The sequence below is a fragment of the Rothia sp. HMSC066G02 genome (assembly GCF_001813145.1).
GTDB lineage: Bacteria > Actinomycetota > Actinomycetes > Actinomycetales > Micrococcaceae > Rothia.
Genome location: NZ_KV811599.1, coordinates 1 through 57671, shown reverse-complemented (window position 1 = coordinate 57671; position 57671 = coordinate 1). Strand labels below are relative to the sequence as shown.

The window sequence follows — 57671 nt, the reverse complement described above, 5'->3', positions numbered from 1 at the left end:
AACCTTCGCGCCCGCATCCCGCGACGTGCTGATTCGTGACGTATTCGCCGGGGACACCACCCCCGAGGCGCTCACCACCGTCGAGTTCACCCGCACCGTCGCCGAGTCGCTCGCACCCGGTGGCCTGTACATCCTCAATTGCGGTGACGGGCCTGCGCTGACCGGCGCCCGCGCCGAGGCGTCCGCCCTGCTTGAGGTGTTCGAGTACGTGTGCATTGTGGCGGATTCGGCAATGTTGAAGGGCCGCCGCCGCGGCAACGTCATTATTGCTGGCTCCCACGCGCCCCTGCCGGAGGCTGGTTCCGTGCAGGCTGCCGCTATCGCCCGTGAGCTCATGGGTGGAGGCGTGCCCGCCCAGTACTGGGACACCGCGCGTGTACGCCAGTTCGTGAGGTAACGGTTTCAGCTGTTGCCTGGGTTTTCGGTGGCGGCCTTAAGTTTTCTGGTCATGGCTTAGGTCTTTCGGCCATGGCTTAGGTTTTTCGGTGATAGGTTAGTGACTTTGGTGGGGGCTTTTAACTACCGCCAAAGTCACTAACCTATCGCCAAATTCGGTGCCCCCTCCACAGCAGACGCTACTATAGTGGCATGCGATACACCTACCTTGGCCCCTCCGGCACCTTCACCGAATCCGCCCTGCTGAGCGTCCCCGGCGCATCCGACGCCGAACGGATCCCCGCCACCAGCGTGCCCGACGCGCTCGCACGCCTGAACGCGGGCGAGGCGGACGCCGCCATGGTGCCCATCGAAAACTCCGTGGAGGGCGGCGTGAGCGCCACCCTGGACGCTATCGCAGCCAGCGAGGGTGTACGCATCATCCGCGAGGTGCTCGTACCGATCCGCTTCGTGCTGGTCGCTGCAAAGCCCATCAGCATCGAAGACGTTAAGACCATCTCCACCCACTCGCACGCCTGGGCGCAGGTGCGCGGCTGGGCGCAGGAGAATGTGCCCACCGCCGCCTACCTGCCCGGCTCCTCCACCGCCGCGGCGGCTGTCGGCCTGCTCGAAGAGGGCTGCACCTACGATGCGGCAATCTGCTCCCCGGCGCTGCTGAACTACCACCCGGAACTGCACGTGTTGCAGGACAACATCGGCGACAACAAGAACGCCGTAACCCGCTTCGTGTTGCTCTCCCGCACCGCCGACATCCCCGAACCGACCGGCTCCGATAAGACCACCCTGACCGTGCCGCTGCCCACCAACCGCGCCGGCGCCCTGCTCGAACTGCTCGAACAGTTCTCCGTGCGCGGCGTGAACCTCTCCCGCATCGAATCGCGCCCCACCGGCGAAGGCATGGGCTCCTACTCGTTCAGCATCGACGCCGACGGCCACATCTACGAGGCACGCATGCGCGACGCCCTGCGCGGCCTGCACCGCGTCTCCCCGACGCTGAAATTCCTCGGCTCCTACCCGCGCGCCGACCACGAAAACACCGAAGTCGACGCCATCCACTCCGACGGCTCCTTCGACGCCGCACACGAATGGGTCGAGTCACTCTTCCCGAACGGCCGCCCCGCACAGCTGCAGCGCCACTAGCGGCACCACTAACAACACCCCGGCGGCACCACCAGCCGGCCGCCGCTAGACACCCCCGCACCTACCCGCGCCCCACCAGCGCAAACCCCGCCCACAACCCACCGCAAGATTAGGTAGGATAAAACAGTGATTGATATTAACCTCCTCCGCGAAAACCCCGACGTCTTCCGCGCCTCCCAGCGAGCACGCGGCAAGGACGAAACCCACGTCGACCGCATCCTCGAAGCCGACACCGCACGCCGCGCACTCATCGGCGAATACGAGACCCTGCGCGCCGAACAGAACGCCTTCGGCAAGACCGTCGCAAAGGCACCCAAGGAAGAAAAGCCCGCCCTCGTCGCACAGGCGAAGGAACTGGCAGCCCGCGTCAACGAAGCAAAGGCAGCCTCCGAAGCGAAAACCGCCGAATACGAGGAACTGATCAGCAGCATCGAAAACCTCATCATCGACGGCGTACCCGTCGGCGGCGAAGACGACTACGTAGTCGTCAAGGAAGTCGGCACCCCCCGCGACTTCACCATCGAAGGCTTCGAACCGCGCGACCACCTCGAAATCGGCGAACTCGTCGACGGCATCGACATGGCACGCGGCGCAAAGGTCTCCGGCGCACGCTTCTACTTCCTCAAGGGCCAGGTAGCACGCCTCGAACAGGCACTCATGTGGATGGCGCTCGACCTCGCAACCGAGCACGGCTTCACCATGATGACCACCCCCACCCTGGTACGCCCCGAAATCATGAACGGCACCGGCTTCAACGTCAAGCACGACGACGAAATCTACCGCCTCGAACGCGACGACCTGTACCTGGTCGGCACCTCCGAGGTGGCGCTCGCCGGCTACCACACCGACGAAATTCTCGACTTTGAGAAGGGTGCGAAGAAGTACCTGGGCTGGTCCTCCTGCTACCGCCGCGAGGCAGGCTCCGCAGGTAAGGACACCCGCGGCATCATTCGCGTGCACCAGTTCAACAAGGCTGAAATGTTCGTCTACTGCCCCGTCGAGCAGGCAGAAGAGATGCACGCAAAGCTGCTGTCCCTCGAAGAGGAAATGCTGCAGCGCTGCGGCCTCGCATACCGCGTAATCGACACCGCCGCAGGCGACCTGGGCACCTCCGCAGCCCGCAAGTTCGACTGCGAGGCGTGGGTCCCCACCCAGGGCACCTACCGCGAGCTGACCTCCACCTCGAACTGCACCACCTACCAGGCGCGCCGTCTGAACATCCGCGAGCGCACCCCGGATACCGTGGATGAGGCAGGCAACGTGCGTAAGGGCCGCACCCGCTCCGTAGCGACCCTGAACGGCACCCTGGCGACGACTCGCTGGGTGGTTGCCATCCTGGAGACTCACCAGCAGGCTGACGGCTCTGTACGTATTCCTGAGGCTCTTCGCCCCTACATGGGCGGCGCTGAGGTCATCCCGGCTATCGCTGAATAAGGGATGCCTGCTGGAGTGAGTCTCCACTCCGGCGGGGGATTTGGTGCCTCGCGCGCTCGGAATCCCCCACCTCCGTCCCACCAGCAGGCTGATGGTTCTGTTGTGATTCCTGAGGCTCTTCGCCCGTATATGGGTGGCGCCGAGGTTATCCCGGCAGTCGCTGCTGAGTAATCTCACAACCAGCTGAAAAACCCGCTCACCGCGTAAACGGTGGGCGGGTTTTTGCGTATCCTGGTAGTCTAAGAACTATGCCTCTTTACCGTAAACTCCTTGGTGTTTCTGCGGCGGCGGCGCTGACCGCCTCCGCCACTGGTGCCCGCAAGAAGGCGCGCCGACGCGCTATCGAACTGGGTGCGCCCTTCGGCGTTCTGCCGACCCTGCCTACCGGCCCCAGTCGTCGCGTGGGCGTGGTGTACAACCCGAGCAAGCCCGGCGTTGCGGTGGCTATTGAGATTCTGGAACGTATCCTCGCGGCGAACGGCCACCCGAAGGCGCTGGTGCGCACCACCCGCGTGGACGAGCCCGGCTCAGAGGCCGCCCGCGAGCTGATTGCCGAGGGCGTTGACCTGCTGATTGCCGCAGGTGGTGACGGCACGGTGCGTGCCGTGGCGGCGGCGCTGGCGCATCACGAGGGGCCCAAGCCGCGCCTGGGTATTCTGCCGATGGGCACCGGCAACCTGCTGGCGCGCAACCTGTACATCCCGGTGAGTGACGTGGCGGCGTGCGTGAATATTGCGCTCAACGGCGCGGGTCAGGACGTTGACGCGATTGAGATGACGACTACGGGCACCACCGGCGAAGAAACCGAACACACGTTCTTTGTGATGAGTGGTGCCGGCTTCGACGCGCTCGTCATGAACGACACGAACGAGGAGATTAAGGCGAAGTTCGGCTGGGTGGCGTATGTGCAGTCCGGCATGAAGCATATGCTGGGCAGGTCGCATCCGGTGCGCATCAGCGTGGACGGTGGGGAGCCCCGCATCCTGCCCATGCGTTCGGTGCTGGTTGCGAATTGCGGTCGCCTGCAGGGCGGTATTCGCCTGGCGGATATGACGGATGTGCACGACGGCAAGCTTGAGGTGATTGTGGCGTCCCCGCGTGACCTGGTGGAGTGGGGCCTGCTGATGGCGAAGGTTACGCGCCGTACGATTCTGGGTTCGCCGCGCATTGAGCTACCGGTGATTCGCCACCTGGTGGGGTCCGAGGTGGTGCTGGAGTTCCCGGAGGGTGCGCAGCCGGTTGAGGTGGATGGCGACCCGGCACCGTCGGCGTACCGCATTAGCGCACGTGTGCTGCCTGCCGCCGTGGAGGTGGCGGTTCACCCCGAGGTGCTCTAGCCGGGGTGGCGAAAGGGGGTAGCACCCCAAATCGTCTATATATGACATGGATTATGAAAGAAATCGCGGATTTTTTCACTATTTCCTGAAAATCAGGAGGATAATGAAAAAAACCGCGATTTTTTACACCATCAAGGAGGGCACAGGTGAACACCACCGGCACAAGGTACCGCACCCTCAAAAGCATCTTCCACGAACGCGGCAAAGCCGCCGCACAAACCGAACTGCAGGCACGCCGCAACGGCCACTCCACCTACCTCCTCAACGAATTCACGGTAGGGGAGCACCCCCTGTTCTACCTGGCAGACCGCACCGCGCTCGCATCCTTCGAACGCATCATGCGCCGTGAACGGCACATCGAACAGCTGAGCTCCCAACTGCCCAGCATCGCCATGCAAAGCTACCTACTCGACCTGGCAGTACGCAGCATCGTGGCGTCCGACCGTATCGAAGGTGTGCACACCACACGCCAGCTCATCTCTGAGGCGCTCACCTCCGGCGACAGCGAGGACCCCCGCGCTAAGCGCGCCGTCGAATTCGTGAACCTCCTCAAAGACCTGGGGGCAGGCCGCCCACCCTCCACGGTTGAGCAGGTGCGCAGCCTCTACGACACGCTACTCGAAGGGCACCTCGCGGAAGAAGACCGCCCAGACGGGGCTCTATTCCGCACCAAACCCGTGGTTATTCACGACAACACCCGCGAAATTCACCGCGCCCCCGACAGTGAAGCAACCATCATCGCCAACGTGCAGGCGGCGCTCAACCACGCCCTCAACCCGAACGTGCCGGCGCTATTCTCCGCAATCGCCACGCATTTCATGGTGGAGTACACGCACCCTTTCTACGACGGCAACGGCCGCCTGGGCAGGTACCTGCTGGTAGCCCACCTGGGGCAGACGCTCACCCGGCTGACGACCCTCACCCTGCCGAGCACGCTCAACATTCAGAAGAGCCGCTACTACAAGGCGTTTAGCGCGGCGGAAGAACCCCTCAACTACGGTGAGGTGACCGGTTTTCTGCATGTTTTTCTGGGGCTGATCGAGCAGGCTCAGGAGCACCTGGTAGACGAACTGGAGTCACGCGACCGTGCGTGGCGTGCCCTTGGCAGGCGTATCGCTGAGCTGGAGGGCAACCGCACCTGGACGGGTGGCACCCCCGGGCTGACTTCGAAGAAGTTTGATGATGTTCTGCGGCTGCTGTACCTGCTGGGGCAGGTGCAGATTTTCCGTGCGCCAGTCGCCCCCACTTCGAGCGAGTTGCAGGAGGCGCTGGGGGTTACGGCGCCGACTCTGCGCGATAGGCTCAAACTGCTGCAGGGGCTTGGGTTTGTTGAGGGTGTGAAGGCTGGCCGCACGATGCGCTGGTCCCTCACCGAGGCGGGAACCGCCCTGCTGGGCCTGCCCGCCGTTGATGACGACGAAGAATAGCCCGCGAGCATAAGAAGCAGGGGAGGGGCCGCACCAGAATGTATCCCGCCTATAACTGGCAGAATCGTGGAATCCATCTTTGCAGTAGCGGAACGGGCCGGTTGCAGACATAAGTATCGGTATGTGGTAATCCATCTGCTCACGCCACCATTGTGTAAGGCTCCTGTAGTCGCCGTGTGATTCATCCCATGTCTGCTACATTAGGGTCAGGCGACATAATGCTTCCGGGTGCTTCCACCACTCAGAACACCAGAAAGTATTCTGGATATCTATTTTGCGGTTTAACGAGGCCGTACACCTGAACTCGAATACCGAATGACTGGAAATGTAATGGTGATTAATCACAAGCGACGGGGCGAAGCACAGAGCGCTCCTAGCCTGCATCTGAGAGACATGCCCATCGAGCACTTGTATGTACGCTATCAAAGGATAGCGCGGAACCTGCCGAGACGGATCCGCTGGCTTGCTTTGGTATTCGCGCCAACGAGCACGAGTTTCACCGTCTTCACCGCTGGCCTACTGAATGTTGCAGGGGCTCTGATGATTACGGCAGGTATCGGCCAGGTAACGTCAGGTGAGAGGACCCCAGGCAGTGCTATTTGGTTACTCATCTTCGCTTTCCTGGCTGAAAGCCTAGGGTACTGGGTGAAGGAACGCCAAGAGCTTATTCTCACGATCGCGGTTCGACAGCTCACATACCGCCGTTTCCGGGACATCTTTAGTAGGTCATCCCATCCGCCGGAAGCTCACGGGCATGTTCTCACATACCCAGGACAGATCAGCCAGTTTGCCTTCGTTGTTGATTTCGCCGTTTCAACCGTTCAGATTATTGCCTTTCTCGCGGCTTCGCTCGCGCTATATGGTGCAAGCGGCGCCATCGCTACGTTGCTCATCACTGGATTGGTATTCGTCAGCGTCCGTCTCATCAACTTGGTGGGCCGACTATGGGAACAGTACGTCGCTCTAGAGGGAGAGCGTAGGCAGTGGATCCAGCGTGTAGCAAACGCGTTGCCTCGAGGGCGAAGCATCCCCAGCTGGGGTACCGCCCTGGACAAGGTCGCTAGCATCCGAAACACCGAAGAGCAGCTTCTGCGCAGACGGGTCCCGTTGCAGGTCCTGAATGGATTCCTTGAACGGGGAGCACTAACTGCGGTGCTCGCTGTGGTTGCGGTTCTCGGCGCGTGGCTCTGGCCATCCGCTCATTTTGGTATTGGAATTATTTTGGCAGCCCGCTACCTGTACGCAGCGGTGCAGAACAACATCGTAAACTATCGGGTTATTCGGCTCGCTGTGCCAATGATGCGTGAGCTCGACAAGCTCGAGTCGTCTCCAAATTGCACGGTTAAACAGCAGGACTTGGTGGGGCAGCCTTCAAATTCTAGAGAGGTGCTTGCATCTACGTCTGAGCGCGCTGAAGCATTGCGCACATCCGTGACCACCCCCGATTCTGCTTTCGTACCACGCAACCCGGAAGTGTCCCATTCGGTGTTGTCAGCGTGGCGAGCTTCTGCTTCGCCACATCAGGTATCCCGGTTCACTAGCCTCGCTTTAGGTATGGGGCTCACTGAGGATGTGATCGGGCGGTTCTGGCAAGACGCAACAACCTTGTCGTCAGGAGAGAGACACCGTGCTGCTGTCGCTATCGTTTTGGCAGACAAACCGGACTGGCTAATTTTGGACGATACGTTCGCAGCGCTTGATCCTGTAACACGAGAAGTGGTTGCCGAGAGGATCTTAGAGTGCGTGCCAACGTGCACACTTCTGGCAAGCTCGGAGGAGTACGTACCGAGTGCCTTCACCTCCGGCAATGATGCGAGGGTAGACCCTCTTGAGTTGCAGGCTCATAGCCCCGGGGCAGCTAAGGAGGCAGATGCTGGTTCGACGGATGTGAGCGAGGGACAGGACCTTCCTGACCCTGAGCCGAAGCGTGCCACATTCCGACGATCGGCCCTGTTGTTGTTTGGACCGCATTTGGTGTGGATTACGTGTGGCGCCCTACTCTTGAGCGGATCCGAAGTTGCTTTTGCATTGACGATTGCTCACAGTGATGGGCTGTCTGCTCAGGTTGCTGGAGTGTCAGCTGCTTGCGCACTGGCAGCAATTGTTGGGTCCGTCATGTTCTTTGGCCCGCTCTACTTGGCTCCCATCGCTAGGCTGAGCGATTTGCACGACAGGATTATACGGAGGCTCGATCGATTCGCTAGTCCTAGAACAAGCGGTGCGGTCATGGGGCGGATGGGTGAAGACTTCTCCGACCTTCAGATGTCGGTGCCTAGCGCCCTGGGTTCGGTATTTATGGTCATTCTACAGACCTTTATGCTCATCGGAGGCGCAGTGGCTGGCGCCCCGCTGTTCATAATCGCTGTGTTGGCGGTAGCACCCCTAGCGATGCTTGCTATGCGTCAGGGTTCAAAGTGGATTCTCCCTGCCTCGACGACGGCTGCCAATCGCCGAGGTGACTTCATCGGGGTGGTTGGTGCCCAGGCTGGCTTACACGCTGCGCCCGTCAGTGCAGGGCTGCGTCGGGCTGGAGAAGAAGCCTACGCTCATTCGGAGGCTGCATACGTCAGCAGCTCGATTCAGTTGGCGAACGCCTACGCACTGCGTACGGGACTGATCCAGTTGCTTGTGTTGTCACTGAATGTTTCTGCAGTGGTATTGGCACTGATGGTCGAAGGATTGAACTCAGTGGTTGCTCCCGCGGTCGTAATATATTTTGCAGTAACTCTGTCATCTGGCATCCAATCTACGGTGGAGACGCTGCAACAGGTTGGTGTAGTCAGCTTGACTGCGGAGCGTGTTCGGATGCTTGAAGAGTACCGGGCCGACCGTTCTTATCCGCCCGTGCGGTCTGCTGACCTGGCTCTGCTTGAGAGCGTTCTTGACTCTGGGTGTTCTATGGTTGCCTTGATTGGACCAACTGGCGCGGGGAAGTCCGTCATGCTTGATGCTCTATACCGCCGGTATCCCCAAGGCGAAGTGGTGATCGTACCAGATATCGATCCGTTCGCATCTGAAGCATCGAATTCGAGCGGGCTCATGCTTGCGCGTTCCGTGTTACGTGAAGGCGCTGCCCGGCTTGTGTTGCTTGATGAGACCTTGAAGGGTCTCACTCCGTCAGAGGAGCGCGCTGAGCTCGAATCGATGGCGTGCGCTATCGAGGGCAGTGACAAGCAGGTTGTGATTGTCCTTCACTCGCGCTCTAACCTTGATCGTTTCAAAGAAGTGGTGAATTTAGATGCGTGAGCTGACCCAAGTACTACGTTTTTCTCCAAGAACTATCGAGGACGAAATGCGAATCTATAGGGCCAAACCTATAGCCTGGACCGATTCGTCGGTGGCACTTCTGAACGAGTACGGCGCCACACTGTGCACACCCGCCCCTCCTGCCCCCGATAATGCCCTGATACCGCCCGCGATAAAAACCCCCCGTTAAAAACGCGGTCGGGGCCGTCTCGCACGCAGGCTCGAAAAGTGCGAGAATGGAGCAGAAAAGAAAACTACGAAAGAAGATACTTTCATGCTTATTCTCGTTGTGAACGCCGGTTCTTCCTCCCTGAAGTACCAGGTGCGTGACACCTCCCTGCCCGAGGCAGAGCAGATGCTGACCTCCGGCCTCGTCGAAAACATCGGCACCGACGTGCCCAACCACGAGGTCGCATTCGACATCATGTCCGAGAAGCTCGAGCCCGTCCTGGCAGGCCGTGAGCTGCAGGCAGTCGGCCACCGCGTGGTGCAGGGTGCAGAGAAGTTCACCCACCCCGCCCTGCTCACCGAGGAAGTTGTCCAGCAGATCGACGACCTCTCCCCGCTGGCACCGCTGCACAACCCCGCACACGCTCAGGGCATGCGCGCAGCAATGCACAAGTGGCCCTCCCTGCCGCAGGTTGCAATCTTCGACACCGCGTTCCACTCCACCATGCCCGAAGAAGCATGGCGCTACGCAATCCCCTACGACCTGGCTGACAAGTACAGCATCCGCCGCTACGGCTTCCACGGCACCAGCCACGAGTACGTCTCCCACGTTGCAGCTGACATGCTCGGCATTGCACGCGACGAGTTCAACGGCATCGTTGCTCACCTCGGTAACGGCGCGTCCGTGACCGCTGTGAAGGGCGGCAAGTCCGTCGACACCTCCATGGGCTACACCCCGCTGGCTGGCCTGATCATGGGTACCCGCTCCGGCGATATCGACCCCTCGGCACTGACCACCATCCTGTCCCGTGAAGGCATCGACGGTGAACGCCTGGACACCATCCTGAACAAGGAGTCCGGTCTGCTCGCACTGGCTGGCTCCAACGACATGCGTAAGGTCGTTGAGGCTGCACAGTCCGGCGACGAGCGTGCACAGCTCGCACTGGACATGACCTCCTACCGCCTGATGAAGTACATTGGCGGCTACAACCTGGTTGTTGGCGGCGCGCAGGCACTGATCTTCACCGCAGGTATCGGTGAGAACTCCGGCGACTTCCGCAAGCTGGTCCTGGACCGCCTCGGCGCTCTCGGCATCAAGTACAACGAGGAAGAGAACGCTAAGCGTTCCCCCGAGCCGCGCGTGATTTCCACCGAGGATTCCGCTATCAAGGTGCTGGTCATCCCCACCAACGAGGAGAAGGCTATCGCTGAGGCTACCGAGGAACTCGTCAAGAGCCTCTAAGCCCCACGCACCCCGCCGTGTAGGCGGCTCAGCGTAAAGTAATCCGCCGTAGCGTCCCGTCATATGGGTGCTGCGGCGGATTTCTTATGCCCGCAAGGCGGTGCGCCCCCTGCACTGTGTGTCCCGGAGTCTCTGCACTGTGCGCCCCGGCGCTGTGTATTCCGATACTGTGTATTCCGGTGCTGGGGCGTGCTGTAGCGTCGCGAATGGGCATTCTATGAGAAAAAGCGCATTCACATTCACTAGTAAGTGCCCAAAAACGATAGAGTGGAATCAGATAACACTCGATACGAAGCGGACGAGACATGACTCAACCCCCTGAAAACCACCAGCAGCCCGGCGGGCAGTTCAACGCCCAGCCCGGCCAGCAGGCATTCCACGCCCCCGGTGAGCCCCTCCCGCAGGACCTCTCCGCCGGCTGGCTCCCCGAAGACGAGCGCCAGAAGCCGGTCAGTCCCCTGCCCCAGCCGAAGCTCTTCGCCTACCAGTCGATGCTGCCGCCGAAGGTGCTGCACGCGCTGCGTCACCCCTCCGAAATTCCGTGGCTGGTCGCCGCCTACGCGGTCACCGCGGTCGGCTACATTGTGCTGTTCATGGCGCTGGCTGACCTGTTCAGCTCGATGATGCGTTACGTCTTCAGCTCAACCGGTGAAGGCTCGGTTCGAGTACCTTCTGGTAGCACCTCCGCAAGCCTGGAAGACCTGATTTTCCAGACGGTTGGTCTGCTCATCCTGGGCCCGATTGCCATCTTCATTGTTCGTGCAATCTACTACGCGCAGCAGCGTGTTCGCGGTGTGCGCATCACCCCGACCCAGTTCCCTGAGGCGTACCAGATGCTCGCCGAAGCAGCTGAGGCGGCAGGCCTGCGCCGCGTGCCGGATGCGTACGTCATCCTCGGTAACGGCGTGATGAACGCTTTCGCGGCAGGTCACGGCTTCCGCCGCTACATCTGCCTGTACTCTGACCTGTTCGAGATCGGCGGTAAGTCCCGTGACCCGCAGGCGCTGCGCTTCATCATTGGCCACGAGGTGGGCCACATCGCCGCAGGTCACGTCGGTTATTTCCGTCTGATTTTCACCACGCTGTTCAACCAGATTCCGGTGCTGTCGAGTGCGCTGTCCCGCTCGCAGGAGTACACCGCCGACAACTTCGGCTACCGCTTCTGCCCCGAGGGTGCTGAGGGTGCTGTCAAGGTGCTTGCGGCAGGTAAGTACCTGAACAAGCAGGTCAACTTCGATGAGCTTGCCGACCGTGCCGTCACCGACCGCGGCCTTGCCGTCTGGTACGTGAACCTCCTGGCAAGCCACCCCATCCTCACCTGGCGTGCGCATGCGCTGCGTGACCGCACCCAGCCCGGCCGCCTGTTCTGGCGCCCGACTGAGAACCCGGTCAAGGACGCCGCACCGCGCGTTCCTGTCCTGATTCCGGCGGCGGAGCCGGTGCACATGTGGCCCGACCCGATTCAGTCCACCGAGTTCATGCGTGAACACCAGGATGTTTGGGCTGACCACACCCTGGAAACCGTGGATGTGTACTCCAAGCCCGAGAACGCCCCCGAGTTTGATGCGAACTCTACGCTGTTTGCTGGCTGGCTCACCGAGCAGGCTCGTGCCTTCCACGGTCAGCGTTGGGATGCGTACGCTGCCGCCGGTGGCGTGCCGGCACCGGGTGCTCCCGGTGGCCCGCAGATGCCCGCACCGGGTCAGCCCGCACCTAATCAGCCTGCCTACGGTCAGCAGCCCGGCTTCGGTCAGCCTGCCGCAGGTCAGAATGGTGCGGCCCAGAACGGTGCAGGCCAGCCCGCCCCTGAGCAGTCCTCTAATGGTCAGCCTAACGGACAGTCTTCTAATGGCCAGTCTGCTCCTGAGCAGTACGGTTACGGCCAGTACGGTAGCGGCTCCTCTGAGGGTGGCTCGTACGGTTATGGCTTCGACGGCGATAAGAAGTAGCTAGTAGCCGCCCGGGCGCTCTCTAAGCGCCTCATCTGGGCCGCACAGCTCAATAACCTTCACGAACCCGTCGGGGTGCCTAGGCGCTCCGGTGGGTTCGGTTGTTAACCGCCTCCTCACAGGCTCGCAGTAGGTTGCTACAGCCGCCCGTAACCTTCACCTCCGCCCCGCCCTGTAGCTGAGATGTACCCGGCACCCCGGCACCTTCACATAGGCGCAGGTCTAGAATGGACAGCATGCTTTCATCACTTCGCTCCATCAAACTCGACCCGCTGCTGACCATGCTCATTAGCGCGGTCATCCTCGCAATTATTGTGCCGGCGCGCGGCGACTTCGCCGAATGGTTCAGCACCGGAACGAAGTTCGCGGTCGCCCTGCTGTTCTACCTGTACGGCGCTCGCCTCTCCACCGCGGAGGCTATTCGCGGCCTGACCCACTGGCGTCTGCACCTGATGATTCTGAGCTGCACGTTCGTGCTGTTCCCCCTGGTCGGTTTGGCGCTTTCACCGCTACGTCTTGTGCTCGGTGATGGGTTGTACATGGGCATTCTGTTCTTGACCTTTGTGCCCTCGACCGTGCAGGCGTCGATTGCGTTCACCTCGATTGCCGGCGGTAACGTGGCGGCGGCGATTGTGAGCGCCTCGCTCTCTTCGATTGTGGGTGTGGTGGCGACCCCGCTGCTCGCCATGATGCTGATGAACACGGGCCATATTGAGTTCTCCGGAACGGTCTTCCTGGACATTGCCATTCAGCTGTTCCTGCCGTTTGTGCTCGGTCAGCTGACGCGCCGCTGGGTGGGGGAGTTCGCCAAGAAGCCGACCACCAAGTGGTTGGATAAGTTCTCGGTCATGATGATTGTGTATTCGGCGTTCTCTGCCTCGGTGGTGCAGGGTGTGTGGACGCGCGTGGCGTGGTGGCAGATTGTGCTGCTGGTTGTGCTCATGGCGATTATTGTGGTGTTCATGCTGTGGCTGACCGACCAGCTGGCTAAGCGCCTGGGGTTCAACCGTGCCGACCGCATTACGATTCAGTTCTGCGGTTCGAAGAAGTCGCTGGCGGCTGGCCTGCCGATGGCGATCATTATTTTTGGTGCGGGCTCGCTGGGTCTGATGATGCTGCCAATCATGATTTTCCATCAGGTTCAGTTGATGATTTGTACCTGGCTTGCGGGCCGCTATGCGCGCTTGGATGTGGTGGGTGCCGCCTCCGCGAAGGAAGTTCAGTAGGGGCTTGAACCCTATCTGCCGGGGTGCTCGGCGGGTGCTATTGGGGGCCTCTGAGCCTGTGAGATAAGCCTCTGATGAGGGGTTTTAATGGGTTCTTTGGGACTGGATGACCTGTCTATGAAGTGATATAGCGCGCATTCATCGAAAAACTCTCTGACTAGTGCGTTTGTGTGCAAAATATGGTATTTGTACTGGTCAGTTGGTTTTCTGTGGGTTATGTGCACTCTGTTGCATCAAAGTGACCGGCGAGACAATCAACACTATCGGGTGTTGAGCGGCGAAAAAGCCCCAATTTTGCCCTAGAATATTTTGTCGATGGGTTAGACAGATTTGCATCCTGTATGCAAGAATTTATGACTCATGTGGGAATGGTTGAGATTCACTCCCTCACACCGCCCACGAGCATTGATGCAGCGGATTCACTCCCCGCCCGCATCCCACACCGGAAGAGACTCACTCCCTCAACCGGAAGGAAGCTCAAAACCATTTATTCACTCAAACACAACTGGATACACTCAGCTTAATGACGCGCTTAGATTCTATCTATGCGCTAATCGCTGTCTGTATCCGCCAAGAAAGAGGACACTCCATGGCTACCATCATGAGCGTGAACGTATGCGATTCCAAGTACAACGCTGACCCCACCGGCGTACGAGACTCCACTAGTGCTATCCAGAAGGCTATCGATGATGTTGCTGCGCAGGGCGGCGGCTCTGTGGAGATTCCCGGCGGCATGTACCGCGTCTCCTACCCCTTCATCGAAATGAAGCACCGCGTCGAGATCTTCGGCCACGGTCAGGCAACCCGAATCGTCGCTTTCACCGACAAGGGTATTCCCTCCACCAAGAACGGTAGCTACGAATGCACCGGCGTTTTCCACACCGGTAGCTACACCACCCCCATGAGCGGTGGCACCAACCAGAACAAGCCCATGCGTATGGGCGTGCGTGACCTGTTCATCCGCACCAACAAGTACAACCTGCCGCTGGACTCCAAGAGCAACCAGATTTTCCTGGAGAAGCACACCCAGCCCGTCGACAACGTTGCAGGCGTCATCTTCCACACCCGCATTGCGGACGCTAACCCCGGTGAGCCGGACGCAGTGCCCACCCTGTCCAACATCGAAATCTGGGACACCGCCATTGGCGTTGCGATCCTGGGCCTGGACGACCAGGGCATGAAGATTGACAAGCTGCGCATCCGTCAGACCCTGCGTCAGGGCCTGCTGGTCGGTAAGCCCGTCGGCCACCCGCTGCGCCCCCGTGAGGGTGACACCCCCGGTGCGGCAGATAACAAGTTCTCCATGATTGACGTTTCTGACGCAAACATGAGCTTCGGCACCTACGCGGGCATCGAGATTTACACTTCTCAGTCCAAGTTCGAGGCGTCCACCAGCTGGTTCAACAAGCGCAACCAGGGTAAGAACGCCCTGTACGAGGTGAAGACCCGCCACGTGGGTGCAGGCTGGTTCATTCAGGGCACCCGCAACATGTTCATTGGCTGCACCGCCCAGGAGAACGCCGGTCACGGCTGGCTCGTGGAGTGGGGTAACAACCAGTTCATTGGCTGCCTGGGTGAGTCTTCGAGCTTCCAGGATGCTGTTACCGGCGCTGCTCGAGGTGACGAGGCGGCGAACTGGTACATTGGCCGTAACGCACGCGGTAGCCGCTTCGTGGCTCCTCGTTCGCACAACCCTTACAGCTGGGCGAAGGCTTCCCTGTACGGTTTCTACATTGAGAACAACATTCGCGATATGCACATTACGACTGCGTCCGCGAAGGATGACCGTATTGGTGAGAACAACATGGTTGGCCGCCGTGTTCACGTGACCGGTGCTATGGGCGATAACGTGCTCATCGAGGTGGATCATATTCGCCACGCGACTTTCGCGCCGAAGCAGCTGGAGAAGCGCGGCAACGGCGTGTTCATGGGCTAACCCTCGCGGGTTGAGCTACGCGGGCTGAGGCTCGTGATTACAAAATCTTAAAACGCATACGCCTGAGGGGCGGGGAGTAATCCCCGCCCCTCGGCGTTTAACCCGCACCCAAAACAGCCGAAAAACTGTAGAAAAACAGGGCAGGGGAGCATGCATCACAGTGCCCGGTCATCGCCTCCACACGCCCAATGCGGTACCCTTGAGCAGAAGGCAGGTCTGCCGGTGCACAGACCCGCACACGTCAAAACACCCGCAGAAATGCGCCCAACACACCGCACCACACAAACTCAACACTGCACCCGCGCAGCACCGTATTCACCGCATACTGCCGTATTCACTCAATTCACTCGCCACGCCGCCTTCAGCACCGAACGCGGTACCCACCGAAAGAATTGAGCCCCTCATGCCCGATACGCCCATGAGCATCAACGCCATCAACTACGGCGCAGACCCCACCGGTGCCAAAGACTCCACCGCAGCCATCCAGCGCGCAGTCGACGCTGTCGCCGCACGCGGCGGCGGATCCGTAGAACTACCCCGCGGCATCTACCGTGTCTCCTACCCCTTCATCGACATCAAGCACCGCGTCGAAATCTTCGGCTACGGCTCCTCAACCGTCGTCATCGCGCACTCCGACCGCGCCATCCCCACCACCACCAGCGGCCACACCGAATACACCGGCGTGTTCCACGTCGGCAGCTACACCACCCCCGTCTACGGCGCCTACAACGCCAACAAGCCCATGCGTATGGGCGTACGCAACCTGCACATCCGCACTAATGCCGCAAACACCCCCATCAGCAGCTACCCGCTCGATGCGCACACCGCCCCGCTGAACAACGTCGCCGGCGTCATCTTCCACACCCACCTGACCGGCGACCTGCTCAACGAACCGGACATCGTGCCCGTTATCGCCGGCGTGGAAGTCTGGGATACCGCCATTGGCGTTGCCGTGCTCGGCCTGGACGACCAGGGCATGAAAATTGACGACGTGACCATCCGCCGCACCCTCAACCAGGGCCTGCTGCTCGGCAAGCCCGCCGGCCACCCCCGCCGCCCCAACGAAGGCCAGAACTCCGGTGCGGCAGACAACAAGCTGCGCGGTGTAGACGTTGCCGAAGCGAACCTCAGCGGCGGCTCCTACGCCGGTATCGAGGTGTACGCGGCGCAGGCGAAATTCGAGAGCTGCTCCAGCAACAGCAACCACCGAACCAGCAACAAGTACGCCCTCTACGAGCCCGCCACCCGCCACGCTGGCGCAGGCTGGATCGTGCAGGGTGAACGCAACATGTTCATCGGCTGCACCGCACGCTCCAACGCGGGTCACGGCTGGCTTGTTGAGTGGGCGCACAACGTCTTCATCGGATGCGAAGCGGAAGGCTCCAGCTGGGCTGGCACCGTCAGCGGTGCCGCCGGTGCTGACGAGGCCGCCAACTGGTACATCAACCGCAATGCGCGCGGTACCCGCATGGTCGCGCCTGTCTCCTACAACCCCCCGGAGAAGCCCGCCTCCCTGTACGGCTTCTACATTGAAAACAAGATTTACGACCTGCGCATCACCGAAGGCACCGCCAAGGACGACCGCATCGGTGAGGGTAATATGCTCGGCCGCCGCGTGTATATCACCGGCGCAATTGGCGCGAACGTGGTCATTGAGGTTGAGGAACTGCGCCACTCCACCTCGCCCGCCGGTCAGCTCACCAAGGAAGCCTACAACGTGATGCGCGGTTAGTAGAGACTGACGGCAACTGACGGCAGCTAGTAGACACGCCCGAACCGGTTCGGAACTTTCCTGTGAATCGTGGGGGAGGCGCGTGTGCCCTAGTGGGCGCGTTATACCGCCACATGTCGGCTAAGAATCAGGGCAGCTGCGAATGGAATACATACCATTCGCAGCTGCTTTGTCGTTTAGAACAATGTTTAATTTTTAGTTGATAAAAGTCTCAATTAAATATTGAATAAAATATTAATATGTACTTTAAACTTTCTATGGTGGTGTAAAACAGTCCATTCACTGTGCACCACCATAGCCGTGCGACAGTATACGGAACACGCACATCATTGGTACACACCAAAACCGCGTATCGCCGCACGTCAGCCCCTATTCATTGCCGCTTCTCACTATTCCTCAACGACCACTACCCTTCCCCTTTTCTTATTCGCTCCATTGGCGACCCCGCGGTCGACCCAAAAATCGGTTCCTTCCGGCCGGTTCCCAACCACAATTACATAAGGACAGCCCATGCTTCCGGTTATCTCCCGAGTCCTCACACCCACCACTCGCGCACGCCGCACCTTCGCTCTCACCCTCGCACTCGCCCTCGGTGCCCTGCCCGTAGGCACCTCCGCCATCGCCTCCCACCAGGCTGTAGCTCACGCCGCCGAACCTGCCGCAGCCAACGGCCTCATCAAACTTCACCAGCCCAAGGACGACCCCAGCTACGTCGAATGCGTCGCCAACTTCCTCGGCACCATGAGCGCTACTCCTGGCGTGTGGGCAGTCTGCCACGGCTACCTCGACAACGAAGAATACACCGTCACCCGCCGCCACAGCACCGCAACCGTCACCCGCGGCCAGCTGGTGCGCATGCTCTACCGCATGGCGGGATCGCCGACCGTCAAGGACCTCCCGAAAACCTCGCCCTACAAGGATGTGGCAACCACTAACCCGGACTACCCCGCCTACATCTGGGCGGCGGACGCGGGCATCACCTCCGGCTGGGATGACGGGCTCTTCCACCCGGACGAGTACGCCACCCGCCACACCCTCGCCGCGTTCCTCTACCGTGCCGCAGGTAGCCCCGACGGTGCCGCACGCCTGCGCCAGATCCGCCGCCCGCTACGTGCCGAAGTCAAGAAGACTGAACAGTTCAAGACCGAAAACCGCTGGGCAGCCCGCACCCTGGGTGCATACCCTGAGGTTGACCGCAATGGCGATGGTGTAGCAGACGTGGTGGACCCCGCCAGCCCCCTGTACTTCTCTGACGCCCTGTACATGCTCAAGGCATACGGTGACAAGGGTCTGAAGGTTGTGGGCACTCCCGTCGTTGATTAGGAATCCGCTGACTAGGAGTAATGCCGACTAGCTTTAGCGCTGACTAGATTCAGTGCTGACTAGCGCATATATTCACCGCCTGCCGGTGCGACCCGAAGGTTGCGCAGGCGGGCGGTACGCTGTTCCGGGTGCTGTGCTGTTCTGGCAGGTTGCGAACGCCCATGCCGCCGCGCAATCGCCCCCGCACAATCGCCGCCACGTAATCGCCGCCGTGCAATGAAAGGTGCCTGGGCTGCACGCTAAGCTAGAAGGCATGAAGATTGCCACCTGGAACATCAACTCAATCCGCGCCCGCGAAAACCGCGTCGAAGACTGGCTCGACGAACACGAGGTCGACGTGCTCGCCCTGCAAGAAACCAAAACCAAAGATGAAACCTTCCCCTTCGACCTCTTCGAATTTATGGGCTACGAGGTTGCGCACTTCGGCCTGAATCAGTGGAATGGCGTGGCAATCGCCTCCCGAGTTGGCCTCGAAGACGTGCAGCGCGGCTTCGATAACCAGCCGCACTTCGGCAAGCCCGGCGAGCCCGAGGCGCTGGAGGCGCGCGCTATTGGTGCGACCTGCGGCGGTGTGCGTGTCTGGAGCCTCTACGTGCCCAACGGCCGCGGCCTGACCGACCCGCACATGGACTACAAGCTCCGCTGGATGGAGGCGCTGCGTCAGAACGTGCACAACGAACTGGCGGCTAACCCGCAGTCGCAGCTTGCCCTGGTCGGTGACTGGAACGTCGCCCCCGAGGATGCCGACGTGTGGGATATAGACTACTTCCTGCGCAACGAAATGACCCACGTTTCCGAACCCGAACGCCGCGCTTTCGCCGCCCTACTCGAAGAGGGCATGGTGGACGTAGTACGCCCGCACACTCCGGGCGAGTACACCTACTGGGACTACCAGGCGGGCCGCTTCACCAAGGATGAGGGCATGCGCATTGACTTTCAGCTGTTCTCGCCCGCGCTCGCCGCACGCGTGGAACGTGCCTGGATCGATAAGGTGGAGCGCGCCGGTGAAGGCGCAAGCGACCACACGCCGGTCGTGGTTGAGATTGCCGACTAATCCGAGCGTATAGCTTGCCGTAGAACCGCGTGCAGTAAGGAGGCGGGGGAGGGGCCCCTCGCCTCCTTGCTGTATCTGCTGGTGCTTCTGTCTCTGGGCTTCTGCCAATATTTCGGGGTTTTCTGTGTGGCTTAGTTGAAAAGTTCGGCTAGCCGAACTATTGTTAAATTCCGCCCGGGACGACAGGCAAAAGCGCATTATGATGCCTGCGCAGACACAACCGTGTCCCTAGCGTCCCGGCGCGGCAAAATCCACACATCAACCACATACTCAAACCCGTGACTTCCAATGAAGGATGCCTCATGAACGCTCTAACCCCCGCAGGCAGCAACGCACGCCGCCTCGTCCAGGCGCTCTGCGCCGCCCTCGCACTCACCCTGCTACTCGTGCTCACCGGCTGCGGTAGCACCTCCAGCACCACCGAAGGCGCTAAGAGCAGCAGCGGCAAGAAGACCGTGCTCACCACCTTCACCGTGCTCGCAGACATCGCCCGCAACGTGGCAGGCGACGACCTGAACGTCGAATCCCTCACCAAGCCCGGCGCAGAGATCCACGAGTACGAGCCCACCCCCTCCGACCTGAAGAAGGCACACGCCGCCGACCTGGTGCTCGACAACGGCCTGAACCTCGAATCCTGGTTCGCGAAGTTCGTTGAAGAATCCCACGCTAAGCACGTGACCGTCTCCGAGGGGGTCACGCCCATCTCCATTACCGAGGACGCCTACGCGGGCAAGCCCAACCCCCACGCCTGGATGAGCCCCAGCAACGTGCAAAAGTACGTGGACGTGATGATTCGCGAATTTAGCGCCCTCGACCCGGCCCACGCCGCCGACTACAAGACCCGCGGCGAAGCCTACAAGAAGCAGCTGCAGGGCGTGCGTGACGAGCTCGTCAAGGAAATCTCCACCCTGCCCGAAAACCAGCGCGCACTCGTCACCTGCGAAGGCGCCTTCTCCTATCTGGCGGCAGACGCGGGCCTGAAGGAAAAGTACATTTGGGCGGTCAACTCCGAACAGCAGGCGACCCCCTCGCAGATTTCCTCCGCGATCGATTACGTGCGCGAGAACCAGGTTCCCGCCGTGTTCTGCGAATCCACCGTCTCTGACAACCCGATGCGCCAGGTCGCAGACGCCACCGGCGCACGATTCGGCGGCGTGCTCTACGTGGACTCGCTCTCCGAGGCGAACGGCCCCGTGCCCACCTACCTGGACATGATCCGCTACGACGCACGTACCATCGTTGCGGGCCTCAAGGGCAACTCCTAAACCCGGCATAAACCCCGAATAAACCCGGCATAAACCCGGGCCAACCCCGGCATCGAAAACCCTGGGTAAACCCCAAACCCCCGATAGGATAGGAGGGGCGTCGCCTTCTTGGCTCCGCTCCTCCCACGCCGTTAACACTCGCTCACACAGCACCCACTCAGCAACACGCAAGCAAGTACACCCGCCCCACGCATACGGTGACCACCAGAAAGAACACAAGGAATGAGCACTCTTCTCAGCTGCGAAAATGTGCACGTGAACTACGGGCCAGTCCGCGCCCTCACTGGCGCATCCTTCACCCTGGACACCGGGCGTATCTGCGGCCTGATCGGCATGAACGGCTCCGGCAAATCCACCCTTTTCAAAGCCATCATGGGGGTCGTACCCATGCACGCCGGCAGCATCACCCTCGACGGGCAGCCCGTCGGCGGTAACCGTGGCAGCCGCGGCAAGAACGCGCACCATCACCGCGCCGGGCTCGTCAGCTACGTGCCGCAGAGCGAAGAAATCGACTGGACCTTCCCCATCTCCGTGCGCGAGGTGGTCAGCATGGGACGCTACCGCAACCTCGGCATCACCCGCCGCCTGCGTGCCGCAGACCGTGCCGCCGTGGATGAGGCGCTCGCCCGCGTGGAACTGACCGACCTTGCCGACCGTCAGATTGGGGCGCTTTCGGGCGGTCAGCGTAAGCGCGCCTTCGTGGCACGCGCTATCGCTCAGGGCGCCCAGCTGCTGCTGCTGGATGAGCCTTTCGCCGGCGTGGACAAGCGTAGCGAAGCGATGCTCATTCAGGTCATCGAACAGCTGCGTGACGAGGGCGCGACCGTGCTGGTTTCCACGCACGACTTGGCGAGCCTGCGCCAGTTCGCCGACGAGGCGCTACTGCTACGCGGCGATATTCTGATGCACGACACCCCCGAGAAGGTGCTCGCCCCCGAGAACCTGGTGCGTGCCTTCGGCATGGAAGTGGACGCCGGCGCGTCGGTCGCTACCGGCGCTGCTACCTCCGGCACTACTACGATCAGCTCTGTGGAAGGGAAGAACTAAATGGACATCCTCAACTTTCTGGTGGAGCCGCTGACCCTGCCCTTCATGCTCCGCGCATTCGTGGTCACCGTGCTTGCCGCCGCCGTCTGCGCTCTGCTCTCCTGCTGGCTCGTGCTGCTCGGCTGGTCACTTATGGGGGATGCCATTTCGCACGCGGTGCTACCCGGTGTGGTGCTCGCCTATATTTTTGGTGCGCCCTTCGCAGTGGGTGCGGTGGTTGCCGCCCTCGTGGCGGTAACTCTTATCGGCGGGGTGCGGCGCAGCGGCCGCGTGCGCGAGGACGCCGCGATCGGCATCGTGTTCACGACCATGTTTGCGTTCGGTCTGGTGCTGATTTCGGTTACGCCGTCGAATACCGACCTGAACCATATTCTCTTCGGTAACGTGCTGGGCGTGTCCTGGTCGGACGTCTGGCAGGTCGCCATCCTCGCGGTGATTGTTGCCGCCGTGCTGCTGGTCAAGCGCCGCGACTTCGTGCTGTACGCCTTCGACCCGGGCTTTGCGCAGGCGGTGGGGTTGCGTCCGCGTCTGCTCGGCGCGCTGCTGCTCATTATGCTGGCGCTAACCTCCGTGGTGGCACTGCAGATCGTGGGTGTGGTGCTGGTCGTGGCGATGCTCGTCATCCCCGGCTCCACCGCGCGCCTCATCACGGACCGGTTCGTGCCGATGCTCGCGGTGAGCGTGGGAGTCTCCCTGGTGGGCACGCTGACCGGCTTGTACGCCAGCTACTACGCGGACGTATCCCCCGGTGGTGCCGTGGTCGTCACGCAGGGCATACTGTTCGCCCTGGCGTACGTATTCGCCCCGCGCTACGGTCTGCTGGGCAGGATGCGCGCCCGCCGACTCAGCACTGCCGCAACGAAAACTGAGCCCTCAGCTTCCTAAAACTAACTCAATACAGCGCTAGGCGGAGGCCCTTCATGGGACCTCCGCCTAGCGCTATTTTCTGAAATTCTAGGGTGCCGCTACCGCCCTGTATCTAGCGCACCGTGCGGGACACGAACAGGGAGGCGGTCGCCTCCGCACCCAACGGAATAATGGTACCGCCGGGCTTCACCGCACCGGCCGCGTCCGTCTCGTGCAGGTTGCCGGAACCGGCACCGACCACGCTCACGTTCACCGCCTCCGAGAAGGGCGCACCCTCCTCAATGTGCAGGCGCACGCCGGGCACAAAACCGTGGCCCTGCAGGTAGCGCAGCAGGCGCGGGTCGTCATCGTTGATGCGTTCGAGCACGACTGTTTCGCCGGGTTCGCACTGGCTCAGCGGCACGGTCTGCGGAAAACTAATATGCCCCGAAGAGTCCGGGATCGGGTCGCCGTGCGGGTCGCGGGTCGGGTGCCCCAGCAGGGTGTCGATGCGGTCCACCATGAAGTCGGATACCGCGTGCTCCAGAACCTCCGCCTCGTCGTGCACACGGTCCCAGGTGTAGCCGAGGGTCTCCACGAGGAACGTCTCAATGAGGCGGTGGCGGCGAATCATCGCCAGCGCGTAGGAGCGGCCGGTTTCAGTGAGCTCAATAGCGCCGTAGGGCTGATGCTCAATCAGGTCGGCGGCGGCGAGGCGCTTGAGGCCGTCAGATACCGAAGAAATGCGCAGACCCATGCGTTCTGCCAGGGCGGATGCGGTGGCAGGGGTTTTGGTCCATTCTTCGAGGCTCCAGATTTCCTTGAGATAGTTCTGGGTGCTGACGGAAAGTTCTGAGAGAGGCATAAAGATAAGTCTACCTTTTCTCTGGTTTTGCCCGTCGAGCTGCAGGGTATTCAGCGCGGGTTTAAAAAGCGTCCCGCCCGGATAGTTCACCCCTGGCAGGGGGCGACCATCACGGGCGGGATCAGGTGTTCGGTTCCGCGCTGGCAGGCACTAAAGGCTGGCAGGTACCAGGTACGAAGGCTGACAGGCGCGAAAGAATGAGGGGGGCGCGGCGGCGGTTAGGTGGCGCGGCGGCGCGAACGGTCAATACGGGTCAGCAGCTCGATGAGCGCACCGCGTGCCGCCTGCTCCTCATGCCAGAGGGAGCGGACGAGGGTGCGGCTGACCGCCTGGGTGGTGATGCCGAGTGCGGTTGCGGCGGCCTTCTGCTGGCCGCGTACGCCGGGTACGAGCAGGTTTACTACGCGCCATTCGGCGTCGGTGCGGTCGGCGCATACGCGGTAGAGCAGGCGTGCGGAGCCTGCGGCGAGGTCGGCGAGATGGCGGTTGTCGGCGCTGACGCTGATGCAGCGTACGGGTGCGCCTCCCTGTGCTTCTTCGACGGCGAGGCGTGAGAATTCGAGGGCGTCGCCGGTGCAGTCGGTGGTGCTGACGGCGCCGAGTGCGCCTGCGAATCGGGGGATGTTGAGCTCGCCGATTCCGATGCCGACCCAGAAGCCGTTATCGCGCGCGGCAATGAGCGCCGCGTGGAGTGCGTCGCTGGCGCGGTCGAAGGCGCCCTGAATTTCGTCAGGGTATGTCTGGGCGAAGGCAACACGCGGGTTGAGCTTTGCGAGTTCGTCCGACAGTGCAGTGAGTGAGTGCTGTGCGGAACGTTGAATAAAGGTTAGAACGAACACCTTCCTATTATGCCGTAAAACCTTCAACAAGCGGCGTAAGGTTCGCCGTAATACCGGCAACATTTAAACCCCTAAAAATGCGCATTGATAAGGGGAATTATCGTGAGCATGCACTGTGTGCAGAAATCCTCGAAAGGACGTAGAACACCCCCGAAAGGAAAATAATTTTCATGCAAGTGCACGTTGAATTATTCGCTTTCGGGGGCGTTGAGTGGAGTTGATAGACGGGGCTACCGCGGAACTACTGTGCGTTCGTTACCTGCGAGATATGCGGCAGCTGACGCAGCGGCTTCTGGAATACCATCACCACCAGCGACAGGAAAATGAACACCGCGTAGAACAGCGCCGTGTACGTAATACCCCAATCAACAATGAGGAAGCCTGCCAGCAGAACAGCCAGCGGGGTCAGCGCCATATTCGGGATGCCCTGCACCGAGTGCACGCGACCGATCATGTGCTCCGGGGTGGATGCGTTAATGTACGCAATGATGCTCGAATTGAAGGAAGGGAGCACAATACCCGCCAGCACAATCAGCAGGCACACCGCCCACAGCATCGAATGAACCACCGGCAGCAACAGGTAGCACGCCGACATGATGGCCAGGGAGGTGATACCGAGCGGGCCGAGCGCAAACTTCTCGGTCAGCGGACCGACCAGGAACGAACCGAGCAGCACGCCCACGCCGAAGGCGCTCGCAAAGATACCGATGAAGAGCGGGTGTGCGCCCTCCAGGGTGTAGTAGTAGATGAAGGTGAGCGGAATACCGACCGTTCCAAAGTTCGCAAGCGTTGAAACGAACGCAATTGACACCAGCACCTTGTTCTTCAGGATGTACTCGAAACCGGCTTTTGAGTCCTGCCAGAAGCTGGTTTTCTCGCCTTCCTCCTCTTCTGCGGGCTGCCGACTAGCGCCGTAGCTCTTGGGCGCGACGATGAATGCCAGCAGGTTGACGACCGCGTGAACTGCGGTCATGAGCACGGTCGAGAAGCCGATAATGATACCGGCGACCGGGCCGCCCAGCAGGTTAGCGGTGGACTCGCGCGTCTCACCCATACCGGAGGCGTAGCCCAGGTGTTCCTTGGGGACTACGCGGGTGATGATGGACTGTTCACTCGGGTAGTCAAAGGTGGAAATGATAGCGGCGAGAGAAATCGTAATCACCAAAACGTAAATATTGGTGACATTGAAAACGAGGTAGAGAAGAATCGCGACCCAGGACAGCGCCTGGCCGATACAGGATAGCGCCAGGCACTTTGAGGGGCCGATTCTGTCGACCCATGTTCCAGATACTGCTCCGGCGCAGGTGGCGAGAACACCCGCGACGAAGAGGGTGATACTCGCAGCTTCGGGGGAGCCGGTCAGCGCCAAAATAATGATGGGCGTGGTGATATAGCTCATCGAGTCTGAGAGCTGGTTGGCTCCAATGGCGAAGAGAGTATTTCGAAAATCTCTATTCTTGAGTAGCTCGGTGTTGACACTCATGGGGGACCTCCACTGTGTATGAATTACTGTAATCGAACATATTTTGATGTATTGCTTTACCTAAACTTTGTGGCTTAAGTTTGGCAAGATACCTAATTCCTTCATATGCGGCAAGTGATCCAGATATAAGGACTATAGGAGATATTGCAGCATTTATCTCTGGGACTTTATCTGTATGAGCTTCCTCGTAACCTAGACGAGTCATATTTCGTAGATTACTTTCACGGATGCATCTATAGCATCCTGTAACCTTTGGGTCATAGATGCAACAATTAATTATTGGGCCATTGTAGCTTGCATCAATCCATGGCTTACCAGATTTTAATGAAGCATCAGAGAACCAAAATGGTATATCGTCTGGACTGTCAGCGCAACGGTACACTAGGTCATATTCATTAAAATATTTAATGAGGTCATCAGAGGAAGTAATTTTCTTATCTTCGGATGTAATAAGAATTTCTGAATTTATTTTTTGGAGATTTTTCATGGCAGCCGTTGATTTTTTGAGCCCAAGGTCTTTTTCTGTGTATAGAATTTGCCTATTGAGATTCGACTCTTCAACATTGTCAAAATCAACTATGTGTATTTGAGATACTCCTGAAGAGGCTAAGTTCATGGCCACGGATCCACCAATTCCTCCAAGACCTACAATTGCAATCTTCGAGGAGGACAGAATATTTTGCACCCGAAAAGGGTCGCTACTTCCTGAAGTGTCAATCCAAGAAAAGAATTCACGACTTCTTGAGTACCTATTAGATTTTGTAGATGATTTAAGGTAGGATCCATCTTCTATGTGACCCATCGTTATGAGTGATTCTATAATCTTCCTTGAATTTTTAGGAGTTAATCCTAAAATTTCTGATGTCTTTATAACTACCTCATCTATCGTGTATTCTCCTGTTAAAATCTCATTCAGGTTCTTAAAATTTCCCGAGGGGTCATGAATTGTGTTTGATATGCCTTGTGTTATAGATCCAATAATGAATCTATTGTTTTTAATTTTTATAATTGAGTGACCAAATCGAAGCTTTGGGTACATTTTTCCATCTTTCTATCTGTTGGATGTTTGTATGCGTAGAGGGGCTCGAGTAACTGAGATTACCGAGCCCCTCTGGAGGTGGTTATTTACTGTCCGCCTACACGATGTGCCGGAGGACGGGTACCACCATGAGCCCTCTTGAGCTCATCTTCGGATGAGGTAATCAAATCCTGAATATCGAGTTCCATTGGTGTTCCTTTCGACAGATAGTCATCTATGGCTATCGAATCTTGGCTGAGCGAGTCAGCTCAACCCCCAACATCTGTTGGTGTCTTAAATCATAGTGGAGATATGAGTCATATGCATGAACTCATGTTGAAAAACTTTCCTCATTTTGAGTATTGACATTAGGGTTAGTTTGACTACAATTCATTCTTGGTGGTTCCGCCCGGCTAAACCCTGGCTAAGCTCTGGTCGAACCTCAGCTAAACCCGATTGCGGACACACCAAAGACGCCCCCCCCGCAACGCAGCGGGCAGGGGAGCGTAGAAGAGCGCAGAATAAGGGCTGCACTAGGTGCTACTCCACCAGGCCCGCGAAACCCGACAGAGCCAGTACCTCCTCGACATCCTGCGGCACCGAACGCGCCACCCACGGCGAATGCACCAACACTGCCTGCCACTGACCGCGCGACACCGCCACATTCAAACGATTCGGCGACAGCACAAACCCGGCACCGCGCCCAGAATCAACCCGCGACGACGCCAACGACACCAACACCACCGCAGCCTCCTGACCCTGGAACTTATCCACCGTGCCCACACGCACGCCAGCACCCGAAGAATCCGCCAAACCAGCAGCAATCAGCGCCTCACGCACACAATCAACCTGCGCGTTATACGCCGCCACCACAATGCAATCCTCCGCCGCCAACGGGCGCGGCTCAGCACCAGCCGCCGGAACCCACTCACGACCCAACAACTCGCGCACGCAATCCACCACCGCCTGCGCCTCCTGCACAGAACGCACCGAACAACCCGCATGCTCCACCGGATACGACACCACACCCGGCGCAACACCCCGCAGGGCGCGACCAGCCGTCGCCGCCGCGCTCGCCAACGCGCCATCATACGACAGCCACGAAACCCGCTCGCACAACGCCGAATCCATACGCCACGACTCGCCCAAGAAATAGCCAAAACGAGGATCCAGCGCTGCCGCGCCATCAGACAACCAACCCAGCGCCGAAACGTCCACCGGGTACGGGTGTACACCCGTCGACACCTGCGGCAACTGCTGCGGATCGCCCAACAGCAGCACCGAACGCGCCGCACGAGCCGCCGCCACCGTATTCGTCAGAGAGAACTGGCCCGCCTCATCAACCACCAGAACATCCAGCGACCCGGCAGGCACGCGACGCTCACTCACGTAATCCCACACCGTGCCGCCAAACAGCAGGCCGCCCGCACCAGAAATCAGCTCCACCAGCTCAGAATCAGACACCTCAGACCACGGGGCGTCCGGAGTCACCGACTTGCCGCGTAGACGCACCGCACGCGAAACATCAAAACCATCACGGGCACAGCACGCCAACATAAGATTCTCAATCACCGCATGCGACTGAGCCACCACGCCCACCTTCGCGCCCTCCGCCACTAGACGCGCAATCACGTGCGAGGCGAGGAAGGTCTTACCCGCACCCGGAGGGCCCTGAACCGCCACATAGGAATGGTCGAGCGCGCGAACCGCCGCGTGCACGGCATCCACCGTGGGCAGGTCAGATCCGGAAAAATCAACCTCAAGAGGTAGATTTTCTGCATTTTTGGCGTTTTCGGTGCTTTTCTTGAGGCGCGGTGCACGGCGGAACAGTAGGTCCGCGGAGGCACTCTCCACTCCCGTCAGCGAAGCTGCCGCATCGAGCACGCTCGGCAGGGTGCGGGACGATGAGGGAGCCTCGGACGGCTCAGAATCTTCGCCGGGCACGGGGCCATTAAGCACGGGGTCGCTCGGCATGAGCGCGCCATCGAAAAGCAGCCCGTGCACATCAGCCTGCAGAGCCGCCTCAATCGTCGCCGTAGACACCGGATCGCCAGGACCAATACCCGAAGGCAGGGCACGGTGCGGCTCATCCTTCACGCGGATGCGCTCCTGCAGAAGCACCTCCAAGAACTCGCCAGCCGACTCTGCGCCAGCCGACTCGCCGGTCGACTTGCCGGACTCTGGGGCAGCCTCTTCGGGATCCGCAGAACCCTCAGATCCGGCACGGAAACCGCCCTGCGCCACCGCCAGCACACGCATGCCAAAGAAACCCGTCGCCGCCAACTCAGCGGGCACACGCTCACCCGGATTCGACGCACGGAAATAATTCACCTGCGACTCCATACGGTCCAGCGCAATCTGCGGGCTCAACCCCGCCTCATACGCACAAAAAACCGCACGGTCAGAGGGCGCAATCACCAGGCTCGGGTCAGCCTCAATTCGCGCACGCAACAGGCGCACCTGCGCGCCGCGCACACGATACCAGCCGGGGGCATCTTCGACCTCGGCGGGCTCCTTCATGGCGGCGGCAAGCGCCTCCAGGTCTGCGGGGGTATTCAGAAGAGCATGCGCATGCTCCACCGAAAGCACCTGCACCCGATCAAGGTACGCATAATCGCGGCTCGCCACCCACGCCGTCGGGCCGTCCTCCAGACGGCGAATGTGCTCACGCCAGAACGGGGCACGCTCGCGGCGGTGATAATTCGTCATGGACAGCAACATCGCCGCCTCAAGCTCACCGGTACCCCAGCCGTGCTCCGCCGCGTGCTCCTCCAGGGATGCGAGCTGGGCATCTAGCAGGCACTGCAGGCGGTACTGTTCGCTGTCGTTCTCCACCGCGGCGGGCACCCTGTACATGACCGGGTGCTCCTCAGTTGCGGGGTCTTCGGCGGTATCTTCGGCAGTGTCTTCGGTGACGAGCTCCGGGGCGTCGGTCGCGAGGGCAAGAGATGCCGCCGCGTTCAGACACGCCGGGCACTCGTCGCAGGTCAGAAAATACGGGATGCGCTCGGCAAGTTCCGCCGGTTCTACGCCCTCGTTCAGCGCCTCGGTGAGCAGCAGGAGGCGCTGCTCCTGCAGGCGAATCAGCGGCAGAATACGTGCCGAATCAACCCGGTGAGGTTGAGGAACGGGGGAGTGGTGCTCAGCGTACTCAGTGGGTTCCGATTCGGACCCCGCGCTGTACTCATCCACGCCGTGCTCCAGATGAAGGTCGAGGCGCGCGGCATTCTTGGTGTTCTCGGCGCTCTCGGTTGCACTAGCGGTCAGCAGGTGCGCCGCCAGGGCACCGCGCAATAGCGCCCGATACGCCGCCTCACCCAGGTGCGGGGTGCAAACGATTAGGGCGGTATTGCTCTCGGCGGTGCTGTCCGCAACCGGGCAGTCGAGGCGGTCGAGCTCCACCGTGTAGGTCAGCCCCGCCGCGGAGGTCGCCACCAGGGGCACCGGGCGCGCCGTACCACCCGCATGCTCACTGCTGACTACTCCACTGCCAACTACTGCACTGCCGATCATTCCTCCGGCGGTCAGCGCTCGCAGGCACTCGCGGTACGCTTCGCGGGCGCGCTCCAACTTCTCGTGGGTCGGGTGGGCAGACTGCTTCTGCGCACGCTCCCGAAGCTCGGTGTAGAGCCGCAGCTCGCAGGCGGAGGTAGCGGTCAGATCAGCGAGGGTGAAGGTAAGGTCCATGGTGACTTTTCTGCTGGAGGAGAGAAACAAAGCGGGCGTGAAACCCTGCCGGGTGAGCGGGCGCGAGTCCCGGTTGAGGAGTCTGTCGGCACCCCGTGCCCCTCTCACCCCGAGAGGTTGATTTTCAGGTTTCACGTGAAACATTACAGAAAATCAACCTAAGTGGGATGATTTAGGGGGGATTTCGGGGCTATCCGGGTGAACACACTAGGAGACTGCACTCGCCGCGGCCGCGGTAGAAACTGCCGCCGCGGGCGCCGCCGAAGCGCTCGCCGCTACCGCAGAGGGGCTGGCAGAAGCACTCGGCGCAGTCGAACGGTTCGCAATCGCCGCCGCCGCCGCGTCCACGCGTTCCTTCGCGGCGGGCAGCGCATCCGCACCGCCCAGATTGTTCAGAATAATCGCGAAAATCAGGCGGGTGCCGTCGGGTCGGGTCGCCACACCGCACAGCGAAGATACCGTGTACAGGGTGCCGGTCTTCGCCTGCACAAAAGTGCGTGCGTGCACGGCGTTCGCCGCACCAAAACGACCGGATAGGGTGCCGCTCACGCCCGCGACCGGGAACGTGCTCATCAGCTGCTCCGCATGCTCATCAGCATTCAGCAGAGCCACAACCTGCACGAGGGTTCGGGCGGTCACGCGGTCCGTTAAGGACATGCCGCACACGTCTGCCTGCACCAGGTTTTCAATGTTCACGCCGGCATCCACGAGTGCCTGGCGCACGGTCTGCTGTGCCGCTTCGCCGCTGCCTTCCTTACCTGCGGCAATGGCGGCGCAACGGCCGAGCACCTCGGCGAGGGCGTTGTCGGATTCGAGCATCATGTGTTGTGCCTGCTCCAGCAGGGTTGCCGATTCGACCGCGGCGATTTCAACTGCTTCCGCGGGGGCGGTGCGGCGCTCCGCGAGGGTGAAGCTCATGCCGGACTCCTTGCCGGCGGTGTTGAGCGCATCCACGAACGCCTGCTGGGCGGCAACCGCCGCATCGTCCGGGCGTACCGGGTTGCTTGCGGTGGACTTGCCCGGCACCGTGTGCGATTCGAGCGCAATCGGGTGAATATGCGTGATCTGTCCGGACGCCACGTCGGCGGCATCCCAGCCGGGGTTCACGCCGGGGCCGCTGAAGAAGGTGCCGTCAAGGTAGACGGGCAGCGCCGCGGTCGGCTTCTCGCCCTGAAGAAGCGCCTTCACGGTCAGCTCGGCGAGGGTGGTCAGGCCTGCGCGTCCGACGATCTGCTTCGGGTTGGAAGCGCCCGCACCGAGCAGGGTGTCGCCGCCTGCCATGAGGTACAGTCCGGCGGAGTCGCGGGTGACGCGTGTGCGCAGGCGCGCCTGCAGGTTTGCGTAGTGGTTGAGCGCGAACAGGGTCAGCACCTTAAAAGTGGAGGCGGGCACGCGCGCGGTGTCGGCGTTGGCGGCGTACAGGTCGGCGGGCGCGGTGGCCGCCTTGATGCTGGGCAGGTTGCCGTCCATGCCGGTGACGAGCAGGCTGTACTGCGGGTAGGTGCCGTCCGCGAAGAGCGTGGTGAGGGCGGCACGTAGCTGTTCCTGTTCCGTTTCGGACAGTGCGGGTGCGAGGGTCGGGGTGGCGCTGGGGGTTGCGGAGGCGGTCGCCTCGGCGGTGCCGGTGGGGCTGCCGGTTGCGCTGCCGGTGGGGCTTGCGGAACCTTCGGGGCGTTTCTGTTCGATTGCGGCGGATCCGCAGGCGGTGAGGAGGAACATGCCGCCGAGGGTGAGGGCGGCGCGGCGGGTGAGGGTGGTGGTCTGGGTGTTGTGCTTGTTGGAAGGCATCTTTTGAGCATAGCGGGCGGATGGGGTGCCTATCGAATTTACGCGCCGGTGCTGGGATGCTCATGCCGCGCTCCTGCTACCCCTCACGAACCCTATCTGGGCTGCCCGGCAGGCGGCCGGGTGTGGCGGCGGGGTGCGCTGGCGGGCGTGGGACTAGGCGGAATGTTAACTGTGGTGTGAGCGTGGTAAATTACGCTGGTTTTGGCGCCGAATACGCGGTTTCGGTGTGCGTGAACGGGTTACAATGGGTGAGTTCAACACCTAACTTTCGCACCTTGCGCGCCGAAGTCGCCGCGAAAGTGACTCTAACTCACGAGAAAGAAGGTTCCGATGGAACTCGACGTCACTATTGAAATTCCCCGCGGCTCCCGCGTGAAGTACGAAGTGGACCACGAGACCGGCCGCCTGCGCCTGGACCGTGTGCTGTTCACCTCCATGCAGTACCCCACCGCTTACGGTTACTTCGAGAACACCCTCGGTGAGGACGGCGACCCGCTGGACGCAATGCTGATCCTGGACGTTGACGTTGTTCCCGGCGTGCTGGTTGAGTCCCGCCCGGTCGCAGTGTTCAACATGACCGATGAAGCTGGCGGCGACGCTAAGGTTCTGTGCGTTCCCACCGACAAGCGTTACGACCACATCAAGTCCCTGGCTGATGTTCCGGAGCAGCTGAAGGCTGAGATTCAGCACTTCTTCGAGCGTTACAAGGACCTGGAGCCCGGCAAGTGGGTTAAGGGTGAGGGCTGGGAAGACCTGGCTGCTGCTGAGAAGATGGTCCAGGAGGCTATCGACCGTTTCGCAGCTAAGGGTCACTAAGCTGCCGCACCGTTAGGTGCACCCGGTTTTGTAGGGGGCGTGTTCCCCGTGTCTGGTTCGTGCGAGTTTTCGTGCGTGCTGGAGGCGGCGGGCACGCCCCTTTTTCACGCCCCCTTTTGTTGTGTCTTTCGCCGCATCTGCTTGTACGCTGGGTGTAGTTGATTGCGCGAGGTGCAGATTCAGAGTATTTTCAAAGGGATTCACTCTTCTTCTACTCTCACACCTTTCACCGAGGATAGAAAATGAAGAAAAACCTTTCGACCCGCGGCGCGGCGGCACTGTTGGCGCTGGCTATGGGGTGCATGGGTCAGGGCGTAGCCCAGGCGGCATACATTCAGCCGAAATCTGCACAGCCTATTGAAGAGCTGGAATTTGATGTTGATTGTTTTGGCATGCACTTCTATTACGGCGCGAACATGATGACCAATTTGCACTGGGCGGAGTGTACCGGCCTGATTACGAAGAAGCAGGTTGTTGGGCTGGCCCGAATCAGTGAAGATAAGTTGCCGAACGGGGTCATGACCATTTCGCGTGGTCGCTTGCTGGAGTACCTGTACCATCTGGCTGGTTCACCCGAGGTGAAGAACCTGCCGGAGAAGTCCCCGTACACCGATCTGACTCCGGGCGACGCGCGTTATAAGGTTGCTATTTGGGCGACCCGCGTGGGTTTGAGTGCTGGTTGGTCTGATGGTTCCTTCCACTACGACACTCCGGCGAGCCGTGGCGCCTATTTTACCTTCCTCTATCGTGCCGCGGGTAGCCCTAAGGTGACTCTGGAATCCCTGGATGCGGCGAATGCTGTGCGTGCTGAGAAGGGTGCTGCCCCCATTAAGGAAGGTAGTGAGTTGCATCGAGCAATGAGCTGGGCGTACCAGCATGCGCTGGCGAAGGGGGGAGATATTCGGGCGTATGACACTAACTTCTTCACTAACGGGTACACGCCGGGGGATTTCAATGAAACACCGGATTTCTATTACGCTTCGTACCCCACTATTTTCACCCCTCTCATGGTTCTTGATTACCACGAGGAGCTGGCGCCCATTGTGGCTCGTCTGCAGTTGCTGTCCTAGTGGCAGGTGAGCGGAGGGCTTGCTGGGGGCGTGTTCCCCGCGTCCGGTTTGTGCGAGTTTTCGCGCGTGCTGGAGGCGGTGGGCACGCCCCCTTTTGCTGTGCTCCTTGATTGTGTTCGGAGGTTCCTTGGAAGGACATGTGTAACCGAACTATTCTTCGGAAAACAGCCTCGGAGGGCTTCTTGGGGTGCTAATATGGGCATATTACGAAGAATAGTTCGTATAATCTGAGGTTCTGTAGCGGTGAGGAGGGGACATCCATGGCATTCGACGCAACGGGGTTCGCACAGGAATTTGGTGCGCAGGTTCGCGCCGTCCGCAAGTACGAAAAAATCACCCAAATGGAGTTGGCGTGGATGGTCGGGCTCAGCGATAAAACAATCCGCGATATTGAGCGTGGGTTGCCCGGCCCGTCAATTGGTGCGGTCCTCAAAGTCGCCCAAGAGCTCGGTATCGAGCTGGCTATCACCAACCCCCTCACCTAACCCCTCCCGCACACCTATATAAAGGAACCACCATGCAGAATGGACGCGCAGGACGCCTGCACCCCGCCGTCGGCACTGCCCGCCGCCACCTCGCCGCCGCCCTCGAAAAGCTCCTCGGCGCCGGAAGTATCAAAGCCACCGGACGCTCCCGCACCGCCTCCACTGCGGACGCCGCCGATCTACCCCTGCTCCTGGTCGCCTGCAGCGGCGGCCCCGACTCCCTCGCCCTGGCGGCAATTGCCGCGCACTTCGCCCGCCGCGGCGACGTGCGCGTAGGCGCCATCATCGTCGACCACGGCCTGCAAGAAGACTCCGCCGCAGTCGCCGCGCAGACCGCGCAGACCCTCACCGACCTGGGGCTTCACCCCGTCATCACCGAAAAAGTGCAGGTTCCCGTCGGGAACATGGGCCCCGAAATGGCGGCGCGCACCGCCCGCTACACCGCCTTCACGAAAGCCGTCGAAGCCACCGGCGCCCGCGCCGTACTACTCGGCCACACCCTCGACGACCAGGCAGAAACCGTGCTACTCGGCCTAAGCCGCGGCTCCGGCACACGCTCCCTTGCCGGTATGCCGCCCGTACGCGTCGAAAGGGGCGTCACCTACCTGCGTCCCTTCCTCGGTCTGCGCCGCACCGACATGCTCGACATCTGCGATGCCGAAACCCTCACCCCCTGGATCGACCCGACCAACACCGACGAAACCCTCATGCGTGCCCGTATCCGCCACAGTGTGCTGCCCTACCTGGAGGAGCACCTCGGCGGGGACGTCGCCCGCTCCCTGGCGCGCACCGCCGCGGTGGCCGGCCCCGATGCCGAATACCTCGACGAGCAGGCACAGGTAGTCTACGAGCAGGCGCTCCTACCCGCCGGAACCACCGTGCGTGGCATCGAACGTGAGGACGCCGTGCTACTGGACCGTGCGCAGGTGGCGGCGCTACACCCGGCGCTTCGATTGCGTGTGCTTGCGACCGCCTGCAAGACCGCCGGGGGAGAGAACCCCGGCTTCGAGCGACTGCAGGCGCTGGACTCTTTCACCGCCGAATACGCGGTAGCTGGGCCCGTTCAGATGCCCGGTCACGTGAGCGCGTACCGCCGCCGCAAAATTGTGCATCCGGCAACCGGTGAACGCCTGGACGTGCTCGTATTAGTGCCAACTCGACCCTAACTAGGTGCCCAGCTAGATGCCCGCGGAGCATCCTCAGCACACACTATCTGCGTGGTGAGGTGCGCCGCGGCGCCGTTTTAAGCCATACTTAAGGCGAACACCATCCACATTGTCCGCTGTGGGAAGGCATGAAACCCCCGCACCCGGGGCCCCCGGCGGAGGCGCAGAGCGTCTAAAAGAATACGAAGGAATACATCGTGCAGGCTATCGACGTGCAGGACGATATCAAGAACGTTCTCTTCAGCAAGGAAGAGATTAACGCGAAGGTCGCCGAACTGGCGGCGCGCATCGACGAAGACTACGCCGGTAAGGACGTGCTGTTGGTGGGTGTTCTCAAGGGCGCCATCATGATCATGGCTGACCTTTCCCGCGCTCTCAAGGGCCACTACACCATGGATTGGATGGCTGTTTCTTCTTACGGTTCCGGCACCAAGTCCTCCGGCGTTGTGCGTATCCTCAAGGACCTGGACACCGACCTGGTGGGCCGCAACGTCCTGATCGTTGAAGACATCATTGACTCCGGCCTGACCCTGGCATGGCTGCAGCAGAACCTGATTTCTCGCGGCGCAGCTTCCGTTGAGATTTGCACCCTGCTGCGCAAGCCCAAGGTCGTCAAGGCTGACGTTGAGGTCAAGTACGTCGGCTGGGACATCGAGCCCGAGTTCGTCGTTGGTTACGGCCTGGACTTCGCTGAGAAGTACCGCAACCTGGACTGCGTCGCAACCCTGCACCCGCACGTTTACTCCTAAGCCTTCACCTCAGCAACCCTGCTGTAGGTGGTTACGCCCCGCCTCCTCACGCTTGTGGGGGAGCGGGGCGTTGCTGTACCCGCCGGTGGATGTACGTGGAGGCGGATGTACCCGCCGCGGAAGATGCACTTTCACCCCCGCCGAGTGCTACAACCCTTTAGCCCGCAGGTGAAATAGAGAAGCCCGGTACCTAGCCGCCCGCCGGGGTAGGGTACATTTAAGGTTGCATCGTTGGGTGTTCCGGCTGGCATGCCGCAACCCCCGATGGGTTACAGCCGCAACGTAAGGACAAAGCATTGGCGCAAACCCCCAATACTCCGCAGAAAGGCTCGGAGGGCTTCCTGAAGAAGCTGATTAACGGCCCCTGGTTCTGGCCGGGTGCAGCTCTCGTAATCATGCTGGCTTTCCTCATGGCCTCCTTCTTCACTCAGCCCTCGCGTCAGGTGGACACCAACGTGGGTCTTCAGCTGCTCAACGACCACCAGGTCAAGAGCGCAAAGATCTACGACGGCGACCAGCGCGTCGAGCTGCAGCTTAAGGACGACTACAAGAAGGGCAACGACAACTACGGTAAGTCGGTGCGCTTCTACTACGTGCAGCCCCGCGGCGACGAAGTTGCTAAGGCAATGGAATCCGCCGAGCTGGAAAGCTACACGGACCAGCCGGTTGAGCACAGCTTCCTGGGCTCCCTGGTGTCCCTGCTCCTGCCGATTCTGATCTTTGGTGCGCTCTTCTGGTTCCTGATGGGACGAGTCGGAGGCGGCTCCTCCGTCATGAGCTTCTCCAAGTCCCGCGCGAAGAAGTTCACCAAGGACAAGCCGGATGTGCGCTTCAGCGACGTTGCCGGCGTGGACGAGGCGCTCGCCGAACTGGAAGAAGTCCGCGAGTTCCTGGCTGAACCCGAAAAGTTCACCCGCCTGGGTGCAAAGATCCCCAAGGGCGTGCTACTGTACGGCCCTCCCGGCACCGGTAAAACCCTGCTCGCCAAGGCTGTGGCGGGCGAGGCTGGCGTGCCGTTCTACTCGATTTCTGGCTCTGACTTCGTTGAAATGTTCGTGGGTGTGGGTGCGTCCCGCGTGCGCGACCTGTTCAAGGAAGCGAAGAGCGACCCCGCCGCCATCGTCTTCGTCGACGAGATTGACGCTGTTGGCCGCCGCCGCGGCGTCGGCATGGGCGGCGGTAATGACGAGCGTGAGCAGACCCTGAACCAGCTGCTGGTTGAGATGGACGGCTTCGACGGCAACTCGAACGTCATCGTCATTGCGGCAACGAACCGACCCGACGTTCTGGACCCGGCGCTGCTGCGTCCCGGCCGTTTTGACCGTCAGATTGGTGTGGACGCCCCCGACATGCAGGGCCGCGAACACATCCTGCGCGTTCACGCCGCAGGCAAGCCAATCGCTAACACCGTTGACCTGGCTCAGGTTGCTAAGCGCACCCCCGGCTTCACCGGTGCTGACCTGGCGAACGTCATGAATGAGGCGGCTCTGCTGACCGCCCGCGATAACGGCAACGTGATTGACGACCGCGCTATCGACGAGGCGATTGACCGCGTCATGGCTGGTCCGCAGCGTTCCTCGCGCATCATGAACGAGCACGAGCGTAAGGTCACCGCATACCACGAGGGCGGTCACGCCCTGGTCGCGGCGGCACTGCGTAACTCCGCGCCGGTCACCAAGATTACGATTCTTCCGCGCGGTCGCGCCCTGGGTTACACCATGGTCATGCCGCAGGACGACAAGTACTCCACGACCCGCCACGAACTGCTCGACCAGATGGCGTACGCGATGGGTGGCCGTGCGGCTGAGGAAATCGTCTTCCACGACCCGTCCACCGGTGCGTCTAACGACATTCAGAAGGCAACCGACACCGCCCGCAAGATGGTTACCGACTACGGCATGAGCGCCGTGATTGGTTCCGTGAAGCTCGGCGGCGAAGACACCGAACCGTTCCTCGGTGGCGGCGGCGCTTCGGCACGCAACTACTCCGACGCGACCGCGGCAAAGGTCGACGCTGAGATTCGTGCCCTGCTGGATCAGGCACACGATGAGGCATTCCAGATTCTGCTGGAAAATCGCGATATTCTGGACCGCCTGGCGTTCGCCCTGCTGGAGAAGGAAACCCTGCTCGAGAACGAGATTGCCGAAATCTTCAAGGATGTTCGCAAGCGCCCCGAGCGTGAGCACTGGTACTCCAAGCCGACCCGCGAGCGTACCGACATCCCGCCGGTGAAGGCACCGAGCGAGCTGGCTCAGGAGGCGCAGAAGGCTGAGGAAGCACCTGCCGAGGCGCCGACTGTTCCGGTAGCACCGGCTGCACCCGTGCAGCAGGTCCCGGTAGCACCTACGCAGCCGTTGCCGCCTCAGGCGCCCCTCAGCGACCCGGACACCGACCCGACCGTCGCAATGCCTACCCAGCAGTACCCGAACTACCCCGCCCCTCCGGCGCAGCGCCCGGAGAACGGCACCCCGAACCAGAATGGAGCAGAGAATGAGCGAGGTTAAGAACGCCGTTGACCAGCCGCGTATTGAGGCTGCCGTCCGCGAGATTCTGCTCGCGATTGGTGAGGACCCGGACCGTGACGGTCTGCAGCAGACTCCGGCTCGTGTGGCGCGTGCCTACGCGGAATTCTTCTCGGGTCTGCACCAGGATGCCGGCGAGATTCTGGGTACGACCTTCGACATTGCCCACTCTGAGATGGTGCTGGTGAAGGACATCCCGTTCTACTCGACCTGTGAGCACCACCTGGTGCCGTTCCACGGTGTGGCGCATGTGGGTTACATTCCGGGCCCGGACGGTAAGGTGACCGGTCTGAGCAAGCTCGCCCGCGTGGTGGATTTGTACGCTCGCCGCCCGCAGGTGCAGGAGCGTCTGACTACGCAGGTGGTGGAGGCTCTGGAGGAGCATCTGAACCCGCGCGGCGCGATTGTGGTGATTGAGGCTGAGCACATGTGCATGTCGATGCGCGGTGTGCGTAAGCCGGGCGCGAAGACCGTGACCAGCGCGGTGCGCGGTGCGCTGATGAACGGCGCAACCCGTGCGGAGGCGATGAGCCTGATCTTCTCGCAGCGCTAAGCGCATGCAATGAGCATATAGCTATACGCCAGGGGGCAGGATTCTAAGGAATCCTGCCCCCTTGCGCTATACCCCTGCGCTGTGCGGTCGCATGTGTTGGGCCGCATGACGAGTGCCCTTGCGTAGAGGGCGTCATCAGCTGTAGAGTAGTAGCACTAGTACCGGCACCACTCCTTCGGGAGTACAGGACCGGTCTTCTTTTTGTTAACGCTACGTACAGTGCTCTTCACGTACCGTTGTTGATGAATATATGACTGTTCCTCTCCTCATCAGGAGCGAAAATAACCGTGGCCGGTTCCGCCCATCAGGGGTCTGGAGCCGGTCATCGTTTTTAAACGATGACCTTAGTAAGACAGAGATGACTTACATGCCGTGTAGTTATACCCTTAATATCCTTATATTGATATTATTAAAGAGTTCCGATGATGAAATGATATCAAGCGATGGATAGTGCATGTCTTCAATCGTAAAGCCATTTAAAACATATGAACAGCAGGTTGGAATCTTGCGGCAGCGAGGTATGCTCGTAGGTTCTCAGGAACATGCCGTTCACGTCCTTGAGCGTGTTAGTTACTACCGTCTGAGTGGTTACTACTATTCGTTCCGGCGACCGGCAGGAAGTGGGCGGCGCTCGGATACTTTCATGCCCGGAACTGTCTTTGAAGATATCGTGGCCCTGTATGAATATGACCGTAATCTTCGGTCTATTGCGTTTTCGTACTTCTCGCAGTTTGAGGTGTATTTGCGGTCCCGCCTAGGGAATTTACTGGGGGAAGTAGACCCTCTCATATACGAGGATGAAGCCCGGTGTGATCTTCAAGGTAGTAAAAGGCGCACTGCTTGGAATAGATTCACGAGAAAAAGCGAACAACTTATTCGTACTTCTGAGGAAGAATTCGTGAAGCATCACCGTGAGCAATACGGCGGGAAGTTGCCTGTGTGGGTAGTGGTGGAAGTTCTAGATTTAGGGGCTCTGCAGAATCTGTATTTGGTCTCCCCGCCAAATATTCGGCGAGATATCGCGAAAGCCCTGGGGTGTACTGACCCCCAACTGGAAACCTGGATTAACTCGCTGCGGGTAATGCGCAATATTTGTGCGCATCAAAGTAGGTTCTACAATAAGCTGCACCCAGAGCCTCGCTTACCGCGTGTGTTGAGAGGTGGAAGAGTTGAGAGCCCTGAAATCCGTGAGGTTGTTGACCTATTTGGTGTGCCACAGGCTGAAGAGAACCATAAGATGTGTAAAACCTTCGGCATGCTCACCCTCCTCAAATATCTGATGGACCAGGGTGGAATCGGGGATACGGAATCTCTAACGCAGATTCTGAAGGAACGTCCTAATATTTCCGTTCCTGGAGTTGATATCTCGCGTGCTATGGGTATACCGCGAGGTTGGGAAGAAACCCGTTTGTGGAGCTAAAATCTTCACTGCTTATAGACACGCTGAAAGGGGCGGAGGTGAAAACCTCCGCCCCTTTTTCGCATCGCCAAAGTGCTCTGAGAATGTATTCTGAGCCGGTACCTTCCGCGGCTGTGGCAGCGCCGGTAGTGCCGCACCGCAGAAGCTAGAAGAGCCCCGCCGCTAACGCTGCAGGCTACCCTTCGCCTCGCTCGGATTATCCCAGCCCAGGGCAAGAGTCGCGATCAAGCCCACGGCAATGAAACCGCAACCGGTCGCGGTGCCGAAAGCAATCCAGCGCACGGCGGGAGCACCTTCAGCAAGCACAATAGTCACCAGCGCGGCAAGAGCCACCAGGGAAAGGATCCAAGCTCCAGTCTTCATATTCACAACGAGTCACTTCCTAGAGTATGTATGTGTGGGTGCGCGCCACCGACCGGGAACGCGCCAGGCACGGTATGCGTGCCCTCCCAGCATACCCTTAAATAAGTATCTGTAATGCAAATATTGCATGTTGTGTCCCCAAAATCGTCCCGTCGCTGTCCCAACCCCCGCCTCAATCCCCCTTCCAATCACAGCGGCAAACATGGGAGCACCACAGATTCGGTACGATAAATTTATGACTGAATCCACACACACCACCCGTGTAGCCCCTCTGCCCTGCGACGTGCTCGCCGCCGAACGCACCCTCGTGATGGGCATCCTCAACGTCACCCCCGACTCCTTCAGCGACGGCGGCCAGCACTACGCCGCCACCGACGCCATCGCCCACGCCGCCCGCATGATTGCCGAGGGCGCCTCCATTATCGACATTGGCGGTGAGTCCACCCGCCCCGCCGGTGCCGTGCGCATCAGCGTGGAGGAGGAGCAGCGCCGCATCCTGCCCGTCATCGAGGCAGTCGCGCAGATGGGCACCACCATCAGCGTTGACACCATGAACCCGCAGACCGCCCGCGCCGCCATTGCCGCCGGTGCGCACATTATCAACGATGTGTCCGGTCTGAACGTGAGCGACGAAATGATTGAAACCGCCGCCGAACTGCAGGTGCCGTACATCCTCATGCACGCGCGCGGCACCTCTCAGACCATGGACAGCCTGGCAGAGTACCCGCGCGGCGTCGTCACCGAGGTGGTGGAGGAGCTGACCGGCCTGCGTGAGCGTTTCCTTGCAGCCGGTGTGCTGCCGCAGAACCTGATTCTTGATCCGGGTCTGGGCTTCGCGAAGGGCGGCATGCAGGACTGGGAGCTGCTCGCCGCCATTGACGAGCTGCAGGGCCTGGGCCACCGCCTGCTCATTGCCGGTTCCCGCAAGCGTTTTATCGCCAACGCCCTCACGGCGGCGGATATGGCACTGGCTGAGCGCCTGAACGCGAGCGGCTTCACCGCAACCGATGCGGGTGAGGCGGAACGCGAACTGTGGCAGTCGCTGTCGGAGCCGCGCCCGGCTCAGCATCGTGACGCAGCTTCTGCGGCGGTGACCGCCCTGGTGGCGGCGCGCGGCGTGTGGGCGGTGCGCGTGCACGACGTGCCCGCCAGCGTGGATGCGGTGACGGTCGCCTCCGCGCTGCGCTCCGTAAGCTAAGGCTCTGTCAGCTAGAACCACCAACCCCGCCCACAACCTCCGATTACCCGAATACCCTCTAGGAGACCCCCAATGACCCAGGCAGATTACGCCCGCCACGACCGCATCACCCTCACCGGCATTACCGCCAAGGGCTACCACGGCGTGCTCGACTTTGAGAAGCGCGACGGCCAGCCCTTCGTCGTGGACGCGACCCTGTACAGTGATTTTTCCGCCGCAGCCGCCACGGATGACCTGACGAAGACCACGAACTACGCGCTCGTGGTTGACCTGATTCACCGCCACGTGACGAACGGTTCGCTGGACCTGATTGAGACCCTTGCGGTGAACATTGCCGAGGGTATCCTTGCGATGTTTGAGCTTGTGGAGGCGGCGGAGATTACCGTATCGAAGCCGCAGGCGCCGATTGAGTTGCCGTTCGGTAACGTTGCGGTGAGCGTGTTCCGTGAGCGTGCCGCGGAGCGTGTCGTGGAGGGCGGCCGCTAGTGGCTGGCACCCAGACAACCGATACGCAGAAGCCCAACACCCTGAAACACCGCGCGGTGCTGGCGTTGGGCTCGAATCTGGGCGAAAGCGAAGACACCCTGGAGCGTGCCGTCGCCGACCTGGTGGCGGGCGGCGTGCAGCTGGTGCGCGCCTCCGGGCTGTACCGTACCGCCCCGGTGGGTGGCCCGGTGGGTCAGCCGGATTTCGTGAACGCGGTCATTGAGGTGGCCACTGACCTGGGCGCCTACGAGCTGCTGAAGCTGTGTAATGCGGTGGAGGCGGCGCATCACCGTGAGCGCCTGGTGCGTTGGGGCCCGCGCACCCTCGATATTGACGTGATTGACTATGACGGCGTGATCTCTGAGGATCCGGTGCTGACTTTGCCGCATCCGCGGGCGCAGGAGCGTGCTTTCGTGCTGGTGCCGTGGGCGCAGATGGACCCGCAGGCACACTTGACGGTGACCCGGCGTGCGGAGCCTTCGGGGGAGCGGCCGGATGAGGTTCCTGCGCCGCTGAGCCGCGAGGTCGTGAACGTTGCGGAGCTGTCCCGCACGCTGCTTGGGGCGGATGAAGACGCTATCAGCTATATGCGTGAGATGCAGGTACCTGATCAGCCTTAAATGTGGCACTCTGGAAGGTAGAGGAACCTACCGAAAGGAAACACCATGAAGCCCCTGAGTTATCGGGCGATTATTGTGGCGGCTGTGTGCGGTGCCGCTGCCGCTCTTATGGTGAATTCCGTGATGATTGGCGCCGGTTTTGGTGAGATGAATTTTTCGTGGATGCTCGGCGCGGTGTGCCTGCTGGTTGCGGCGGGTGCCGTGTGGCTGGGTGTGCAGGTGGCTCGTTATCGTCGTATTCAGACGCGTGAGAAGGTGCCGCATATGGGCCCGATTCTTGCGGCGCGTGCGGTGGCGTATGCGCAGGGTTCCATCATGACCGGTGCCCTCTTGACGGGCTGGTGCGCTGCGATTCTTGGTTACCATGTGGCGATGGTGTCTGTGCGCGGTTTTTCGGTGGTCTTTTGGGAGGTCCTTGTTAATTGTGTGGGCAGTGTTGCCCTGCTGATTGCTGGGCTATGGGCTCAGCATTGTTGTCGTATTCCGCCGGAGGATGATGAGGATGCGGCCTCCTCTTCCGGTGCTGTAAAGCCGCGAGAGGGAGGAACCTATGTCGGCTCCTAACCAGAATAGTTATTCGCCAAATGGTCGGTACGGGCAGGACGCTCAGAACGGCCAATACGGTCAGTATGGGCAGAGTCAGCCCGGTCAGCCCGGTCAGCAGGGTCAGTACGGGCAGAACCAGTATGGGCAGTACCAGCAGGCGGCTTACGGTCAGCCTGGTGCCCAGCATGGACAGCAAACCCAGCATGACCAGCAGGCGCAGTATGGACAGCAAGCACAGTACGGTCAGCAGGTTCCGCCGGCTGCCGCGTACCCGAACGCGCCTCAGCAGGCACCTTCTCAGCCTGCCCAGCCGGTAAGCTCCCAGCCGGTTCCCTCGCAGCCCGTGCCGGAGCCGCAGTGGGTGCCCGCCGCCTCCGGCTACCTGACGGTTCGTTTTGTTCACACTATTTCTGCCCTGGCGCTCCCGATTCTTGCGGGTGTTGCCCTGTATTGTGCGGGTGCGTTCTTCGGCGGCCCGGAGGTGCTACGCATCGTCGGCCTGGTGGTGGTCGCGGTGTTTGGTCTGTGGGGTCTGTGGTGGATTCTGACCACTCCGCGCCGTACTCGTGCGCTCGGCTACGCGCTGGAGTCGAATCACCTGATGGCTCGCCGCGGTATCGTGTTCCGTTCGATGAGCTCCATGCCGTACGGTCGCATCCAGTATGTTGATGTGGATTCGGGTCCGCTGGAGCGCATGTGCGGTGTTGCCCGCCTGACGGTGCGCACCGCGGGTACGACCACCGGCACGATGGTGCTGTTCGGTATTCCGCTGAACGTGGCGGAGGAGCTGCGCGCGGATCTGGTGCGCCGCGCCGATGAGCGAATGGCGGCACTCTAATGAGTACCCCGGTTCCGAATAATAACGCCCCGAACTCTCAGGAGCAGAAGTGGTGGCGTGCCGATATTCGCACGTTCATCATGAACCTCTGGTTCATTATTCTGTTGGCGTTTGGTTTCTTCCAGAGCATTATCCTGAATATTTTGACCACCCCGCCGAACGAGTGGGGCGCGCGCCTGACGCAGGCATTTGATGAGAACAGCAGCTACTTCAGCGCAACGTACTCGCAGCTTATCGGCTTCGCCGTGCTCGTGCTGATTCTGGTTGCTGGCTCGATTGACTGGTGGTTTACCCGTTATAGCCTGGACGATTTGGCGATTCACCGCCGTAGCGGTTTTCTGTTCAAGAAGAACCGCACGATCCGTCTGGAGAGCGTGCAGAGCGTGGACATTTCGCGTCCTCTGGTGGCACGTCTGCTGGGTTTGTCGGAGCTGCGTTTTGAGGTGGCTGACGGTTCTTCGGAGGCGTTGCACATCAAGTACGTTTCTGCCCGCAAGGCGGAGGTTCTGCGCCGCACCGCGATGGCGAGTATTAACCTGCTCCGTTCGGAGGTGGCTGGCCGCCCGGTCGACGTGCTGCCCGATAGCATGCAGATTTCGGCGGAGCGCATGCCGGATGCGGATCAGCTGCACCAGCCGTTTGAGGCATCTTACGAGGCGTCCTATGGTGCGACCCTGCAGGACGGCACCCAGCAGGTAGCGCCTCAGCAGGGCGCCCAGCAGCCCGCACCCGAGCAGCCCGCACCCCAGCGCCCCGGTACTCAGCAGCCCGCTGTATCCCGCCGCGGCGCTCGCGGTCGTATGCCGATGCCGGTCGCGGCCGACCCCTCGCAGCCGCCGATTTTCCGCATCTCGAATGTGCGTCTGATTGCCTCCATCATGCTGGAGCACCTGGTGTGGCTGGTGCCCGCCGTGGCCCTCATGGTCGGTGCCGCGGTCATTGCCGCGATCATGGATGGCGAGAGTCCGTTCCTGATTTTCATGGCGTTGCTACCCGGCACCTTCGTCCCGCTGCTTGGTTACTTGGGTACGTTGTGGGCACGTTTTGACGGTGCCGCGAACTTCAAAATCACCCCCAGCGGTCAGGGCGGCGTGACCCTGCGCTACGGTTTCACCGGCACGCACACTCAGAACGTGATGGTTGAGCGTATTCAGGCGCTCGCCGTGGAGCAGTCCATCCTGTGGCGTGCATTCGGCTGGTACCGCATCAAGATGACCATTGCCGGTATTGGTATTGAGCAGAACGACAACCAGAAGCTAGTGACCCGCAACGTTGCCCTGCCGGTCGGCAACAAACAGGAGACGCTGATGGTGTTGCGTCTGCTGTTGCCCGCCCTGGATGAGGCACAGGCGCAGGTGCTACTGGATACCGCCGACGGTTCGCTGAAGAGTCAGAAGCCGCAGGTTCCGGCAATGATTGTGACGCCCTCTTCGGCGCGCTGGATGGACCTGCTCACCTGGAAGCGTAACGGCGTGACCACGGTCGGTTACACCGCCGGTTCGGTGCAGGCGAGCACCCGCATTGATTCTGATGCGGCACGTTCGAGCGTCGGCGAGCATACCCAGGGCGACCTGCTACTGATTCGTGGCGGCTACTTTATCCGCACGCTGTCGATTGTTCCGGTCAGCCGTGTGCTGAGCGTGAGCCGAGGCCAGGGCCCGCTGCAGCGTGCCTTCGGATGCGCGAGCGTGCATTTCGGTACGGTGCCCGGCCCGGTGCGCACGCTCATGATGCACTTGCCGCCGCGTGTTTGCGAGGATTTGGTGTGGTTGATGACGGTTCGGTTGGAGGGTATTGAGCCCTACTATCGCGTACCTGAGCCGGTACTGAGCGGGCGCCCCTAAGTCAGCCAGCTAGCTAAGCTAACCCACCAGCTAAGCGGGCAGCAAAACTACAGATTGCGCCCTGCCGCCAGTGTTCTTCGTGACACCGGCGGCAGGGTCGGCGTGAAAGGGAGAATATACTTAAAGCCGTGATACAGCATTCAAAACCTGCGCGTTTGGGCATTGGAATTATTTCCGCCGGGAGGGTCGGATCCGTCCTCGGTGCGGCTTTGCGCGCCTGTGAGCACACTATTGTGGGTGTTCACGCGGTGTCTGAGGCTTCTCAGGAGCGCGCCGCGATGCTGCTTCCCGATGTGCCGCTGCTGCCGGTGGAGCAGATTGCTGAGCGTAGCGAATTGCTGATTCTTGCGGTTCCCGATGATGAGCTGCCGGGCCTCATCACCTACCTGGCCTCCTCGGGAAGTATTACCGCCGGTCAGATTCTGGTGCACACCTCCGGCCGTCACGGCACCGAGGTTCTCGCACCGGCGACCGCGCTGGGCGCTATCGGTTTGGCGATTCACCCCGCCATGACGTTTACCGGCATGTCCGTGGACCTGCAGCGCCTGAACGGCACCTGCTTCGCAGTGACCGGGCCTGCACCGTTCATCCCGATTGCTCAGGCACTCGTGGTGGAAATGGGCGGCGAACCCGTGCACGTTGCCGAGGCCGACCGAGCGCTCTACCACGCCGCTTTAGCGCACGCCGCGAACCACCTCGTGACCATCCTGGGTCAGTCCCAGCAGATGCTCGCCTCCATCGGTATTGAGGACCCGGCACGCTACATGGGGCCGCTCGTGCGAGCCGCCGTGGACAATGCGCTCGCCAGCGGCGAGGGTGCTCTCACCGGGCCCGTGGCACGTGGAGACGCAGGCACCGTGAAGGCTCACCTTCAGGCTCTGAATGAGTACTCAGAGCATGAGAAAACAGGTGATATTACAGACTCTTATGCCGCTCTGGCACACGCAACCGCAAAAAGAGCGCATAATAGAGGTTTGTTAAACGATGAACAACTGGGACGAATTGAGAATCTGCTGGGTGAGTCTTCGGACCGCAACCACCCCGGCGATATTGATGATTCAGCCCCCGAAAACAAGGAGTTCTCGTCATGACTGAGACTTCGATGCCCCGAGTCGTGACCACCATTGCGGATTTCCGCACGGCAATCACCGAATCCCTTGCCGCAGCGCAGGAAGAACTGGACCGGGCAGCCCGCCAGGAGGCGGAGCAGAACGGCACCGCAGTTCAGTACACGAACGCATCCCTGGGCTACGTGCCCACCATGGGCGCCCTGCACGACGGCCACGCAACCCTGTTGCGTCGCGCCACTGAACAGAATGATGTAGTGGTCGCCTCCATTTTTGTGAACCCGCTGCAGTTTGGCCCCGGCGAGGATTACGAAGCATACCCGCGCACCCTGGAGGCAGACGCTGCCCTGGCTGGTGCCGCCGGCGTGAGCATCATCTTCGCACCTTCTGTGGAGGAAATGTATCCCGACGGTGACCCGCTCATCCGCATTTCGAGCGGCGAGCTGGGCACCAAGTTTGAGGGTGCGACCCGTCCGGGCCACTTTGATGGCGTGCTGGCCGTGGTCAATAAGTTCTTCAACATTATTCGCCCCGCAGCCGGTAACCACCCGGTGAACGCGTACTTCGGTCAGAAGGACGCTCAGCAGTACATCCTGATTCAGCGTATGGTGCACGATTTCAACCACGACGTGACCATGCGCCCTGTGGCGATTGTTCGCGACGATAACGGCCTGGCGCTGTCTTCGCGTAACAGCTACCTGTCGGATGAGGAGCGCGAGTCTGCCCTGGTGCTGTCCCGCACCCTGGCGATGCTGCGTGAGAATTCGCTGAACCGTGGCTTCCACGAGATTGATTTGGACGGTGCGCGTGAGCGTATCAACTCCACTCCGGGTGTGCGCCTTGACTACCTGGAACTGGTCGACCCGATGACTTTCGGTGAGCCGACTGAGGAGTCGGAGCGAGTGCTGGCACTGGTTGCTGCGTTCGTTGGCCCGACCCGCCTGATTGACAACATGGACCTGCGCTAAGCGTTCGTTCGTTTAGAAGAGTCCCCAACACACTACACAGATAGGTATCACTGTGAGCACTGAGCACACTGCCGCACCGGCGATTGCTGATATGTCCGAGCAGATGCAGATTCGCCTGGAAAAGCGTGCGAAGCTGATCGAGTCGGGTCGCGAGGCATACCCGGTGGGTCTGCTGGATTCTGAGGGTAACCGCGTGGAGCCCAACCACATTGAGGATCTGCGCGCCGAGTACGATCCGAAGCTGGCTGCTGAGGAGCTGAAGGCTGGCGACGAGACTGACCGTGTGGTGCATGTTGGTGGCCGCGTGGTGTTCGTCCGTAACACCGGTAAGCTGTGCTTTGCGACCCTGCAGGGTGGTACCGAGGGTAAGCGTATCCAGGCGATGCTGTCGCTGGCTGAGGTTGGCGAGGAGTCCCTGTCTGAGTGGAAGTCCCTGGTTGACCTGGGTGACCACGTGTTCGTGACCGGTCGCGTGATTGTTTCTCGCCGCGGTGAGCTGTCCATTATGGTGACCGACTGGAAGATGGCGTCGAAGGCGCTGCGCCCCATGCCGGTTCTGCACAAGGACCTGAACGAGGAAACCCGCGTTCGCCAGCGTTACCTGGACCTGATGGTTCGCGAGGAGGCTCGCGAGCTGGTGAAGAAGCGCGCCCTGATTACCCGCACCGTCCGCCGCGTGCTGGGGGATCACGGCTACATTGAGGTTGAGACCCCCGTTCTGCAGCTGGTGCACGGTGGCGCGACGGCTCGCCCGTTCCGCACCCACCTGAACGCTTTTGACCAGCCGATGACCATGCGTATTGCGACCGAGCTGCCGCTCAAGCGTGCAGTGGTTGGTGGCATTGACCGCGTGTACGAGATTGGTCGCGTGTTCCGTAACGAGGGTGTGGACTCGACCCACAGCCCCGAGTTCACCACCCTGGAGTGCTACGAGACGTATGCTGACCAGTTTGTGATGGCTGAGCGCATGAAGGAGATTATCCAAAGCTGCGCGAAGGCTGTCGGTACCGAGCGTATTGAGACTGAGAACGGCACCATTGACCTGTTCGGTGAGTGGAAGTGGGTTGGCGTGTACCCGGGCCTGTCTGAGGCTGTGGGCGTTGAGATCACCCCCGAGACTGACGCTTCGGTTCTGCGTGAGATCGCTGAGAAGCATGAGGTGGACATCGACCCGAAGTGGGACGCAGAGAAGCTCGTCATCGAGCTCTTCGGCGAGATTGTTGAGCCGACCCTGGTGAACCCGACCTTCGTGTACGATTACCCGCCGAGCGCTCAGCCGCTGGCCCGCCCGCACCGTTCCGGTGAGCCGCTGATTGAGGCCTGGGACCTGATTATCGGCGGCATGGAGCGCGGTACCGCGTTCTCCGAGCTGATTGACCCGGTTATTCAGCGTGAGCGTCTGACCGCCCAGTCGCTGCTGGCTGCCGCCGGTGATGACGAGGCGATGGAGCTGGATGAGGACTTCCTGCGCGCCCTGGAGCACGGTGCACCCCCGATGGGTGGCCTGGGTCTGGGCATCGACCGTCTGATTATGCTGCTGGCGGGCGATCAGGATCCGGAGCGTCCGGGTACTGTGGTGCGTCAGCCCGGTATTCGTGAGACTATTCTCTTCCCCTTGATGAAGCCGGAAGCCTAAGTTTTAGCTTCACCTCTAGGGTTTCTTTAACTTTGCCTTTAGGGGTGTTAGTGCGGCGGGTGCCGCGGATACGGTTGTATCTGCGGTACCCGCCGTTTTCTGCGCACTCTTTTGCACGGTGTATAGCTTCTGAGGTGGACTTGAGTTGGTATTTGCACAGGTCGGGGGCATTTTCGGTGCTTTTTTGCTCCATTCTGGCGCTGATTTATGCTGTTCTATTCACTCTGGCGGGGGTTTCTGCTCTTATACATGAATGCGTTACATAGAAAATAATGAGGGGATGGGAGGTGGAAGAATTTCGCTTTTGGATAGAACTGAAATGTACGGTGCGAATGGTCTAATGTGCAGTCTTGTACGGGTGCTATATTTCACTCAGATTGTCGGGGACGCCGGGGCGCATTATTAGGTGTCATTGTCTCTTGGGGCTGTGTCTGATTCCTGGAAGAATCCAAAGTATTTGCACTCTAAACTTCACTTTAATGTTCTTGTAGCGAGTGCAGATTTAACGGGGATGCACAGAAGCGATATATCGCTGCGGATGATTGGCGTATTGTTTCAAAGCTCAGAATATTTTCGGAATCTTTAATATATTTCTGATACTATATGAAAGAAAATTAGTACATAAATATATCCGGCACACTATTTTCTCAATCCCGATAGAGGCTTTTGAGTTTACTCCACAGGATATATGCAACAGATGAGGAGGTGCCTCAATGGCACAGAAGGTTCGCATCATCCTTGAAGACGATCTCGATGGCGGCCCCGCAGACGAAACTATCCGTTTTGGTCTGGACGGCGCTCACTACGAAATCGATTTGTCCTCCGCAAACGCAGCTCGCCTGCGTGACGCTATCCGCCCCTTCGTAGCGAAGTCCCGCCGCGTGCAGGGCACCGCTACCCAGCGCACCCGTGCCCCCCGTGGTACCGCTGCTCCGGTTAAGCGCAACCCCGAGACCGCAGCAATTCGCGAGTGGGCTAAGGCTAACGGCCACAAGGTTTCTGACCGTGGCCGCATCCACCAGGATGTTCAGGACGCATACTACGAAGCAATGAAGGCTCAGGGCTAAAGGCTCTCAGTATTCACGTTGTCGGAGGGTTTAGTGCTTTAGGGTTCTAATCCTCCGGGCGCTAAAGGCGGATGGTGTTCTCACTGTCCGCCTTTAGTTTTGCCCCGGTATTTCTTGATATGAGTTGCATATCTGCTGGGGGTGGTGGGGTGTTTTTATATCACCCACCCCAATTAACTATTTACATGTAAAATATATTGATCCTTTGCTGATGCCCGCTTCTGAATTATTAGGAGGAAGAGTGGGGAATCGGATGCGCAATCTGGTGTCGAGTGCGGGTTCCCCATTTAGGTTTCATGCATTGGCAGGAACACTAAAGGTAATGTTGCATTAATCTCTTCAAAGCGGGGGATATGCACTGTGATATTCATGCGATCGTTGCGTTGGGTATTCCATCGAAGGGGCTGGAATGTACTGACTGAAATTTTCGAATAATTGGGAGCCCTGCATCTTCGGTGGGGCTTTCAGAACTTACGGATTATCTCTTGATGGGGCGCCGAAATGATGCGGGAATTATCCGGAAAATAAGCGCCGCGTTATCCGGCAAATATTTTTTGCGAATTATTGAAATTTCTCACTTAAACATATAAATTTTTAAAAATTTCTGCAATATATTCATGCACGTGCAGGAAACAAGCGGTTTAGGTGTTGGTCTATGTGGGTTCTTGTGTGTTCGCCCCTCCCGCAAACCCTCGTATCGGCACCGTAGACCCTCGGAACCCACTTGTAGCACCTGTCCGCGGTACATCCGACGGCAATATGCGCACACTCTGCACAGGAAACCCCGGGAAAAGCAGCCAACCCCGGGAAAAGCAGCTAGGACCGGCAAAAGTAGCTAGCCCCGGCAAAAACAGCTGGCCTCGGGAGAAGCAGTCAGCACCGACAAAAACAGCTAGCACCGACCTGGCGGCACCCATCCACCTTCAGGTAGGCTCACCTGCGTGAGCTAGACCCCTCAAAACTACCCCTGCACCCCGCCAGAAGCCCCGAAACCGCGCCTAAAACGCCCCGAACAGCTCATCTGTTCTCTTGATGGCGAACAGACGCCCATCAGCCCGCCCTTTCAGCCGCGCTCAACGTACTCTTGTATCAATAGGAAAATGCAAGGAGTGCGTAAATGTTTGAACGCTTTACCGATCGAGCTCGGCGTGTTGTGGTGCTTGCCCAGGAAGAGGCACGCATGCTCAACCACAACTATATCGGTACCGAACACCTTCTGCTCGGTCTGATTCACGAGGGCGAAGGCATCGGTGCCCGCGCCCTGGAATCATTGGGCGTTACCCTGAACGCAGTACGTGAGCAGGTTCAGGACATCGTCGGCCCCGGCCCCCAGGCGCCTAACGGCCATATCCCCTTCACCCCGCGTGCGAAGAAGGTTCTCGAACTGTCCATGCGCGAGGCTATTCAGCTGAACCACGGCTACATCGGCACCGAACACATCCTGCTGGGCATGGTTCGTGCAAACGAGGGCGTGGCAAACCAGGTGCTGGTCAAGCTGGGCGCTGAGCCCGCTGCCGTGCGCCAGGCTGTTATGGACCTGATTTCCGGCTACCCCGGTAACAACTCTGGCGATAAGGAAACCGCCGGCGTGGGTGCAGGTAACTCTCGCGAAGGCACTCCCGCGGGTTCGACCATCCTGGATCAGTTCGGCCGCAACCTCACCGCAGCAGCGCGTGAGGGCGAGCTGGACCCGGTCATCGGCCGCCACAAGGAGATGGAACGCGTCATGCAGGTCCTCTCCCGCCGTACTAAGAACAACCCCGTGCTGATTGGTGAGCCCGGCGTCGGTAAGACCGCCGTCGTGGAGGGCCTGGCACAGGCTATCGTGCACGGTGACGTTCCCGAAACCCTCAAGGACAAGCACCTGTACACCCTGGACCTCGGCTCCCTGGTCGCAGGTTCGCGCTACCGCGGTGACTTCGAAGAGCGCCTGAAGAAGGTCCTGAAGGAAATCCGCTCCCGCGGCGACATCATCCTGTTCATTGACGAGATTCACACCCTCGTTGGTGCAGGTGCCGCAGAGGGCGCGATTGACGCTGCCTCCATCCTCAAGCCCATGCTGGCTCGAGGCGAACTGCAGACCATCGGTGCAACCACCCTGGACGAATACCGCAAGCACATTGAGAAGGACGCCGCTCTGGAGCGCCGCTTCCAGCCGATTCAGGTTGAGGAGCCCTCTCAGGAGCTTGCCGTGCAAATCCTCAAGGGTGTGCGCGATAAGTACGAGGCGCACCACCGCGTCACCATTACCGACGAGGCCATTGAGACTGCCGTGAACCTTGCGGCACGCTACATCTCTGACCGCTTCCTGCCGGATAAGGCTGTCGACCTGATTGACGAGGCGGGCGCACGTCTGCGCATCAAGCGCATGACCGCACCCCCGGAAATCAAGCTGCTCGACGAGAAGGCAGCCAAGTTGCGCCAGCAGAAGGAAGACGCCATCAACTCCCAGGATTACGAGAAGGCCGCAGGCCTGCGTGATCAGGAGCAGAAGGTCCTGGCTGAGAAGGAAGAAGCCGAGAAGGCATGGCGCGAAGGCGGCGACGCATTCGGCACCGTGACCCCCGAGGTTATTTCTGAGGTTCTGGCCGCTTCCACCGGTGTTCCGGTCTACAAGATCACCGAGGAAGAGTCCAGCCGCCTGCTGACCATGGAGCAGGAGCTCCACAAGCGCGTTATCGGCCAGGAGCACGCTATTGCGGCACTGTCCCGCGCTATCCGCCGTACCCGCGCAGGTCTGAAGGACCCGCGCCGCCCCGGTGGTTCGTTCATCTTCGCCGGCCCGACCGGTGTGGGTAAGACCGAGCTTGCCAAGGCACTTGCCGAGTTCCTGTTCGGCGATGAGGATTCGCTCATCACCCTGGATATGTCCGAGTACCAGGAGAAGCACACCGTCTCCCGTCTGTTCGGTGCGCCTCCCGGCTACGTTGGCTACGATGAGGGCGGCCAGCTGACCGAGAAGGTCCGCCGCAAGCCCTTCTCCGTGGTCCTGTTCGACGAGGTGGAGAAGGCTCACGCCGACCTGTTCAACTCGCTGCTGCAGATCCTGGAAGACGGTCGCCTGACCGACTCGCAGGGTCGCGTGGTGGACTTCAAGAACACCGTCATCATCATGACCACCAACCTGGGCTCGCGTGACGTGAACCGCCGCATCCCGGTCGGTTTCCAGGCGATGGACGACACCGCAGCCGACTACGAGCGCATGCAGGCACGCGTGATGGAGAACCTCAAGGAGCACTTCCGCCCCGAGTTCCTCAACCGCGTGGATGACATTATCGTCTTCCCGCAGCTCTCCGAGTCTGAGATTCTGCAGATTGTGGACCTGTTCGTGGGTCGCCTGGCTAAGCGCCTGGCGGAGCAGGATATGTCCATTGAGCTGACCAACGCTGCGAAGGTCCTCATGGCGGCTAAGGGTTACGACCCGTCCATGGGTGCTCGTCCGCTGCGCCGTGAGATGCAGCGCAACATTGAGGACGCCCTGTCTGAGAAGATCCTCTTCGGCGACATCAAGCCCGGTGAGAAGATCACCGTGGACGTTGAGGGCGAGGGCGACTCCGCGAAGTTCGTCTTCTCTTCTCAGCCGATGAAGGAGCTGGCTCTGGACTCGGTGCAGGAGCTGAACGAGGATGCCGCAGAGGCTCCCGCAGCTGAGGCACCTGCTGCTGAAGGTCAGGGCAATGACTAAGCTCTGGAATAAGTCCTAGGTAACTAGGCTTAGCGCACTAAACGCCTGAGGGGCGGTACCGAAATTATCCGGTACCGCCCCTCAGGCGTTTCTATTATAAGCCCCAGGAGCCGCCAGGAGCCTTTCTGCGGCAGGTACTAGAGCGAGACGAGCACTGCACCACCCTGGGCGACTTCGCGTGCCAGAGAGTCCGCCAGAAGCCCTGCGTAGCAGCGCTGCAGCTGCTCGGCGGCGGGGGAGAGCGCATACAGCGCCTTGAGTGGGCGGTGCACCGCGGCGGGTGCATCAGCCGGGAACGCAAAGTCAGGGGAAGCCGTATCGCTAGCCGCAGCTACACCCGCGCTCAAAATCAGCTCGCGTTCCACCGGCTCATGCGCCGCACGCAACACCGCCATGACCGCCCCGCGCACCTGGCGGTCCGTGCCGTGCCAGCTCTGACCCTTGGGGGTGTAGTCCGCCTCCGGCTTGCCCGCCGCAACCCAGGCGCACAGATCCTCCACCGGGCACAGTTCGCAGGTCGGGGACTTTGCCGTGCAGACCAGCGCACCGAGCTCCATGGTCGCCGCATTCCACAGGCAGGAGGTGGGGGTATCGGCGGGCATGAGCGCCTCCGCCAGGCGAGTCTCAGCCGCCGTCAACGAACGCGAGGGTAGCGCCTTACCGGATACCGCGCGCGCGTGCACGCGGCGGATATTCGTATCAATCACCGTCGCGCGTAGACCGAATGCGAACACGCTAATCGCCGCCGCCGTGTAGGAGCCCACGCCCGGCAGAGCCAGTAGCGCCTCGTAGTCGGCGGGAACCTCTCCGCCGTGCTGCTCCACAATCGCCACAGCGGCACCGTGCAGACGCTGCGCGCGGCGCGGGTAACCCAGGCGGCCCCAGGCGCGCACCGCCTCCGAGGCGGGCTCGGCGGCAAGGTCGGCGGGGGTGGGCCAGCGGAGCATCCACTCCTCCCACACGGGTAGAACGCGCTTGACGGGGGTCTGCTGCAGCATAAACTCGCTGACCATTACGCCCCAGGGGGTGCATTCGTCACGACGCCACGGCAAATCGCGTGCCTGGTCGAGGAACCACTGGTTAATGCGTTGGTGAAGCGCTTCAACATTGGTTCCTTCGGGGAGGTGCTGAGTAGGGGTGGATGCTTCTGTGGTCATCCGAAAAGCCTACGCCACAGGGCATATATTCCCAAAACTGCATGAACAGAGTTCACTGTGATTCTCAGGGTTAAACCCGGTATCCTTAAGAGTATGTCTGAAAATGGTCCCGTTCTGCCTCCCGAAGTCTACCGCCGCCGTCGCATCGTGGCGGTTATTGCTCTGCTCGCTATTATTCTGCTGCTGGTTGCCGGCGTGACCTCCATGGTCGGCATGATTAACGGCAAGAAGGAGGCTACCGTAGCCTCCACCGCGACGGCTTCCGGTGCACCCTTCCAGAGCTTCAGTGCTCGCCCCTCCGAAACTGCTTCGGCAACCCCGTCCGCTAGCGCGACTGCCTCGGCTAGCGCTACTGCTTCGGCAACCCCCTCGGTGACCGCTTCTGCGGCACCCACTGCAAGCGCGACCACCGCTACCCCCGTAGCAACCCCGACCACGCCCGCGCCGACTCCGACTACCCCCGCACCCTCGGTGACCACTGCGGCTGCTGTTGCGGCGTGCACCGCGAACGACCTGAAGGTGACCGTCACCCCCGCGAAGCGTACCTTCGCGGCCGGTGAGCAGGTGTCCTTCCACGTGACCTACACGAACTCCTCGAAGACCCCCTGCGCTGTGGGTGGCGAGGGCGCGAACACCGGCGTGGACCTGAACATCACCTCCGGTGCGGCTCAGGTGTACACCCGCAGCCTGTGCGCGGCGACCGCCGTTCAGAAGTCTGAGGTGGCCGCAGGTGCCGAGGGCGCAACCGACCTGGCGTGGGACCGTAAGATCAACGTGCTGGGTTGCTCCTCCGCTTCGACCGCTCAGAAGGGATCTTACTGGGCGACTGCCACGGTGAATGGTGTGACTTCGGCTCAGGTGAACTTTGTGATTCAGTAGTTCACTTCTATAGTTTTCGCCCGTGAATGGGCACGCAAAAGCCCCCGTGCTGGATATGAACTGCCTCCCGTTTCTTGGACAACAAAA

Annotated in this window: 44 protein-coding genes (1 of these 44 running past the window's edge); 36 read left to right on the top strand and 8 right to left on the bottom strand. The window is 60.5% G+C overall.

What is annotated here, in order from left to right; translation table 11 throughout:
* The 16 genes from HMPREF2894_RS08260 to HMPREF2894_RS08185 all read left to right on the top strand — a co-directional run.
* Positions 1-397: the end of a spermidine synthase gene (locus HMPREF2894_RS08260; protein WP_070665608.1), read on the top strand. Its footprint begins 491 nt before the window's first position; the window shows 397 of its 888 coding nt (coding positions 492-888); its start codon lies beyond the left edge, outside the window; it ends in the stop codon at positions 395-397.
* A gap of 191 nt (positions 398-588) precedes the next feature.
* Complete coding sequence (gene pheA / locus HMPREF2894_RS08255; protein WP_070665606.1) at positions 589-1536, top strand: prephenate dehydratase; 948 nt, start codon at positions 589-591, stop codon at positions 1534-1536.
* A 126-nt stretch (positions 1537-1662) separates the two neighbouring features.
* Positions 1663-2970, top strand: coding sequence for a serine--tRNA ligase (gene serS, locus HMPREF2894_RS08250; RefSeq protein WP_049337800.1), 1308 nt, complete (start codon positions 1663-1665; stop codon positions 2968-2970).
* Positions 2971-3218: 248 nt separating this feature from the next.
* Positions 3219-4307 carry a diacylglycerol/lipid kinase family protein gene (locus HMPREF2894_RS08245; protein WP_070665604.1) on the top strand — a complete coding sequence of 363 codons (1089 nt, stop codon included), beginning with the start codon at positions 3219-3221 and terminating at the stop codon, positions 4305-4307.
* 146 nt (positions 4308-4453) lie between these two features.
* Positions 4454-5734, top strand: a complete 1281-nt coding sequence (locus HMPREF2894_RS08240; RefSeq protein ID WP_049349870.1) for a Fic family protein — start codon at positions 4454-4456, stop codon at positions 5732-5734.
* Between the two features lie 393 nt (positions 5735-6127).
* Positions 6128-8980: a hypothetical protein gene (locus HMPREF2894_RS08235; protein ID WP_246827036.1), complete on the top strand. Its 2853-nt coding sequence runs from the start codon at positions 6128-6130 to the stop codon at positions 8978-8980.
* Between the two features lie 274 nt (positions 8981-9254).
* The gene (locus tag HMPREF2894_RS08230; protein WP_049352711.1) at positions 9255-10391 is read left to right on the top strand and encodes an acetate/propionate family kinase; all 1137 of its coding nucleotides are present in this window, start codon (positions 9255-9257) and stop codon (positions 10389-10391) included.
* Positions 10392-10696: 305 nt separating this feature from the next.
* On the top strand, positions 10697-12340 hold the full coding sequence (locus HMPREF2894_RS08225) for a M48 family metallopeptidase (protein WP_049352713.1): 1644 nt from the start codon (positions 10697-10699) through the stop codon (positions 12338-12340).
* Positions 12341-12567: 227 nt separating this feature from the next.
* A complete protein-coding gene (locus HMPREF2894_RS08220; protein ID WP_371325814.1) occupies positions 12568-13566 on the top strand; it encodes a bile acid:sodium symporter family protein in 999 nt (332 codons plus the stop codon).
* Between the two features lie 589 nt (positions 13567-14155).
* Positions 14156-15502 (top strand): glycosyl hydrolase family 28-related protein, encoded by a 1347-nt coding sequence (locus HMPREF2894_RS08215; RefSeq protein WP_070678771.1) that lies wholly within the window; start codon positions 14156-14158, stop codon positions 15500-15502.
* 403 nt (positions 15503-15905) lie between these two features.
* Positions 15906-17234 (top strand): glycosyl hydrolase family 28-related protein, encoded by a 1329-nt coding sequence (locus HMPREF2894_RS08210; RefSeq protein WP_070678768.1) that lies wholly within the window; start codon positions 15906-15908, stop codon positions 17232-17234.
* Positions 17235-17744: 510 nt separating this feature from the next.
* Positions 17745-18557, top strand: a complete 813-nt coding sequence (locus HMPREF2894_RS08205; protein ID WP_070678765.1) for an S-layer homology domain-containing protein — start codon at positions 17745-17747, stop codon at positions 18555-18557.
* Positions 18558-18810: 253 nt separating this feature from the next.
* A complete protein-coding gene (locus HMPREF2894_RS08200; protein ID WP_070643563.1) occupies positions 18811-19611 on the top strand; it encodes an exodeoxyribonuclease III in 801 nt (266 codons plus the stop codon).
* 302 nt (positions 19612-19913) lie between these two features.
* Positions 19914-20876, top strand: a complete 963-nt coding sequence (locus HMPREF2894_RS08195; RefSeq protein WP_070643560.1) for a metal ABC transporter substrate-binding protein — start codon at positions 19914-19916, stop codon at positions 20874-20876.
* Between the two features lie 222 nt (positions 20877-21098).
* A complete protein-coding gene (locus tag HMPREF2894_RS08190) occupies positions 21099-21923 on the top strand; it encodes a metal ABC transporter ATP-binding protein (RefSeq protein ID WP_049346251.1) in 825 nt (274 codons plus the stop codon).
* On the top strand, positions 21924-22808 hold the full coding sequence (locus tag HMPREF2894_RS08185) for a metal ABC transporter permease (RefSeq protein ID WP_049346253.1): 885 nt from the start codon (positions 21924-21926) through the stop codon (positions 22806-22808).
* A 94-nt stretch (positions 22809-22902) separates the two neighbouring features.
* On the opposite strand, the gene HMPREF2894_RS08180 is transcribed toward HMPREF2894_RS08185, so the two are convergent.
* From HMPREF2894_RS08180 to dacB, 6 genes are all read right to left on the bottom strand, one after another.
* Positions 22903-23634, bottom strand: a complete 732-nt coding sequence (locus HMPREF2894_RS08180; RefSeq protein ID WP_005504316.1) for a metal-dependent transcriptional regulator — start codon at positions 23632-23634, stop codon at positions 22903-22905.
* A gap of 218 nt (positions 23635-23852) precedes the next feature.
* Positions 23853-24473 carry a hypothetical protein gene (locus HMPREF2894_RS08175; RefSeq protein WP_005507641.1) on the bottom strand — a complete coding sequence of 207 codons (621 nt, stop codon included), beginning with the start codon at positions 24471-24473 and terminating at the stop codon, positions 23853-23855.
* Between the two features lie 241 nt (positions 24474-24714).
* Positions 24715-25956, bottom strand: a complete 1242-nt coding sequence (locus HMPREF2894_RS08170) for an MFS transporter (RefSeq protein ID WP_070599338.1) — start codon at positions 25954-25956, stop codon at positions 24715-24717.
* Positions 25925-26995, bottom strand: coding sequence for a HesA/MoeB/ThiF family protein (locus tag HMPREF2894_RS08975; protein WP_083309925.1), 1071 nt, complete (start codon positions 26993-26995; stop codon positions 25925-25927). Before HMPREF2894_RS08975 ends, HMPREF2894_RS08170 begins: the two co-directional genes overlap by 32 nt.
* A gap of 519 nt (positions 26996-27514) precedes the next feature.
* Positions 27515-30661 carry a DEAD/DEAH box helicase gene (locus tag HMPREF2894_RS08165; RefSeq protein ID WP_070678763.1) on the bottom strand — a complete coding sequence of 1049 codons (3147 nt, stop codon included), beginning with the start codon at positions 30659-30661 and terminating at the stop codon, positions 27515-27517.
* A 207-nt stretch (positions 30662-30868) separates the two neighbouring features.
* On the bottom strand, positions 30869-32449 hold the full coding sequence (gene dacB, locus HMPREF2894_RS08160) for a D-alanyl-D-alanine carboxypeptidase/D-alanyl-D-alanine endopeptidase (RefSeq protein WP_070678761.1): 1581 nt from the start codon (positions 32447-32449) through the stop codon (positions 30869-30871).
* A 330-nt stretch (positions 32450-32779) separates the two neighbouring features.
* Here dacB and ppa point away from each other — a divergent pair, with 330 nt between their 5' ends.
* The 8 genes from ppa to HMPREF2894_RS08120 all read left to right on the top strand — a co-directional run bounded on the left by ppa (position 32780) and on the right by HMPREF2894_RS08120 (position 41230).
* On the top strand, positions 32780-33265 hold the full coding sequence (gene ppa / locus HMPREF2894_RS08155) for an inorganic diphosphatase (RefSeq protein ID WP_049340474.1): 486 nt from the start codon (positions 32780-32782) through the stop codon (positions 33263-33265).
* Between the two features lie 242 nt (positions 33266-33507).
* Entirely contained in the window at positions 33508-34335 is an 828-nt protein-coding gene (locus HMPREF2894_RS08150; RefSeq protein ID WP_070678757.1) for an S-layer homology domain-containing protein, read from the top strand.
* A 260-nt stretch (positions 34336-34595) separates the two neighbouring features.
* A complete protein-coding gene (locus HMPREF2894_RS08145; protein ID WP_005504337.1) occupies positions 34596-34820 on the top strand; it encodes a helix-turn-helix domain-containing protein in 225 nt (74 codons plus the stop codon).
* 32 nt (positions 34821-34852) lie between these two features.
* On the top strand, positions 34853-35986 hold the full coding sequence (tilS, locus tag HMPREF2894_RS08140; RefSeq protein WP_070634653.1) for a tRNA lysidine(34) synthetase TilS: 1134 nt from the start codon (positions 34853-34855) through the stop codon (positions 35984-35986).
* Between the two features lie 197 nt (positions 35987-36183).
* Complete coding sequence (gene hpt, locus HMPREF2894_RS08135; protein WP_005504342.1) at positions 36184-36735, top strand: hypoxanthine phosphoribosyltransferase; 552 nt, start codon at positions 36184-36186, stop codon at positions 36733-36735.
* A 296-nt stretch (positions 36736-37031) separates the two neighbouring features.
* The gene (gene ftsH / locus HMPREF2894_RS08130; protein ID WP_070678754.1) at positions 37032-39239 is read left to right on the top strand and encodes an ATP-dependent zinc metalloprotease FtsH; all 2208 of its coding nucleotides are present in this window, start codon (positions 37032-37034) and stop codon (positions 39237-39239) included.
* Positions 39226-39810 carry a GTP cyclohydrolase I FolE gene (gene folE / locus HMPREF2894_RS08125; RefSeq protein WP_049340467.1) on the top strand — a complete coding sequence of 195 codons (585 nt, stop codon included), beginning with the start codon at positions 39226-39228 and terminating at the stop codon, positions 39808-39810. The genes ftsH and folE overlap by 14 nt, the downstream gene beginning before the upstream one ends.
* Before the next feature lie 454 nt (positions 39811-40264).
* On the top strand, positions 40265-41230 hold the full coding sequence (locus HMPREF2894_RS08120) for an Abi family protein (RefSeq protein WP_049340464.1): 966 nt from the start codon (positions 40265-40267) through the stop codon (positions 41228-41230).
* A gap of 162 nt (positions 41231-41392) precedes the next feature.
* On the opposite strand, the gene HMPREF2894_RS08115 is transcribed toward HMPREF2894_RS08120, so the two are convergent.
* The gene (locus HMPREF2894_RS08115) at positions 41393-41593 is read right to left on the bottom strand and encodes a hypothetical protein (RefSeq protein ID WP_371325813.1); all 201 of its coding nucleotides are present in this window, start codon (positions 41591-41593) and stop codon (positions 41393-41395) included.
* A 235-nt stretch (positions 41594-41828) separates the two neighbouring features.
* On the opposite strand from HMPREF2894_RS08115, the gene folP reads away from it, so the two are divergent.
* From folP to HMPREF2894_RS08060, 11 genes are all read left to right on the top strand, one after another.
* On the top strand, positions 41829-42791 hold the full coding sequence (gene folP / locus HMPREF2894_RS08110; protein WP_070678751.1) for a dihydropteroate synthase: 963 nt from the start codon (positions 41829-41831) through the stop codon (positions 42789-42791).
* A 72-nt stretch (positions 42792-42863) separates the two neighbouring features.
* Positions 42864-43277, top strand: a complete 414-nt coding sequence (folB, locus tag HMPREF2894_RS08105; RefSeq protein ID WP_049340452.1) for a dihydroneopterin aldolase — start codon at positions 42864-42866, stop codon at positions 43275-43277.
* Entirely contained in the window at positions 43277-43897 is a 621-nt protein-coding gene (gene folK, locus HMPREF2894_RS08100; RefSeq protein WP_049349892.1) for a 2-amino-4-hydroxy-6-hydroxymethyldihydropteridine diphosphokinase, read from the top strand. The genes folB and folK overlap by 1 nt, the downstream gene beginning before the upstream one ends.
* Before the next feature lie 45 nt (positions 43898-43942).
* A complete protein-coding gene (locus HMPREF2894_RS08095; RefSeq protein WP_012902773.1) occupies positions 43943-44461 on the top strand; it encodes a DUF3180 domain-containing protein in 519 nt (172 codons plus the stop codon).
* Complete coding sequence (locus HMPREF2894_RS08090; RefSeq protein WP_070678748.1) at positions 44448-45281, top strand: PH domain-containing protein; 834 nt, start codon at positions 44448-44450, stop codon at positions 45279-45281. The genes HMPREF2894_RS08095 and HMPREF2894_RS08090 overlap by 14 nt, the downstream gene beginning before the upstream one ends.
* Positions 45281-47125, top strand: coding sequence for a PH domain-containing protein (locus HMPREF2894_RS08085; RefSeq protein WP_070678745.1), 1845 nt, complete (start codon positions 45281-45283; stop codon positions 47123-47125). The genes HMPREF2894_RS08090 and HMPREF2894_RS08085 overlap by 1 nt, the downstream gene beginning before the upstream one ends.
* Positions 47126-47253: 128 nt before the next feature.
* Complete coding sequence (locus HMPREF2894_RS08080) at positions 47254-48216, top strand: Rossmann-like and DUF2520 domain-containing protein (RefSeq protein WP_070630058.1); 963 nt, start codon at positions 47254-47256, stop codon at positions 48214-48216.
* Positions 48213-49160: a pantoate--beta-alanine ligase gene (panC, locus tag HMPREF2894_RS08075; protein ID WP_070678742.1), complete on the top strand. Its 948-nt coding sequence runs from the start codon at positions 48213-48215 to the stop codon at positions 49158-49160. Before HMPREF2894_RS08080 ends, panC begins: the two co-directional genes overlap by 4 nt.
* 52 nt (positions 49161-49212) lie before the next feature.
* Positions 49213-50796, top strand: coding sequence for a lysine--tRNA ligase (gene lysS / locus HMPREF2894_RS08070; protein ID WP_083309924.1), 1584 nt, complete (start codon positions 49213-49215; stop codon positions 50794-50796).
* 713 nt (positions 50797-51509) lie between these two features.
* Complete coding sequence (locus tag HMPREF2894_RS08065) at positions 51510-51863, top strand: histone-like nucleoid-structuring protein Lsr2 (protein ID WP_012902780.1); 354 nt, start codon at positions 51510-51512, stop codon at positions 51861-51863.
* A 1117-nt stretch (positions 51864-52980) separates the two neighbouring features.
* Positions 52981-55548 carry an ATP-dependent Clp protease ATP-binding subunit gene (locus HMPREF2894_RS08060; protein ID WP_070593062.1) on the top strand — a complete coding sequence of 856 codons (2568 nt, stop codon included), beginning with the start codon at positions 52981-52983 and terminating at the stop codon, positions 55546-55548.
* Positions 55549-55685: 137 nt separating this feature from the next.
* Here HMPREF2894_RS08060 and HMPREF2894_RS08055 read toward each other — a convergent pair whose 3' ends face one another.
* Positions 55686-56705: an HhH-GPD family protein gene (locus HMPREF2894_RS08055; RefSeq protein WP_070593064.1), complete on the bottom strand. Its 1020-nt coding sequence runs from the start codon at positions 56703-56705 to the stop codon at positions 55686-55688.
* A gap of 93 nt (positions 56706-56798) precedes the next feature.
* Here HMPREF2894_RS08055 and HMPREF2894_RS08050 point away from each other — a divergent pair, with 93 nt between their 5' ends.
* Positions 56799-57584, top strand: coding sequence for a hypothetical protein (locus HMPREF2894_RS08050; RefSeq protein ID WP_070593066.1), 786 nt, complete (start codon positions 56799-56801; stop codon positions 57582-57584).
* Positions 57585-57671 lie beyond the last annotated feature (87 nt).

Bases quoted from the DNA above. Each gene is read 5' to 3' on its own strand.
- HMPREF2894_RS08215 (WP_070678771.1), top strand. From the start codon at position 14,156: ATGGCTACCATCATGAGCGTGAACGTATGCGATTCCAAGTACAACGCT.
- HMPREF2894_RS08120 (WP_049340464.1), top strand. From the start codon at position 40,265: ATGTCTTCAATCGTAAAGCCATTTAAAACATATGAACAGCAGGTTGGA.
- folB (WP_049340452.1), top strand. From the start codon at position 42,864: ATGACCCAGGCAGATTACGCCCGCCACGACCGCATCACCCTCACCGGC.
- HMPREF2894_RS08145 (WP_005504337.1), top strand. From the start codon at position 34,596: ATGGCATTCGACGCAACGGGGTTCGCACAGGAATTTGGTGCGCAGGTT.
- HMPREF2894_RS08200 (WP_070643563.1), top strand. From the start codon at position 18,811: ATGAAGATTGCCACCTGGAACATCAACTCAATCCGCGCCCGCGAAAAC.
- pheA (WP_070665606.1), top strand. From the start codon at position 589: ATGCGATACACCTACCTTGGCCCCTCCGGCACCTTCACCGAATCCGCC.
- HMPREF2894_RS08195 (WP_070643560.1), top strand. From the start codon at position 19,914: ATGAACGCTCTAACCCCCGCAGGCAGCAACGCACGCCGCCTCGTCCAG.
- HMPREF2894_RS08090 (WP_070678748.1), top strand. From the start codon at position 44,448: ATGTCGGCTCCTAACCAGAATAGTTATTCGCCAAATGGTCGGTACGGG.
- HMPREF2894_RS08210 (WP_070678768.1), top strand. From the start codon at position 15,906: ATGCCCGATACGCCCATGAGCATCAACGCCATCAACTACGGCGCAGAC.
- HMPREF2894_RS08190 (WP_049346251.1), top strand. From the start codon at position 21,099: ATGAGCACTCTTCTCAGCTGCGAAAATGTGCACGTGAACTACGGGCCA.
- HMPREF2894_RS08180 (WP_005504316.1), bottom strand. From the start codon at position 23,634: ATGCCTCTCTCAGAACTTTCCGTCAGCACCCAGAACTATCTCAAGGAA.
- HMPREF2894_RS08165 (WP_070678763.1), bottom strand. From the start codon at position 30,661: ATGGACCTTACCTTCACCCTCGCTGATCTGACCGCTACCTCCGCCTGC.
- HMPREF2894_RS08085 (WP_070678745.1), top strand. From the start codon at position 45,281: ATGAGTACCCCGGTTCCGAATAATAACGCCCCGAACTCTCAGGAGCAG.
- HMPREF2894_RS08230 (WP_049352711.1), top strand. From the start codon at position 9,255: ATGCTTATTCTCGTTGTGAACGCCGGTTCTTCCTCCCTGAAGTACCAG.
- tilS (WP_070634653.1), top strand. From the start codon at position 34,853: ATGCAGAATGGACGCGCAGGACGCCTGCACCCCGCCGTCGGCACTGCC.
- HMPREF2894_RS08150 (WP_070678757.1), top strand. From the start codon at position 33,508: ATGAAGAAAAACCTTTCGACCCGCGGCGCGGCGGCACTGTTGGCGCTG.
- HMPREF2894_RS08060 (WP_070593062.1), top strand. From the start codon at position 52,981: ATGTTTGAACGCTTTACCGATCGAGCTCGGCGTGTTGTGGTGCTTGCC.
- HMPREF2894_RS08095 (WP_012902773.1), top strand. From the start codon at position 43,943: ATGAAGCCCCTGAGTTATCGGGCGATTATTGTGGCGGCTGTGTGCGGT.
- HMPREF2894_RS08065 (WP_012902780.1), top strand. From the start codon at position 51,510: ATGGCACAGAAGGTTCGCATCATCCTTGAAGACGATCTCGATGGCGGC.
- HMPREF2894_RS08975 (WP_083309925.1), bottom strand. From the start codon at position 26,995: ATGTACCCAAAGCTTCGATTTGGTCACTCAATTATAAAAATTAAAAAC.
- HMPREF2894_RS08170 (WP_070599338.1), bottom strand. From the start codon at position 25,956: ATGAGTGTCAACACCGAGCTACTCAAGAATAGAGATTTTCGAAATACT.
- HMPREF2894_RS08205 (WP_070678765.1), top strand. From the start codon at position 17,745: ATGCTTCCGGTTATCTCCCGAGTCCTCACACCCACCACTCGCGCACGC.
- ppa (WP_049340474.1), top strand. From the start codon at position 32,780: ATGGAACTCGACGTCACTATTGAAATTCCCCGCGGCTCCCGCGTGAAG.
- folE (WP_049340467.1), top strand. From the start codon at position 39,226: ATGAGCGAGGTTAAGAACGCCGTTGACCAGCCGCGTATTGAGGCTGCC.
- HMPREF2894_RS08185 (WP_049346253.1), top strand. From the start codon at position 21,924: ATGGACATCCTCAACTTTCTGGTGGAGCCGCTGACCCTGCCCTTCATG.
- folP (WP_070678751.1), top strand. From the start codon at position 41,829: ATGACTGAATCCACACACACCACCCGTGTAGCCCCTCTGCCCTGCGAC.
- HMPREF2894_RS08235 (WP_246827036.1), top strand. From the start codon at position 6,128: ATGCCCATCGAGCACTTGTATGTACGCTATCAAAGGATAGCGCGGAAC.
- HMPREF2894_RS08225 (WP_049352713.1), top strand. From the start codon at position 10,697: ATGACTCAACCCCCTGAAAACCACCAGCAGCCCGGCGGGCAGTTCAAC.
- HMPREF2894_RS08055 (WP_070593064.1), bottom strand. From the start codon at position 56,705: ATGACCACAGAAGCATCCACCCCTACTCAGCACCTCCCCGAAGGAACC.
- HMPREF2894_RS08115 (WP_371325813.1), bottom strand. From the start codon at position 41,593: ATGAAGACTGGAGCTTGGATCCTTTCCCTGGTGGCTCTTGCCGCGCTG.
- HMPREF2894_RS08245 (WP_070665604.1), top strand. From the start codon at position 3,219: ATGCCTCTTTACCGTAAACTCCTTGGTGTTTCTGCGGCGGCGGCGCTG.
- dacB (WP_070678761.1), bottom strand. From the start codon at position 32,449: ATGCCTTCCAACAAGCACAACACCCAGACCACCACCCTCACCCGCCGC.
- panC (WP_070678742.1), top strand. From the start codon at position 48,213: ATGACTGAGACTTCGATGCCCCGAGTCGTGACCACCATTGCGGATTTC.
- HMPREF2894_RS08220 (WP_371325814.1), top strand. From the start codon at position 12,568: ATGGACAGCATGCTTTCATCACTTCGCTCCATCAAACTCGACCCGCTG.
- HMPREF2894_RS08050 (WP_070593066.1), top strand. From the start codon at position 56,799: ATGTCTGAAAATGGTCCCGTTCTGCCTCCCGAAGTCTACCGCCGCCGT.